At 62.6% G+C, this 55071-nt stretch carries 58 protein-coding genes and 4 pseudogenes (1 of these 62 only partly in view); 15 read left to right on the top strand and 47 right to left on the bottom strand.

Going from position 1 to position 55071, the window contains the following annotated elements; genetic code table 11:
* The 6 genes and pseudogenes from folC to XBLMG947_RS01695 all read right to left on the bottom strand — a co-directional run.
* A protein-coding gene (gene folC / locus XBLMG947_RS01715) for a bifunctional tetrahydrofolate synthase/dihydrofolate synthase (RefSeq protein ID WP_065466105.1) crosses the window boundary here: on the bottom strand, nucleotides 1-783 show its 5' portion. Its footprint begins 534 nt before the window's first position; only the first 783 of its 1317 coding nucleotides appear in the window; the start codon lies at nucleotides 781-783; its stop codon lies beyond the left edge, outside the window.
* 194 nt (nucleotides 784-977) lie between these two features.
* Nucleotides 978-1475 (bottom strand): hypothetical protein, encoded by a 498-nt coding sequence (locus XBLMG947_RS01710; RefSeq protein ID WP_139074341.1) that lies wholly within the window; start codon nucleotides 1473-1475, stop codon nucleotides 978-980.
* A gap of 155 nt (nucleotides 1476-1630) precedes the next feature.
* Nucleotides 1631-2275, bottom strand: coding sequence for a histidine phosphatase family protein (locus XBLMG947_RS01705; RefSeq protein WP_065466103.1), 645 nt, complete (start codon nucleotides 2273-2275; stop codon nucleotides 1631-1633).
* A gap of 91 nt (nucleotides 2276-2366) precedes the next feature.
* Nucleotides 2367-2693, bottom strand: a pseudogene (locus tag XBLMG947_RS24090) (S46 family peptidase); the annotation flags it as partial.
* 75 nt (nucleotides 2694-2768) lie between these two features.
* Nucleotides 2769-3161, bottom strand: coding sequence for a hypothetical protein (locus tag XBLMG947_RS24085; protein ID WP_425479218.1), 393 nt, complete (start codon nucleotides 3159-3161; stop codon nucleotides 2769-2771).
* Nucleotides 3162-3613: 452 nt separating this feature from the next.
* Nucleotides 3614-5728, bottom strand: coding sequence for a phosphocholine-specific phospholipase C (locus XBLMG947_RS01695; RefSeq protein ID WP_065466101.1), 2115 nt, complete (start codon nucleotides 5726-5728; stop codon nucleotides 3614-3616).
* A gap of 193 nt (nucleotides 5729-5921) precedes the next feature.
* Between XBLMG947_RS01695 and XBLMG947_RS01690 the strand changes: the two genes are divergently transcribed.
* Together XBLMG947_RS01690 and tdh are read left to right on the top strand one after the other, a co-directional pair.
* On the top strand, nucleotides 5922-8267 hold the full coding sequence (locus XBLMG947_RS01690; protein ID WP_065466100.1) for a TonB-dependent receptor: 2346 nt from the start codon (nucleotides 5922-5924) through the stop codon (nucleotides 8265-8267).
* A 393-nt stretch (nucleotides 8268-8660) separates the two neighbouring features.
* On the top strand, nucleotides 8661-9695 hold the full coding sequence (gene tdh, locus XBLMG947_RS01685) for an L-threonine 3-dehydrogenase (protein ID WP_181093134.1): 1035 nt from the start codon (nucleotides 8661-8663) through the stop codon (nucleotides 9693-9695).
* A gap of 381 nt (nucleotides 9696-10076) precedes the next feature.
* Here the strand turns inward: tdh and XBLMG947_RS01680 are convergent, their stop codons facing one another.
* The 5 genes from XBLMG947_RS01680 to XBLMG947_RS01660 all read right to left on the bottom strand — a co-directional run bounded on the left by XBLMG947_RS01680 (nucleotide 10077) and on the right by XBLMG947_RS01660 (nucleotide 15023).
* Nucleotides 10077-10793, bottom strand: a complete 717-nt coding sequence (locus XBLMG947_RS01680; protein ID WP_065466099.1) for a TorF family putative porin — start codon at nucleotides 10791-10793, stop codon at nucleotides 10077-10079.
* 279 nt (nucleotides 10794-11072) lie between these two features.
* Nucleotides 11073-12104 carry a sulfate/molybdate ABC transporter ATP-binding protein gene (locus XBLMG947_RS01675; protein WP_065466188.1) on the bottom strand — a complete coding sequence of 344 codons (1032 nt, stop codon included), beginning with the start codon at nucleotides 12102-12104 and terminating at the stop codon, nucleotides 11073-11075.
* A 7-nt stretch (nucleotides 12105-12111) separates the two neighbouring features.
* Nucleotides 12112-13065 (bottom strand): sulfate ABC transporter permease subunit CysW, encoded by a 954-nt coding sequence (cysW, locus tag XBLMG947_RS01670; protein WP_065466098.1) that lies wholly within the window; start codon nucleotides 13063-13065, stop codon nucleotides 12112-12114.
* Complete coding sequence (gene cysT, locus XBLMG947_RS01665; protein WP_065466097.1) at nucleotides 13062-13922, bottom strand: sulfate ABC transporter permease subunit CysT; 861 nt, start codon at nucleotides 13920-13922, stop codon at nucleotides 13062-13064. Before cysT ends, cysW begins: the two co-directional genes overlap by 4 nt.
* 3 nt (nucleotides 13923-13925) lie before the next feature.
* Nucleotides 13926-15023, bottom strand: coding sequence for a sulfate ABC transporter substrate-binding protein (locus XBLMG947_RS01660; RefSeq protein ID WP_065466096.1), 1098 nt, complete (start codon nucleotides 15021-15023; stop codon nucleotides 13926-13928).
* Nucleotides 15024-15113: 90 nt separating this feature from the next.
* Between XBLMG947_RS01660 and kbl the strand changes: the two genes are divergently transcribed.
* Together kbl and XBLMG947_RS01650 are read left to right on the top strand one after the other, a co-directional pair.
* On the top strand, nucleotides 15114-16322 hold the full coding sequence (gene kbl, locus XBLMG947_RS01655) for a glycine C-acetyltransferase (RefSeq protein WP_065466095.1): 1209 nt from the start codon (nucleotides 15114-15116) through the stop codon (nucleotides 16320-16322).
* A 2-nt stretch (nucleotides 16323-16324) separates the two neighbouring features.
* Nucleotides 16325-16714, top strand: coding sequence for an HNH endonuclease (locus tag XBLMG947_RS01650; protein WP_065466094.1), 390 nt, complete (start codon nucleotides 16325-16327; stop codon nucleotides 16712-16714).
* Here XBLMG947_RS01650 and XBLMG947_RS01645 read toward each other — a convergent pair.
* The 3 genes from XBLMG947_RS01645 to XBLMG947_RS01635 form a co-directional block, all read right to left on the bottom strand.
* Nucleotides 16668-17519 (bottom strand): pseudouridine synthase, encoded by an 852-nt coding sequence (locus XBLMG947_RS01645; protein WP_065466093.1) that lies wholly within the window; start codon nucleotides 17517-17519, stop codon nucleotides 16668-16670. The genes XBLMG947_RS01650 and XBLMG947_RS01645 overlap by 47 nt on opposite strands.
* Nucleotides 17520-17538: 19 nt before the next feature.
* Nucleotides 17539-18051 (bottom strand): hypothetical protein, encoded by a 513-nt coding sequence (locus XBLMG947_RS01640; RefSeq protein WP_065466092.1) that lies wholly within the window; start codon nucleotides 18049-18051, stop codon nucleotides 17539-17541.
* Nucleotides 18052-18257: 206 nt separating this feature from the next.
* Nucleotides 18258-19385 (bottom strand): OmpA family protein, encoded by a 1128-nt coding sequence (locus XBLMG947_RS01635; RefSeq protein ID WP_065466091.1) that lies wholly within the window; start codon nucleotides 19383-19385, stop codon nucleotides 18258-18260.
* A gap of 413 nt (nucleotides 19386-19798) precedes the next feature.
* Between XBLMG947_RS01635 and XBLMG947_RS01630 the strand changes: the two genes are divergently transcribed.
* The 7 genes and pseudogenes from XBLMG947_RS01630 to XBLMG947_RS01595 all read left to right on the top strand — a co-directional run bounded on the left by XBLMG947_RS01630 (nucleotide 19799) and on the right by XBLMG947_RS01595 (nucleotide 27416).
* Complete coding sequence (locus XBLMG947_RS01630; protein WP_065466090.1) at nucleotides 19799-20821, top strand: zinc-binding alcohol dehydrogenase family protein; 1023 nt, start codon at nucleotides 19799-19801, stop codon at nucleotides 20819-20821.
* Between the two features lie 207 nt (nucleotides 20822-21028).
* Nucleotides 21029-23068 (top strand): NADPH-dependent 2,4-dienoyl-CoA reductase, encoded by a 2040-nt coding sequence (locus XBLMG947_RS01625; RefSeq protein WP_065466089.1) that lies wholly within the window; start codon nucleotides 21029-21031, stop codon nucleotides 23066-23068.
* Nucleotides 23069-23599: 531 nt separating this feature from the next.
* A pseudogene (locus tag XBLMG947_RS20970) lies at nucleotides 23600-24404 on the top strand (IS5 family transposase).
* 133 nt (nucleotides 24405-24537) lie between these two features.
* Nucleotides 24538-25347 carry a type III secretion system effector XopAV gene (xopAV, locus tag XBLMG947_RS01615; protein ID WP_065466087.1) on the top strand — a complete coding sequence of 270 codons (810 nt, stop codon included), beginning with the start codon at nucleotides 24538-24540 and terminating at the stop codon, nucleotides 25345-25347.
* Nucleotides 25334-25582: pseudogene (locus XBLMG947_RS23460) on the top strand (transposase); the annotation flags it as partial. The gene xopAV and the pseudogene XBLMG947_RS23460, both read left to right, overlap by 14 nt.
* A gap of 366 nt (nucleotides 25583-25948) precedes the next feature.
* Nucleotides 25949-26410 carry a cell wall hydrolase gene (locus XBLMG947_RS01605; protein ID WP_065466085.1) on the top strand — a complete coding sequence of 154 codons (462 nt, stop codon included), beginning with the start codon at nucleotides 25949-25951 and terminating at the stop codon, nucleotides 26408-26410.
* Between the two features lie 391 nt (nucleotides 26411-26801).
* Entirely contained in the window at nucleotides 26802-27416 is a 615-nt protein-coding gene (locus tag XBLMG947_RS01595; RefSeq protein ID WP_065466083.1) for a glutathione binding-like protein, read from the top strand.
* Between the two features lie 81 nt (nucleotides 27417-27497).
* Here the strand turns inward: XBLMG947_RS01595 and XBLMG947_RS01590 are convergent, their stop codons facing one another.
* Complete coding sequence (locus tag XBLMG947_RS01590; RefSeq protein ID WP_065466082.1) at nucleotides 27498-28484, bottom strand: malate dehydrogenase; 987 nt, start codon at nucleotides 28482-28484, stop codon at nucleotides 27498-27500.
* A gap of 121 nt (nucleotides 28485-28605) precedes the next feature.
* Nucleotides 28606-29100 (bottom strand): peptidylprolyl isomerase, encoded by a 495-nt coding sequence (locus XBLMG947_RS01585; RefSeq protein WP_065466081.1) that lies wholly within the window; start codon nucleotides 29098-29100, stop codon nucleotides 28606-28608.
* A 244-nt stretch (nucleotides 29101-29344) separates the two neighbouring features.
* Here XBLMG947_RS01585 and typA point away from each other — a divergent pair, with 244 nt between their 5' ends.
* The 3 genes and pseudogenes from typA (at nucleotide 29345) to XBLMG947_RS01570 (ending at nucleotide 33370) form a co-directional block, all read left to right on the top strand.
* Nucleotides 29345-31174 (top strand): translational GTPase TypA, encoded by a 1830-nt coding sequence (typA, locus tag XBLMG947_RS01580; protein ID WP_065466080.1) that lies wholly within the window; start codon nucleotides 29345-29347, stop codon nucleotides 31172-31174.
* Between the two features lie 18 nt (nucleotides 31175-31192).
* Nucleotides 31193-31663 (top strand): DUF2127 domain-containing protein, encoded by a 471-nt coding sequence (locus tag XBLMG947_RS01575; RefSeq protein WP_065466079.1) that lies wholly within the window; start codon nucleotides 31193-31195, stop codon nucleotides 31661-31663.
* Nucleotides 31664-31766: 103 nt separating this feature from the next.
* Nucleotides 31767-33370 (top strand): annotated as a pseudogene (locus XBLMG947_RS01570) (amidase).
* A 196-nt stretch (nucleotides 33371-33566) separates the two neighbouring features.
* On the opposite strand, the gene XBLMG947_RS01565 reads toward XBLMG947_RS01570, so the two are convergent.
* Nucleotides 33567-34694: a mechanosensitive ion channel family protein gene (locus tag XBLMG947_RS01565; RefSeq protein WP_065466078.1), complete on the bottom strand. Its 1128-nt coding sequence runs from the start codon at nucleotides 34692-34694 to the stop codon at nucleotides 33567-33569.
* A gap of 85 nt (nucleotides 34695-34779) precedes the next feature.
* Nucleotides 34780-36177: a class II 3-deoxy-7-phosphoheptulonate synthase gene (locus XBLMG947_RS01560; protein WP_065466077.1), complete on the bottom strand. Its 1398-nt coding sequence runs from the start codon at nucleotides 36175-36177 to the stop codon at nucleotides 34780-34782.
* A 235-nt stretch (nucleotides 36178-36412) separates the two neighbouring features.
* Here XBLMG947_RS01560 and XBLMG947_RS01555 point away from each other — a divergent pair, with 235 nt between their 5' ends.
* Nucleotides 36413-38536: a TonB-dependent receptor gene (locus tag XBLMG947_RS01555; RefSeq protein ID WP_065466187.1), complete on the top strand. Its 2124-nt coding sequence runs from the start codon at nucleotides 36413-36415 to the stop codon at nucleotides 38534-38536.
* Between the two features lie 506 nt (nucleotides 38537-39042).
* Here the strand turns inward: XBLMG947_RS01555 and XBLMG947_RS01550 are convergent.
* The 29 genes from XBLMG947_RS01550 to XBLMG947_RS01410 form a co-directional block, all read right to left on the bottom strand.
* Nucleotides 39043-39561, bottom strand: a complete 519-nt coding sequence (locus tag XBLMG947_RS01550) for a disulfide bond formation protein B (RefSeq protein WP_065466076.1) — start codon at nucleotides 39559-39561, stop codon at nucleotides 39043-39045.
* 395 nt (nucleotides 39562-39956) lie between these two features.
* A complete protein-coding gene (gene rplQ, locus XBLMG947_RS01545) occupies nucleotides 39957-40340 on the bottom strand; it encodes a 50S ribosomal protein L17 (RefSeq protein WP_065466075.1) in 384 nt (127 codons plus the stop codon).
* 180 nt (nucleotides 40341-40520) lie between these two features.
* Entirely contained in the window at nucleotides 40521-41519 is a 999-nt protein-coding gene (locus XBLMG947_RS01540) for a DNA-directed RNA polymerase subunit alpha (protein ID WP_065466074.1), read from the bottom strand.
* Between the two features lie 53 nt (nucleotides 41520-41572).
* Nucleotides 41573-42199 carry a 30S ribosomal protein S4 gene (gene rpsD / locus XBLMG947_RS01535; RefSeq protein ID WP_065466073.1) on the bottom strand — a complete coding sequence of 209 codons (627 nt, stop codon included), beginning with the start codon at nucleotides 42197-42199 and terminating at the stop codon, nucleotides 41573-41575.
* A 15-nt stretch (nucleotides 42200-42214) separates the two neighbouring features.
* A complete protein-coding gene (gene rpsK, locus XBLMG947_RS01530) occupies nucleotides 42215-42607 on the bottom strand; it encodes a 30S ribosomal protein S11 (protein ID WP_003486671.1) in 393 nt (130 codons plus the stop codon).
* Between the two features lie 10 nt (nucleotides 42608-42617).
* Nucleotides 42618-42974 (bottom strand): 30S ribosomal protein S13, encoded by a 357-nt coding sequence (rpsM, locus tag XBLMG947_RS01525; RefSeq protein ID WP_003486672.1) that lies wholly within the window; start codon nucleotides 42972-42974, stop codon nucleotides 42618-42620.
* 332 nt (nucleotides 42975-43306) lie between these two features.
* Nucleotides 43307-44671 carry a preprotein translocase subunit SecY gene (gene secY, locus XBLMG947_RS01520; RefSeq protein ID WP_008571664.1) on the bottom strand — a complete coding sequence of 455 codons (1365 nt, stop codon included), beginning with the start codon at nucleotides 44669-44671 and terminating at the stop codon, nucleotides 43307-43309.
* A 7-nt stretch (nucleotides 44672-44678) separates the two neighbouring features.
* Nucleotides 44679-45122, bottom strand: coding sequence for a 50S ribosomal protein L15 (rplO, locus tag XBLMG947_RS01515; protein WP_011346542.1), 444 nt, complete (start codon nucleotides 45120-45122; stop codon nucleotides 44679-44681).
* 4 nt (nucleotides 45123-45126) lie between these two features.
* The gene (gene rpmD, locus XBLMG947_RS01510; RefSeq protein ID WP_003486678.1) at nucleotides 45127-45318 is read right to left on the bottom strand and encodes a 50S ribosomal protein L30; all 192 of its coding nucleotides are present in this window, start codon (nucleotides 45316-45318) and stop codon (nucleotides 45127-45129) included.
* Nucleotides 45311-45853, bottom strand: a complete 543-nt coding sequence (gene rpsE / locus XBLMG947_RS01505) for a 30S ribosomal protein S5 (protein WP_003486682.1) — start codon at nucleotides 45851-45853, stop codon at nucleotides 45311-45313. The genes rpmD and rpsE overlap by 8 nt, the downstream gene beginning before the upstream one ends.
* 158 nt (nucleotides 45854-46011) lie before the next feature.
* Nucleotides 46012-46371 carry a 50S ribosomal protein L18 gene (gene rplR / locus XBLMG947_RS01500; protein WP_010371104.1) on the bottom strand — a complete coding sequence of 120 codons (360 nt, stop codon included), beginning with the start codon at nucleotides 46369-46371 and terminating at the stop codon, nucleotides 46012-46014.
* Nucleotides 46372-46462: 91 nt separating this feature from the next.
* Entirely contained in the window at nucleotides 46463-46990 is a 528-nt protein-coding gene (gene rplF / locus XBLMG947_RS01495; protein ID WP_065466072.1) for a 50S ribosomal protein L6, read from the bottom strand.
* Nucleotides 46991-47005: 15 nt separating this feature from the next.
* Entirely contained in the window at nucleotides 47006-47404 is a 399-nt protein-coding gene (gene rpsH / locus XBLMG947_RS01490) for a 30S ribosomal protein S8 (protein WP_010371096.1), read from the bottom strand.
* A gap of 205 nt (nucleotides 47405-47609) precedes the next feature.
* Nucleotides 47610-47915 (bottom strand): 30S ribosomal protein S14, encoded by a 306-nt coding sequence (rpsN, locus tag XBLMG947_RS01485; RefSeq protein ID WP_065466071.1) that lies wholly within the window; start codon nucleotides 47913-47915, stop codon nucleotides 47610-47612.
* A gap of 18 nt (nucleotides 47916-47933) precedes the next feature.
* Nucleotides 47934-48476: a 50S ribosomal protein L5 gene (rplE, locus tag XBLMG947_RS01480; protein ID WP_010371090.1), complete on the bottom strand. Its 543-nt coding sequence runs from the start codon at nucleotides 48474-48476 to the stop codon at nucleotides 47934-47936.
* An 11-nt stretch (nucleotides 48477-48487) separates the two neighbouring features.
* A complete protein-coding gene (gene rplX / locus XBLMG947_RS01475) occupies nucleotides 48488-48805 on the bottom strand; it encodes a 50S ribosomal protein L24 (protein WP_003486696.1) in 318 nt (105 codons plus the stop codon).
* Between the two features lie 15 nt (nucleotides 48806-48820).
* A complete protein-coding gene (gene rplN / locus XBLMG947_RS01470; RefSeq protein WP_003486699.1) occupies nucleotides 48821-49189 on the bottom strand; it encodes a 50S ribosomal protein L14 in 369 nt (122 codons plus the stop codon).
* A 14-nt stretch (nucleotides 49190-49203) separates the two neighbouring features.
* Nucleotides 49204-49473: a 30S ribosomal protein S17 gene (gene rpsQ / locus XBLMG947_RS01465; RefSeq protein WP_065466070.1), complete on the bottom strand. Its 270-nt coding sequence runs from the start codon at nucleotides 49471-49473 to the stop codon at nucleotides 49204-49206.
* 11 nt (nucleotides 49474-49484) lie between these two features.
* Nucleotides 49485-49670, bottom strand: a complete 186-nt coding sequence (gene rpmC / locus XBLMG947_RS01460) for a 50S ribosomal protein L29 (protein ID WP_065466069.1) — start codon at nucleotides 49668-49670, stop codon at nucleotides 49485-49487.
* Nucleotides 49670-50083: a 50S ribosomal protein L16 gene (gene rplP, locus XBLMG947_RS01455; protein WP_003486706.1), complete on the bottom strand. Its 414-nt coding sequence runs from the start codon at nucleotides 50081-50083 to the stop codon at nucleotides 49670-49672. Before rplP ends, rpmC begins: the two co-directional genes overlap by 1 nt.
* Nucleotides 50084-50088: 5 nt before the next feature.
* Nucleotides 50089-50823, bottom strand: a complete 735-nt coding sequence (rpsC, locus tag XBLMG947_RS01450) for a 30S ribosomal protein S3 (RefSeq protein WP_005993372.1) — start codon at nucleotides 50821-50823, stop codon at nucleotides 50089-50091.
* A gap of 17 nt (nucleotides 50824-50840) precedes the next feature.
* Entirely contained in the window at nucleotides 50841-51176 is a 336-nt protein-coding gene (gene rplV / locus XBLMG947_RS01445; protein ID WP_002811686.1) for a 50S ribosomal protein L22, read from the bottom strand.
* A gap of 12 nt (nucleotides 51177-51188) precedes the next feature.
* The gene (rpsS, locus tag XBLMG947_RS01440) at nucleotides 51189-51458 is read right to left on the bottom strand and encodes a 30S ribosomal protein S19 (protein ID WP_005993369.1); all 270 of its coding nucleotides are present in this window, start codon (nucleotides 51456-51458) and stop codon (nucleotides 51189-51191) included.
* A 6-nt stretch (nucleotides 51459-51464) separates the two neighbouring features.
* Nucleotides 51465-52292, bottom strand: a complete 828-nt coding sequence (gene rplB / locus XBLMG947_RS01435) for a 50S ribosomal protein L2 (RefSeq protein ID WP_003486715.1) — start codon at nucleotides 52290-52292, stop codon at nucleotides 51465-51467.
* A 10-nt stretch (nucleotides 52293-52302) separates the two neighbouring features.
* A complete protein-coding gene (gene rplW / locus XBLMG947_RS01430; RefSeq protein ID WP_002811694.1) occupies nucleotides 52303-52602 on the bottom strand; it encodes a 50S ribosomal protein L23 in 300 nt (99 codons plus the stop codon).
* Nucleotides 52599-53204, bottom strand: coding sequence for a 50S ribosomal protein L4 (gene rplD / locus XBLMG947_RS01425; RefSeq protein ID WP_065466186.1), 606 nt, complete (start codon nucleotides 53202-53204; stop codon nucleotides 52599-52601). Before rplD ends, rplW begins: the two co-directional genes overlap by 4 nt.
* Before the next feature lie 12 nt (nucleotides 53205-53216).
* Nucleotides 53217-53867, bottom strand: a complete 651-nt coding sequence (rplC, locus tag XBLMG947_RS01420; protein WP_005993363.1) for a 50S ribosomal protein L3 — start codon at nucleotides 53865-53867, stop codon at nucleotides 53217-53219.
* An 11-nt stretch (nucleotides 53868-53878) separates the two neighbouring features.
* Entirely contained in the window at nucleotides 53879-54190 is a 312-nt protein-coding gene (gene rpsJ / locus XBLMG947_RS01415; RefSeq protein ID WP_003486723.1) for a 30S ribosomal protein S10, read from the bottom strand.
* Between the two features lie 459 nt (nucleotides 54191-54649).
* The coding region (locus tag XBLMG947_RS01410; RefSeq protein WP_083992786.1) for an EF-Tu C-terminal domain-related protein at nucleotides 54650-55071 on the bottom strand (422 nt) is incomplete at its 5' end.

Genomic DNA, 55071 nt, shown 5'->3' with positions numbered 1-55071 from the left:
CGGCATCGGCAATTCCAGCGTCACGGCCACATCGCGCCAGCGCCACCGCGGCGCGTCGGATTGCGGGGTCTCCGCATGCGACGCACCGATCGGCTCGAAGAAATAATCGCTGCCCGCGCGGATCGCATTGGCACCCAGTTGATAGGCCCGACGCAGCACGCTGGACGGCGGATCGATCTCGCCCAACACCACCGGCTTCCATGCGCGGATGATGCCGGCCTTCTCGGCGCCGATCGCCTCGCGCTCTTCGCCCAGCCAATCGGTGTGGTCGATATCGACGGTGGTGATCACCGCCACATCCGAATCGACGATGTTCACCGCATCCAGGCGCCCGCCCAGACCGATTTCCAGCACCGCCAACTCCAGCGCGGACTGTTGAAACAGCCACAGCGCCGCCAGCGTGCCGAACTCGAAATAGGTCAACGCGGTATCGCCACGCGCCGTCTCGACCGCAGCAAACGCCTCGACCAGCTGCGCGTCGCTGGCCTCCTCGCCATCGATGCGTACGCGCTCGTTGTAACGCAGCACATGCGGCGACGTGTAGGCACCGACCTTCCAGCCGGCTGCACGCCCGATCGCCTCGATAAAGGCCACGGTCGAGCCCTTGCCATTGGTCCCGCCCACGACGATGACGTGCTTTGCCGGCGCTGCGATCTGCAAGCGCGCAGCCACTTCGCGCACGCGCTCCAACCCCATCGCGATGCTACTGGGATGCTGCTGCTCGATGTAGGCCAGCCAGTCGGAGAGTATGGTGGGAGTGGGCACGGGGTTACCTGATGTCATGTGTCCTGGGGAGCATTATCGCCAATGCGGCGCACAATTGATCAGCAAAGCGATGGCTGAGGCCCGATGAAAAACCGCGCAGGCACTTCACGTGACTGCCGGCCACTCGAACCGCTCGGATGTTTGCGGAGCCGCTTCTGGAAGTTGCAGATCCATCCCTTACCTGACCAATTTCTCCATGACATCGCACGCCATCAGGTGAGCAACCACATCACGCCATCCGTCAGGACGCGCATCACTACCCAATCACTGATGGGTGGCATTGAGATGAAGGTTGCGCACTGTAGAGCCAGCAGCTGAGCGTTTCCCTCGATCACTGCCTGTACATATCCGTCACCCAAATCAGGAACTTCACCAGCCAGCAGACAAAGCCGTTGCGGGGCTCGACGCGGCATGGGGTCCACGGTTACCGCATGCGGGCAGAGCAAACTCCCAGACGCCGAGCGGATCAGGACATCTTCTGAGTACATATCGCCAAAGACTTCGGTCCATACCCAGGGACCGAGTCTGACAATCAATGACCATCCCAGCATCGCAATGACGATGCCCAGCAACGACCACCGGAACATGACGCTGCCGGCACCCTGTGCTTCGATCTGACGTTGAAGCTGGCCAGTTGCATTGGCCCACAGCAACAAGGAAAAAAACATCGCAGCTGCAACACATGCGACCACAAAGGTCAGATCGATCAATGCGTTCGTCGGCGGAAGAAACCTGAAATAGTGGACCTGCAGAAAAAACAAGAATGTCAGAAAGAGGCATGGCGGCCACAGTCTTTCTTTGAACCGCGACATGTCCATGATGACGCGTCTCCGTCCTGGTAGACCTGCGCTGACGTTGCCAGACGCTACAGCGCCCGATGCTTGGCTTCGCCAAAGAACGGTGTGTGGTGCGCGCAGTCGTTGAGGCGCACCACTTCGAGATGCTCGACGTCGTCGCCTTCGAGCAGGTTCAGCGTGGTCGGGGCCTGGCGGAAGGTCCACAGCTTGGACAACGGCAGGCCCAGGATCTTGCACAGGATCACGCGATTGACCGCATCGTGCGCGACCACCAGCAAGGTGGCGTCGGCACCCAGTCCATCGGCGGCGCGCACCAGGCCGCGCCAGCTGCGGTCCAGCACCTGACGCAACGATTCGCCGCCCGGCATCAGCACGGTGTCGGGTTCTTCGCGCCAGGCGCGCAGGCGTGCGGGATCCTTGTCGTTGATCTCGCTGGCCAGCAGGCCCTCCCATTCGCCGTGCGCGATTTCCTGCAGGTCGGCATCGGTCTGCAGCAACGCCACGCGCGATGCGCCCAGGGCGGCCTTGGCAGTGGCCTGCGCGCGCGACAGCGGCGACGCCACTGCGCGGTCGATCTGCAGCGTGTGCAGCCGTTGGCCCAACGCGCGTGCCTGGCCTTCGCCGACCGGTGACAGCGGAATATCGATCTGGCCCTGGTAACGGCCTTCGGCGTTCCACGGCGTCTCGCCGTGACGAGCAAGCAGGATGCGCATGCGCTGGGAGTTCCTTGGGGGAGGGGCCGGCTCGCCGCAGCGAAACGGGACCGCATGATAACCCCTACCGCCGCCCCGCCGGCTGCCCGCGTCAGCGCACGCCGAGTTCCTTCAACAGCTGTGGCGTCGGAGCGACTCCGGTCATGATCCACCGCAGATAGCGGCTGTCCACGGCGATCATGCGCGTCATCGCCGGGTCGAAGATCCAGTTGCTGCTCACCGACTCCCAATTTCCGTCGAATGCCAGGCCGACCAGCTTGCCCTGCGCGTCCATCACCGGCGAGCCGGCGTTGCCGCCGGTGATGTCCAGATCCGACAGGAAATTGACCGGCACCGAGCCCAGGCGCTTGGCCCTCGCCACATCCAGCAAGGCCTTGGGCGAATAGAACGCGTCGGCGCTGGTCTCCTTGGCAGCTACGCGGCCGACCAAGCTCCAATTGCAACACACTGGCACTGCATCCCGTGCGTACCTATTCTCGCGGTCAACTCTAAATCATCTATTTATCCGACGGCTCTCTTCTAAATGTACCGCGGCTTGCCCCATCATAGAACGCAGATCAGCAAGCGCTTGGTCCAAGGCCTGCGCATTATGGGCGATCGTCGTCGGATTGCTCTCTTCCCGGGCTTCTTGTAACTCTTGCCTTAGATTTTGAATGAAAATCTTCTTATCATCTATCGCTTCCTGCAGCGCAGGTGCAATTCCCGCAGTAACAACCTGGACGTCCCGCGATGAAGTACCAACTACTTGAACTCGCTTGCCTCCACCACCGGGAAGCGAATTAGGCGTGAGCGGAATTTTTACGCCCCCAGGTGCTGGCTCGAAGTTGCGTTCCTGAAGCTTATCGAGTGCAGTAAGGTGAGGATTCTTAGACGGACCAGGCTGCATGGCAATAGCCTGGCGTTGTGCGTTGAAAGCTTCCGTACGCCGTGAATGCTCGAAAGACGAGGTCTTGTTTGCGTCTCGCCGTGTTGCTTACAAACCCTGCCGAATCGATGGCAGACCGCCTAGTGCAGGAGGGATACATGTTGGATCAGCGCTTGCATCCGGTTGCGGCGACTGACGTTGCGGCTCCTCGGAGGAAGAGGAGGAGATATGATGGCTATTAATCGCCTTGACAGACGTGTTGATCATGAAGATCTCCATTGATTGAACCAGCATCCAGATGATGGACCCGATCCAATAAACTCAGTGGGCGGCTGAGGAAAAATTATCCACCATTCCGAACGACTTTGGAGCCGAACCAGCGCTTGCGATCGGGCACGATTGTCGATTCGACGCTGATCAATGCGCTAAGTTAGACCAAGCATGCATCTCATGCGGGCGCCCCCTGGGCTGCATCAGACCACGAAAGGAAACCCGATGTCTTTCGCTCCACATCGGCCGAACGCGGGGTCGCTGCGGCTGGGGTTGCCGGTTTCCAGGTGCCCGGCCAGACGACGCCGGAACGCCGTGCCCGGCTGCTCGACCACCATGTCGTACCAGTGGTCACTGGCGGCCAGCGGCAGGTGCAGTGTCTCGCGCTGACCTGCGGACAAATGCAGCGCGCGCGGGGTTGGGTCTGCGTAGTCCAGCGCACGCAGTTGCAGTGTGCAAGAGTGTCGCCCGGCATTGCCAATCTCCAGGACAAGCGTGCCGCCGTCCTGTCGCGCTTCTACCCAGGGCGCGGTCGATGGTTCCGCCTTGGCCGCCGGATCGCCGGCAAATTCGCGCAGGAAGCCATTGGGTCCATGCACGCGCAAGTCATAGCGGCCTCCGGAAGCGGCATCCACCGGCACGTCGTCCAGCCGGGTACCTGCTTGCACGGTGTAGTACCACGGGCCGCCGCGTGCGGCGCTGGTGTAGACATTGAACGCAGCAGCAGCGGCGCCGGCGTTGACGAACTGCAACTGCACCATGCCATCGCCTTGCACGCGCGCGTGTACCTGCAAGGCATACGGCAACGCGCGCGCCGGACGTTGGCCGGGCTCCTGCCGCGGCATGATGGCGCTGGCGGGCGGCGTCGGTAGCGGCTTGTTGCGCACCGCGGCCGTGCGGGCGCGGTAGTCGTCGATGGAGGGCAACGCGCTCAACGCAGAATCGTCCGGCTTGCGGAAATCGAACACGCTGCTGAGATCGCCACTGACCGCGCGACGCCAAGGGCTGATGTTCGGCTCGGCGACGCCGAAGCGCCGTTCCAGCAGGCGCAACACCGAGGTGTGATCGAACACCTGCGAATTGACCCAGCCACCGCGCGTCCACGGCGAGATCACCAGCATCGGCACGCGGATGCCCAGACCCACCGGCACGCCGTTGTAGGCCTCGCCGCGCACATCGACATTGCTGCGGCCCATGCGCGCATCCAGCGCAGGCAACGGCGCCGGCACATGATCGAAGAACCCATCGTTCTCGTCGTAGTTGATGATCAGCGCCGTCTTCGCCCAGACCTCCGGATTGGAGGTCAGCGCATCGATCAACCGCGCTACCAGCGATTCGCCGTAAGCCGGCGGCGCTTCGGGATGTTCGCAATATGCAGTCGGCGGAACGATCCACGACACCTGCGGCAAGCGATTGCCCTGCACGTCGGCTTCAATCGCGGCAATCAGGTGATCGGCCTGGGTGTGGGGCGCGTTTTCTGCGGTGGATCCCGCCACATACGCGCGTGCGCGGCGATAACGTTCGTCAGCCGGATCCAGCCCACGGTAGTGCGCAAAATACGCCAGTGAATTGCAGCCGAAGTTGTCGTATTCCTGGTACACGCGCCAATCGATGCCGGCAGCCTGCAGTCGCTGCGCGTAGGTGGTCCAGCCCATCGCTGCATAACCAGGTTTGTCGCGCGCCATGTCGGCGGTCCAGTTGCCGTCATCGGCGTTGTCGGCCACCTGTGCGCGCGTGTCGCCCACGCTCAGGCCGCTGGTGCCGGTGAACAGGTACATGCGATTGGGATTGGTCGGCCCGTGCATCGAGCAGAAGTAGCCATCGCAGATGGTGAACGCGTCGGCAAGCGCGTGGTAGTACGGGATGTCGCGACGCTGGAAATATCCCATCGTCAATTCGCCCTTGTACGGCACCCACGCATCGTATTCGGCCCAGCGAGCCGGGTCCTGCCCGTGACCGGCCTTCCAGGAGTGGTCCAGGCTCTTGATCAAAGGCGCGCAGGTGTTTTGCGAATCGAACGCGAACGGCAGCAGACGTCGTCCGTCGGCGGCAGGCTGACTCCACACCGGATGACCATCGCGCAGTTGCAACGCACGCGGGTCGCCGAAGCCGCGCACGCCGCGCAGCGCGCCGAAGTAATGATCGAACGAGCGGTTTTCCTGCATCAGGATCACCACGTGTTCGATGTCGCGCAGGGTCCCGGTACGCGAGTTGGCTGGCAGCGCGAGCGCGCGACCGATCGAAGACGGCAAGGCACCGGCAGCGGTGAGCGCGGCAACGCGCTTGAGAAAATCGCGGCGCGAGGGGGAAGACGTCATGGGTAGGGACCTGCGAGAAATGCGTGTACATCGCCGCGCAGTGCGGCCGGCTACGACACGTATAGCGGGCAAGCACGACAGTTTTGCGACAACCACCGTCATCAATGTTTCATGAGTCGTTGACACCCTGCGTCGCGAAACGCCGGTCTTGCACCGTGCGTTGCCCTCAGCCGTGCTCGAACAGGATTCCCCCATGACTTCCGCTCGCCGTTTTCATGTCACTCCGCTGGCGCTTGCGCTGGCCACGCTGCTTCCAGTCATGGCCTCTGCTGCCACACCGGTTGCCGATCCGGTGGCCGTTGCAGATGCGCCGGTAGCCGATGCCCCGGCCCCCATGGCCGATGCCGCTACCAATGCTACCCAGCTGGATGCGGTCAACGTGGTATCACAAGGCAGTACGCGCCAGGTGCAGCGCATCAGCCGGCAGGACATCGAGCAGCTGACACCCGGCAGCAGCGCATTCAAGGCAGTGGAGAAACTGCCGGGCGTGCAGTTCCAGGCGGCAGATCCATTCGGTACCTACGAGTGGTCCACGCAGGTGACCCTGCATGGCTTCGATCAAAGCCGCCTGGGGTACACGCTCGACGGCATTCCGCTCGGCAACATGAGCTACGGCGTGACCAACGGCTTGCACATCACGCGTGCCATCATTTCGGAAAACCTCGGTTCGGTGGAGATCGCGCAAGGCGCCGGCGCGCTCGGCACCGCGTCCAACACCAATCTCGGCGGCACGATGCAGTTCTACTCGGCCGATCCGCAGACCACGCCCGGCGCGCGGCTGGTGCAGACAGTGGGCAGCGATGCAACGCGTCGCACCTTCGTGCGTGCAGACACCGGCGATCGCGATGGGTTGTCGGCGTATCTGTCTTACGCCAATGCCAGCACCGACAAGTGGAAGGGCTACGGCGATCAGACATCCGAGCAGGCCAATCTCAAGACGGTCTACCAATGGGGCGACGGCAACCGCCTGAGCCTGTTCGTGGATACCTCGCGGCGCAAGGAATACGACTACATGGATCTGTCGTTGACCAGCCAGCGCGCGATCGGCTGGGACTTCGACTACCTGCAGCCGGATTGGGCCACCGCCGTGCAGATGGCACGCGCGTATCAGAACACCGGCGCCACCAGTGGCGTGGCCAACGGCTACCCGCAATCGCTGGCGGGTCTGCCCGACGACTACAGCTGGCTCGATGCCAGCTATTACGCCGGCGGCGGCCTGCGTCGCGACAACCTGGCGGGCTTGTCGGGCACATTCGTGTTCGGCGGCGCAACGCTCGATGCAACCGGGTACTACCACGGCAATCGCGGCGAAGGCCAATGGGTGACGCCGTACGTGCGTACTTCTGCACAGATTCCACTGTCGATGCGCACCACCGACTACGGCATGGATCGCTTCGGCGGCACCAGCGCCCTGAAGTGGTCGTGGGGCAATCACGATCTGGAAGTGGGCGCATGGGCAGAAAACGCGCGCACCTCGCAGGGCCGCAACTACTTCGCGCTCGGCAACGAGGGATATACCTCGCTGTACAACGTGTACGAAGCGCAGACCCCGTTCCGCCGCGACTTCCTGCAGCGCTACAGCACGCAGACCCGCATGTTGTACTTGCAGGACACCGTGCGCCTGCTCGACGACCGACTGACCCTGAATTACGGCGCCAAGGCGCTCAGCACCACCACGCGCGCGCAATCGCTGGTACCGACCACCGCACTGGCACAAGGCCGCATTCGCGCCGAAGAGAATTTCCTGCCGCAGCTGGGCATCAACTACAAGCTCGACGACCGTCAGGACCTCTACGCGTCCTACAGCAAGAACATCGCGGCCTTCGGCTTCACTCCGTTCGGCACCTCGCAGGCAGCGTTCGACCGCAGCCGCTCCACGCTGGAGCCGGAAGAATCGCAGACCGTGCAGGTGGGCTATCGCGTGCAGGATGCGCAGTTCCAGCTCTCGGCCGATGCCTACTTCACCAAGTTCTCCAACCGACTGCTGACCACCTCGCCGTGCACCGCGGTGCAGACCTGCGCGGCGATCCTGAGCAACGTTGGCGCGGTGCATAGCGCCGGCGCGGATCTGGCATTGCTGTGGCGCCCGGCCGAAGGCCTGAGCTGGTTGAACTCGCTCTCGTGGAACCGCTCGCGTTACCAGGACAATTACCTCAACAACGGCGTCGTGGCCACATCGGGCAAGGACGTGGTCGGCATCCCGGCGTTGATGTTCTCTTCCAGCGCTAGCTACCAGATCGGCAACTTGCGCCTGGATCTGGATGGCAAGTACGTGGACAAGCGCTACATCACCTTCCTCAACGACTCGCAGGTGCCGTCGTACTGGCTGTTCAATGCCGGCGCGCGTTACGACTTCGGCCGTGTCGGCGGGGTAGCGGACGTGGCACTGGCGCTCAACGTCACCAACCTCACCGACAAACGCTACTTCGCCAGCACCGGCACCAACGGCTATGTCGCCTCCGATCCGGATGGCTACAACCAGACCATGGTGGTCGGCGCACCGCGGCAGTACTTCATGAGCCTGGATGTGAAGTTCTAAGCAGCCGATGACGACTCCGCAACCGCCTCACCTCGCTTGGGGGCAGACGGTACGCCAGGTGCGCCATAGGCGCGCTTGCCGTGAAGTATCTGGCCTCAAGCGCGGACCGGGCCGGACAGGGGAGCGGAGCTTAGGCAGGTTTGAGGTTGGGCAAGACCGATGATTCGCCTTGGCAGTGCGTAGCGACGCGCCTGCCATCACAGGCGACGCCAGATCCCTGCGGCGCCATCGTCCTGCGCCGAAGTGCCACCTTCATCCCACAAGGCGAGGACTGCATCGGCCCTGCCCTGCTCATCGCCGTCGGCCACCACGTCCCTTCCTGCACCGCCGCATGGAATACAGGCCGCGATGCCTATAATCGCCGACTTACTTTCACTCAGCAGGCCCCGCCAGATGGCGCAGACGATGAAGGCGCTGGTCAAGCGCGAAGCGAACAAAGGCATCTGGCTGGAACGGGTGCCCGTGCCGGCGCCCGGCCCCAACGACGTGCTGATCAAGCTGGAAAAGACCGCTATTTGCGGCACCGATCTGCACATCTACCTGTGGGACGAGTGGAGCCAGCGCACCATCACCCCTGGCCTGACCATCGGCCATGAGTTCGTCGGCCGCGTGGCCGAGCTCGGTTCGGCGGTGACCGGTTACCAGGTCGGCCAGCGCGTGTCGGCCGAAGGCCACATCGTGTGCGGACACTGCCGCAACTGCCGCGGCGGCCGCCCGCATCTGTGTCCCAACACCGTGGGCATCGGCGTCAACGTCAACGGCGCGTTCGCCGAATACATGGTGATGCCGGCCAGCAACCTATGGCCGATTCCCGACCAGATTCCCTCCGAGCTGGCCGCGTTCTTCGATCCCTACGGCAACGCCGCGCACTGCGCGCTGGAATTCGACGTCATCGGCGAAGACGTGTTGATCACCGGTGCCGGCCCGATCGGGATCATTGCCGCCGGCATCTGCAAACACATCGGTGCGCGCAATGTGGTGGTCACCGACGTCAACGATTTCCGCCTCAAGCTGGCCGCCGACATGGGCGCCACGCGCGTGGTCAACGTTTCCAAGACCTCGCTCAAGGACGTCATGGCCGACCTGCACATGGAGGGCTTCGACGTCGGTCTGGAAATGAGCGGCAACCCACGCGCGTTCAACGACATGCTCGATTGCATGTACCACGGCGGCAAGATCGCCATGCTCGGCATCATGCCGCGCGGCGCCGGTTGCGACTGGGACAAGATCATCTTCAAGGGCCTCACCGTGCAGGGTATCTACGGCCGCAAGATGTATGAGACCTGGTACAAGATGACGCAGCTGGTGCTGTCTGGTTTTCCGCTGCACAAGGTGCTGACCCATCAGCTGCCGATCGACGATTTCCAGAAGGGCTTCGACCTGATGGAAGAAGGCAAGGCCGGCAAGGTCGTGTTGAGCTGGAATTGATCGGCTGACACTGCAGAGACGCAAAAGGCGCCGCGGGGCGCCTTTTGTATTTCCGTCTCCAGAAGTGCCGACGAACGCAGCGAGCAATTCTCGAGTGCGAACGGAGCACGTTAAGAAACGCGGGGTTGGCGAGCATCCAGAGAACGCTCAGCAGATCGAATGCCTTGCTTGCGAGGATGGGCAGACGAGGATCCCGCAGTCGACACACGAATCAGCCGCTCTGCAAGTGATCGATCCGCACACTGCAATCACTGGAATACAAACGAATCAAACTCTCGAAGTGCTGACGTCGTTGGGGAATAGAGGCAGAAGCCCCAAGGCGCCATGCTCCCGCATCACCACGACTCCGCTCATCGTCGGAGTCGCTTCGGTCAATCGCCCTTACGGCCAGGTCACCGTCGCTGTAGCCACCAGATGATTCTGCGAATTCTGGCGACCGAAGCCGAATTCTGCCGCCTTGCTGGTGTCGTAATAGCCCACACTCAGACCGAGCGGACCGAAGGTCTTGCCCACGTTCACGCCGAAGTCGTTGTAGTCGTGGTCCACCTGGCTGAGCGCCGAGGTATAGACGGTGTGCCCTGCATGCGCGCCGATGGTGAAATCGTGCGGCAACGGCCAGTTGGCATCCAGCGCGTAGTAATAGCCGTCCGTATCGGTGCCATACAAATCGTTGGTGTAGGCGACGGTCAAGCTATAGGTCTTCAAGAACGTGGTCTTGGTGATCAGCTCGGCGTAACTTGTGGCGCCCGCACCCGGATACTGATAGCGATTCACCATCACATCGAAGTCCCACCGGGTACCGAGCTCGGCGTTGTAGCCGACGAAGCCGTCCACTTCCCAATCCGGGTCGCCCTCGCCGACGTCGATGTTGGAGCCCCAGGTCCCGACATAGAAGCCGTGCGGAAGCTTGTAGGTCAATCCCGCCTGAAACGCAGGTTCTTCGTTGGTCTGCGAGATACCACGGAACAGGTAATCGCTGGTCACGGCGAAAGTGCCGCTCAACGGCGATGCGGGCGCATCTGCGTCCTGTGCCTGCGCAAGCGGCGCAACGCCTAACAGCAGCAACGACAGATAACAAGCGAGCGAGGACGACTTCATGGGCATCTCCTGGAGCGATGAGCGATGGAATGGCGCGGAGCGAGACTGCAATGACTTATTTAGTCCAGCCGTCATTGCAGTGCAACATAAAACTCGCGTTCGCTTGATCCAGCGCACACACTCACACGCCGATGCGCGAATCAGACACTCATTGCATCGACCGATTGCGCCGAATCTTGAGGTGCGAGATCTGAAATTCGGAATTTGGGATTCGTCACAGCGAAAGCGAAAACACGTCTGCACGTTTCTTCCCGGTAGGCCCATCTCCGTCAACGCTCCTTACGCGGGAAATACCCCGTACTGCCGAGCTGCCAGCCGTAGCTGTTGCCCTGGCTGAAAACTTCCCGCCGAGGCCGGCAGTTCCACTTCCACTTCGTTGCCTGCCGGTTCCAGTGTTGCGCGCAGACGCAAGCGCGCGCCGCTGCGCTGCGACCACGCCACCGTCGCCGGCCAGCCGGCGTCGTCGGGCACCAGATCTTCCGGCCGCACATACACCTCGACCGGCCCTGCTGCCAACGCGCTATTCGCCAAGGGCAATGCGTGTCCAGCCACCTGGATCTGCCCTTGCGCCAGCACACCGGGAATGCGGTTCACCGCACCCACGAACGAATACACGAACGGCGAGGCTGGCTTGTCGTAGATCATCGCCGGGGTGTCGAGCTGCTCGATGCGGCCACGGTTGAGGATGGCGACACGGTCGGCCAGTTCCAGCGCTTCTTCCTGGTCGTGGGTCACGAACACCGTGGTCAAACCGGTCTGCTCGTGCAACGCGCGCAGCCAGCGACGCAGGTCGCGGCGCACCTGCGCATCCAGCGCGCCGAATGGTTCGTCCAGCAGCAACACGCGCGGCTCGATCGCCAACGCACGCGCCAGCGCCACACGCTGCCGCTGCCCGCCGGACAACTGGGTCGGGTAGCGCTGCTCCAGGCCTTGCAGCTGCACCAGCGCCAGCAGTTCTTCCACCCGCGCACGGATGCGCGCTTCGGCCCAGCGCTCGTTGCCGCGGCGCACCCGCAGCCCGAAGGCGATGTTCTCGAACACGTCCATATGCTTGAACAGGGCGTAATGCTGGAACACGAAGCCGACCCGACGCGATTGCACGCTCATGCGGGTGGCATCTTCGTCACCGAACAGCACCTGCCCGCCATCGGCATGCTCCAGCCCGGCCATGATCCGCAGCAACGTGGTCTTGCCCGAGCCCGAAGGCCCAAGCAGGGCCAGCAACTCGCCCTGGCGCACATCCAGGGTGATGTCGTCCAGGGCGGTGAAGGTCTCGAACTGCTTGCGCAGGCGGTGGATGCGGATGCCCATGGTCACCTCAATGGCGGTGGTTGGCGGCCAGCGCATCGCCGTGCCGCCATTCCAGATATGTCTTCAGCGCCAGCGTCAGCAGCGCGGTCAATGCCAGCAGCGACGCGCACGCAAATGCGGCGCTGTAGGCGTATTCGTTGTAGAGAATTTCCACATGCAGCGGCAGCGTATTGGTGCGCCCGCGGATATGCCCGGACACCACCGACACCGCACCGAACTCGCCCATCGCACGCGCCGCGCACAACAACACGCCATACAACAGGCCCCAGCGGATATTGGGCAAGGTCACCCGCCAGAACATCTGCCAGCCGTTCGCACCCAGACTCAGTGCCGCCAGTTCTTCGTCGCTGCCCTGCTGCTCCATCAGCGGCATCAACTCGCGCGCGATGAAGGGAAATGTCACGAACGTGGTCGCCAGCACGATGCCCGGCAGCGCGAACACGATCCGCGGCAGCTGAATCACGAACTCGCCCAGCGCCGGCAGTTGCAGATGCCAGCCTTCGTCGATCAATGGCCAGGCCCAGCCGCTGCGCCCGAAGATCAGCACGAAGATCAATCCCGCCACCACCGGCGACACCGAAAACGGCAGGTCGATCAGGCTGACCAGCAAGCGTTTGCCCCAGAACTGATGCTTGCTGATGGCCCATGCGGCGGCCACCCCGAACACCAGATTCAACGGCAGCACGATCGCCGTCACCAGCAAGGTGAGCTTGATCGCCGACAGCGCGTCCGGGTCGACCACTGCACGCAGGAAGGTCTCCCAACCGCCACGCAATGCCTCGGCGAACACCAGTACCAGCGGCAGCAGCAGAAACGCCAGCAGAAAGAGCAACGCACCCAGAATCATCAGCCATTGCGCCCAACGCGGCTCATTGGTGGCCGAATCGGTGATGCGACGCGCCTGCTCGGTCATTGCACGTGTCTGCAACATGGAGGGCAACGAGGAAACAGCATCAGTCATGCCGGCCTCCGTTGATAGCGCAACAGGCGTGCCTGCAGCGTATTGACCACCAGCAAAATCACGAACGACAGCAACAACATCGCCGCGGCAATGGCGGTGGCGCCGGCGTAATCGAACTCTTCCAGCCGGATGGTGATCAGTAGTGGCGCGATCTCGGTGGAATTGGGCAGGTTGCCGGCAATGAAGATCACCGAGCCGTACTCGCCCACACCGCGCGCAAAGGCCAGCGCGAATCCGGTCAGAACCGCCGGCCACACCCCCGGCAGCACCACCCGCCACACCGTCTGCCAGCGCGAGGCGCCCAATGTGGCAGCGGCAGCCTCCATTTCACGATCGCTCTCGGCCAGCACCGGCTGCACCACCCGCACCACGAACGGCAGGCCGACGAACACCAACGCCAGCACGATCCCCAACTGCGTGTAAGCCACCTTGATGCCGATCGCCTCCAGCCAGCGGCCGACCCAACCGTTGCCGCCGTACAGCGCGGTCAGCGCAATGCCGGCCACTGCCGTCGGCAACGCGAATGGCAGATCGATCACCGCATCGAAGAAGCGCTTGCCCGGAAACTGGTAGCGCACGAATACCCACGCCACCCAGGTACCCATCACCGCATTGAAGGCGCCCGCAGCAAGTGCAGTACCGAAGCTCAGCCGCAACGCCGACAGCACGCGCGGCTCGCTCCATACCCGCCACAGACCGTCCCAGCCCAGGCCGCTGGTCTTGATGAAGATGCCCAGCAGCGGGATCAGCACAATCAGACCAAGCCAGGTCAAGGTAATCCCCAGACTCAGGCCCAGCCCCGGCATCACGCGTCGGCGCGATGCCGGGGCTGGGTGGGGGGCAACCGACATCGACATCGTCTACTTGTTGGCCTGGATCTGGTCGAACACGCCACCGTCGGCGAAGTGCTCCTGCTGCGCCTTCTCCCACGAGCCGAACGCCTCCTGGATGGTCACCAGCTTGATGTCCGGAAAGCGCGCCATGTCGGCGAGGTCGGCAAATTCCGGATGCCGTGGGCGATAGAAATGCTTGGCTGCCAGCTTCTGCCCTTCCGGTGCGTACAGATAGCGCAGGTAGGCTTCGGCCACATCGCGCGTGCCATGCTTGTCGACGTTCTTGTCGACCAACGCCACCGATGGCTCGGCCAGGATCGACAACTTCGGCACCACGATCTCGAATTTGTCCTTGCCCAGTTCTTCGCGCGCCAGCAGCGCCTCGTTTTCCCAGGCCAGCAGCACATCGCCGATGCCACGCTGCACGAACGTGGTGGTCGCGCCGCGCGCGCCGGTATCCAGCACCGGCACATTGCGGAACAACGCCTGCATGTAGCGCAGGATGCGCTCGCGGTCGCCCTTGAAGATGTGGTCGGCGTAGGCCCAGGCGGCCAGATAGTTCCAGCGCGCGCCACCGGAGGTCTTCGGGTTCGGCGTCACCACCGCCGCGCCCGAGCGCAGCAGGTCCGGCCAGTCGTGGATGTTCTTCGGGTTGCCCTTGCGCACCAGAAACACAATGGTCGAGGTGTACGGCGCACTGTTGTCGGGCAGGCGTTTTTCCCAAGCGGTATCGATCAGCTTGGCCTTCTGCGCGATGGCATCCACGTCGTAGGCCAGCGCCAGGGTCACTACGTCGGCTTCGATGCCGTCGATCACCGCGCGCGCCTGCTTGCCCGAGCCGCCGTGCGAGGTCTCCACGGTCACCGTGTCCTGCGGATGCTGCTGTTTCCAATGTGCCGCAAAGGCGCTGTTGTAGTCGCGGTAGAACTCGCGGGTAGGGTCGTAGCTCACGTTGAGCAGCCCGATCTCGCGTGCGCCTGCCGGGCCGGCCAGGACCAGCAGCATGCAAAGAAGGGAAGCAAAACGGAAACGGGGGTATGTCACGACGATCTCCTGGCCGGTTGAGCGTGGCTGAACCGCAAGCATGCCATGCTGCGCAGCGTCACGCAGGCGGTGAAATGACATCAGCGCCGCTGCTTATGCCGATTTTGCATGACATAGTGGTATGCCGCCGTGATCGTTAAAATTGCGCTTCTCTCTGCCACTGCGACCGCCATGACCACCGCCCCCGCCGCGCTGACCGCCCATTACGCCGCCGAACTGGATGCCATCCGGGCGCAGGGCCTGTTCAAGACCGAGCGCATCATCACCGGCCCGCAGTCGGCCGAGATCACCCTGGCCGATGGCTGCCGCGTACTGAATTTCTGCGCCAACAACTACCTGGGCCTGGCCGACCATCCGGACATCATCCAGGCCGCCAAGGATGCGCTGGACACGCATGGTTTCGGCATGGCGTCGGTGCGTTTCATCTGCGGCACCCAGGATTTGCACAAGCAGCTCGAACGCACCATCGCCGCGTTCTTCGGCACCGAAGACACCATTTTGTACGCGGCCTGCTTCGATGCCAACGGTGGCCTGTTCGAACCATTGCTGGGCGAGCACGACGCGATCATTTCCGACGCGCTCAACCACGCTTCCATCATCGACGGCGTGCGCCTGTGCAAGGCCAAGCGCTTCCGCTACGCCAACTGCGACATGGCCGACCTGGAAGCGCAGCTGCAGGCCGCCGACGCGGCCGGCTGCAAGACCAAGCTGATCACCAGCGACGGCGTGTTCTCGATGGACGGCTTCATCGCCCCGCTGGACGAGATCACTGCCCTGGCCCGCAAGTACAACGCGCTGGTGCATATCGACGAATGCCATGCCACCGGCTTCCTCGGTGCGACCGGCCGCGGTTCGGCCGAGGTCAAGGGCGTGCTCGACCGCATCGACATCTTCACCGGCACGCTGGGCAAGGCGATGGGTGGAGCGCTGGGCGGCTTCACCACCGCAAAGCGCGAAGTGATCGCGCTGCTGCGCCAGCGTTCGCGCCCCTACCTGTTCTCCAACGCGTTGCCGCCGCACGTGGTGGCCGCCGGCATCAAGGCCTTCGAGATGCTGGACGCGGCCGGCGAGCTGCGCATGCAGCTGGTCGAAAACACGCGCTACTTCCGCGAGCGCATGACCGCCGCCGGCTTCGATATCAAACCGGGCGTGCATCCGATCAGCCCGGTGATGCTGTACGACGCCCCACTGGCGCAGAAGTTCGCCGAGCGCTTGCTGGAAGAAGGCATCTACGCGATCGGATTCTTCTTCCCGGTGGTGCCCAAGGGCCAGGCGCGCATCCGCACCCAGATCAGCGCCGCGCATACGCGTGGGCACCTGGATCAAGCGATCGAGGCGTTCATCAAGATCGGGCGCGAACTCAAGGTCATCGACGCCTGAGCATGCGCACCGTGCTGCGCCAACGGCTGCTGCTGGCGGCGCAGACCGATGCGCAGGCGCAATTGCTCGACGGTCGTTGGGAGACGCGCTGCCTGCACTGCCGTCGGCGTCTGCAGGTGCGCGCCGATGGCGAACCACTTGGCCACACCACGCTCGAACACGTGGTGCCGCAGGCCTGGTTCGGTCGTCGCGCAGCGGCGTCGCTGTGCGCGTTGGTGGGCAAGGACGCCAACGATGCGCGCAATCTGGCGCTGGCCTGCGCCGGCTGCAATCACGCCAAGGGCCGCCGTCACGATGCCAACGGTGCCGGCGATGCACGCGCTTACGAAGTGGTGAGCGCCCTGCTCAGCACGCGCCTGGCGCGCTGGCGGGCGCCGGCAGCAACGCTCTGACTTCCTCGGCGCTCAGCATCCGCCATGCGCCTTTGCCGAGTTCACCCATTGCCAGCGGACCGATCGCCACACGCATCAGCCGCAGCACCCCGATGTCCGCTGCGGCCAACAGCCGCCGGATCTGCCGGTTGCGGCCTTCGTCCAATACGATTTCCAGCCAGGCGTTGCGCTCGCCTTCGCGCAGCACGCTGATCCGCCTGGCACGCAACGGCACACCTTCGCCCGCAGGATCGGGATCGATCACCCCCGCCTGCAACTGCGCCAGCTGCTCGGCACTGGGGCGGCAATCGATCTGCACGTGATAGGTCTTGTCCGGCCCGGTCGCCGGATCGGTGACCGTCGCCGCCCACTGTGGGTCGTTGCTGAAAAGCAGCAGGCCTTCGCTGGCCTTGTCCAAGCGCCCGACCGGTGCGATCCACGGCAACCCGGCGCCATCGAAACAGCGATAGACCGTGTCCCTGCCCTGCTCATCGCGCACGCTGGTGACCACGCCGCGCGGCTTGTTGAGCATCACGTAGAAACGCGCCGGCCCCGCCAGCGGCTGCCCGTCGACAGTGATGGACGACTGCTGATCGGCGCGTATCGGGAACTCGGGGTCGTGCACCAAGCGTGCCGACACGCTAACGCGACCATCGGCAATCCAGCGCGCCGCTTCTGTGCGCGAACACACGCCCAGCTTGGACAACACGCGCGCCAGCCCATGGCGTGGCGCGGCATCGGCGACCGCGGACGCGCGCAGCCCACCTGCCGCACCCGGACCACGCTGAGGTTGCCGGGACGTTCCCGGCGCAGGCCGCCGGGGCATGCCGTCCCGACCGCGCGGCTTACTTGTTTTCGACCGACTTGGCGTCGGTCGCAGGTGGGACGGGTGCGGCCGCTGCTGGTGCCGCGCCAGCGGCTGGACGTGCCTTGACCACGCGCACACCGCGCGCCTTCATCCAGGCATCGAATTCTTCTGCCGTCATGCGCTTGCCGTTCTGGCTCATGTCGAAGCGCCACGGAGTGTTGTCGAACGCCGTCGTGGCCTTGTAGGCAGCCGGGTCGTTCGGGTTGACGGTGCCGCCGGGCGGAATGACCTTGGCAAGATCCTGGCAGCCCTCCACGCGCAGGCGCAGCAGCACGCGGTCCACCGACTGGTCGCTGCTATAGGGCTGGGCCAGCACGCCGGTGGGCATGCCCAGCTGCACGCTGCGGGTATAGAACTCGGCAGCCGCCGGTGCGACAACGGTAGCGGGCAACGGCAGCGGCTGGGACATCTTGCTAGCGCAGTTCGGAGCGGCGTAGGCAGCGGGAATCAGAGCGAGACAGAGCAGTCCTGCCGTAGCGGTACGCAGCATCGGGTTCTTCCAAGTATGAGTGTGGTGTTGACGCGGCGAGTGTAGGCAGCGATGAACGCTGTTTCAACAGGAACCGTGCCTGGATGACAACGCAGACAGGATCAGCACCGCTTGAGCGCGCTTTTCCGGGGGCTATTTTCCGGGGGCTATATAGACAAAACCCGGCACAAGGCCGGGTTTTGTGTGTAGCAAAGCTAGCGGTCCAATTAGTTCTGGACGTTCAGCTCGGTACGACGGTTCTTCGCACGACCTTCCGGATTGTCGGAACCATCCGGGTTGGTGTTCGGAGCAATCGGACGGCTCTCGCCGTAGCCGATCGGGCCGACCAGACGCGACGCATCGACGCCATTCTTGGTCAGGTAGTCGTACACGGTGGTCGCACGACGCTCGGACAGCTTCTGGTTGTACGCGTCGGTACCCTTCGAGTCGGTGTGACCTGCAACCTCGACCTTCAGGTCGGGGTAACGCTTCAGGATCTCGGTCGCTTCGCTCAGGATCGAGACGGCATCCGGACGCAGGGTCGACTTGTTGAAGTCGAAGTTCACGCCCTTCAGGTCGATCGAGACAGGAACCGGGCAACCGTCCGGACCGATGGTCTGACCAGGCTGCGAAGCCGGGCACTTGTCGTCGCAGTTGTTGACGCCGTCACCGTCGTCATCCAGGTCTGCGCAGCTCGGAGCAACCGGAGCCGGAGCCGGCGGCGGAGCGGTCGACGGAGCCGGTCCCAACGGGATCACGACGCCGACCGACGCCAGCACGTCGCCGAAGAAGTTCTGGTTATCACCATTGCGGCTGAACAAGGTGCGGTCAGGTGCAATGACCGAGTTGTCGTTGAAGTCAGCACGGTAGGCCACTTCGGCACGCACGGCGACGCGCTTCTCGAAGGTTGTCTGCAGACCGACACCGACCTTGGCGGCAAAGTTGCCGTCCTTCTGCTGGCCCGGCGACACCGGGTTCGGAGATGCGTCGAACTCTTCTTCCGAACGCTGATAGCCCAGACCGAACAGCAGGTAGGGGTTCCAGCCGCGGCCTTCCTGGATGAAGTGGCGACGCAGGTCGAACGAAATACCGTACTGGCTCCAGTTCAGATCCTGGTTGGCATCGAAGTTCGGGTTCTGATAGTTCAGTTCACCGTCGATCGACCAGTTCGGGCTGACGAACTTGCCCAAACCCAGGGTCACGAACGGAGCATCATTGGTCTGACGATCGCTGTCCTGGAAGTTGAAGCCAGCGCTACCGGTCAGGTACCAACGGTCATCGAACTCCTGCGCGGATGCAGCCTGGGCAACTGCCAGACCGCCGAGCAACGCGGCAGTGAGAATTTTCTTGTTCATTTATACAGCTCCTTCTTTGGGAGATAAACCGATAGAGGCGTTGTTCTTGGTAAAGATGCTCGTCACATCCAGAGCCATCGGGGCGCAGATTAAGCCGGCGTCAGTGAAGATCGCGTTAACGGTCATATAACATGTGAAAGTGATCAATAGGTCCGGCAATCTCAGGCAATACTACGTATACAGTTTCATGAAGGAAAGGACCTGGCACCCAGTTCGGGGATCTCGCATGCATGAACCGCAGCCCACTTAAGCCATTTGAATACGGTTTCAAGCTAACAGATTTTTAGCGTTCCGCGCCTTACTGAAAACACATTGGTGAACGCAAAGCCCCGTCCGAGCTGAATTGTGGGATTGAGAGTTGCACACAATTCGCGCCACAACGCACCCTGAACTTCCCGCTCAGGAGCGCTCCGATGAAAGCCGTCGCCCTCACCCGCCATCTTCCGATCGACGACCCCGAGTCGTTACTTGACATGGAGCTTCCGACGCCGGCAGCGCCCTCTGGTCATGACGTATTGGTGCGGGTGGAGGCGATCTCGGTGAATCCAGTCGACACAAAGGTGCGCGCGCCCAAGCCGCAACCGCTGCAGTCGCCGAAGATCCTGGGCTACGACGCAGCTGGGGTGATCGAGGCGGTCGGCCCGGAGGTCACTGCCTTTGCAGTCGGCGACGAGGTCTATTACGCCGGCGATATCGGGCGGCCAGGCAGCAATGCGCAGTACCAGCTGGTGGACGCGCGCATCGCCGGATGCAAACCGACCTCGCTCAGCTTCGCGCAGGCGGCCGCGCTGCCACTGACCACCCTGACGGCGTGGGAGCTGTTGTTCCAGCGCATGCCCTTCTCATTCGACGGCGCACGCAATCGCGGCAAGCATTTGCTGATCATCGGCGGCGCGGGCGGCGTGGGTTCCATCGCGATCCAGCTGGCGCGGCATGCCGGCTTTACGGTGATTGCCACCGCCTCGCGCCCGGAGAGCATCGAGTGGGTACGCCAAATGGGCGCGCACCATGTGATCGATCATCACCAACCGCTGCAGCCGCAACTGCAGGCACTTGGCATGGACACAGTGGATGCAGCGCTCAATCTGGCCGACACCGACCGCTACTGGCAGCCACTGGGCGAGGTGCTGGCGCCGCAGGGGCATGTGGGCCTGATCGTGGAGCCGCGCGGGCCGCTGTCGATCGGCGACCCGTACAAATCCAAGTGCATCGGCATCCATTGGGAACTGATGTTCACACGCGCGCGCTACGCGACCGACGATATGGTCGAGCAGCACCGCATTCTCAACCGGGCGGCCAGCCTGATCGATGCCGGCGAGCTACGGACGACACATACCGAAACGCTGTCGCCAATCAATGCGCAGCACCTGCGCGAGGCGCATCGTCGACTGGAGAGCGGCAGCACGATCGGCAAGCTGGTGCTGGCGGGCTGGTAATACGCCAGCTGGGTTGGGCGCGTTGGCGCACAGCGTCTGCGTGCGCAAAGCGCCTGCGCATCGGGACGCGGCCGGTGCGAGCGGTAGCGGAGCGAGTTGCCGACCGGGCATCTGCCGGACCCGGCGGCAGCGCTGGATGCGGGAGGACTTGCCGCCAGATCCGTTTGCCGGCATCGTGCGCACTCCGTACGCCAGCGTATCCATATCATGTCGCCCGCCACCGGCCCGTCCGTCGCACCTTTTCCCCATCTGTTCGCCCCGCTCGATCTGGGCTTCACGCAAGTGCGCAACCGCGTCCTGATGGGATCGATGCACACAGGCCTGGAAGACCGTGCACGCGACTTCCCAAAGCTGGCGGCATATTTCGCCGAGCGCGCTGCCGGCGGGGTGGGCCTGATCGTGACCGGCGGGTTTTCGCCGAATGTGGTGGGCTGGCTCAAGCCGTTCGGTGGCAAGTTGTCGTGGCCCTGGGAAGTCCGCCCGCATCGCCAGGTCACCCGCGCCGTGCACGAACACGGGGCCAAGATCTGCCTGCAGTTGCTGCATGCCGGGCGCTATGCCTACCACCCGCTGTCGGTGGCGCCGTCCAGGCTCAAGGCACCGATCAATCCGTTCACTCCACGCGCCTTGTCGGCCCGTGCCGTGGACCGGCAGATCGCCGCGTATGCGCGCGCGGCGCGGCTGGCGCGCGAGGCGGGCTACGACGGTGTCGAGGTGATGGGCTCGGAAGGCTATTTGATCAACGAATTCACCGCCGCACGCACCAATCAACGCAGCGATGCCTGGGGCGGCGATGCCACCAAGCGCATGCGGTTTGCGGTGGAAATCGTGCGGCGCATCCGTGAAGCCTGCGGGCCGGACTTCATCATCATCTACCGGCTGTCGCTGGTGGATCTGGTCGAAGACGGCAACCAGTGGCAGGACATCCTGGCGCAGGCGCAAGCGATCGAAGCGGCCGGCACGACCATCATCAATTCCGGCATCGGCTGGCACGAAGCCCGCATTCCCACCATCGCGACCTCGGTGCCGCGCGCCGCGTTTGCCGGCGTCACTGCCAAGCTCAAGCCGCATCTGCGCGTTCCGGTGGTGGCGACCAACCGTATCAACATGCCGGAAGTGGCCGAACGCATCCTGGCCGACGGTGCCGCAGACATGGTGTCACTGGCACGGCCGCTGCTGGCCGACCCGCAATGGACCAACAAGGCGCGCGCCGGGCAGTCGCACACCATCAACACGTGTATCGCCTGCAATCAGGCCTGCCTGGATCACGTGTTCGACAACAAGCTGGCCACCTGCCTGGTCAATCCGCGCGCCGCGCACGAAACCGAACTCAACTACACACCGACTACCGCGCCCAAACGCATTGCCGTGGTTGGCGCAGGCCCGGCCGGCCTGGCCTGCGCGACGGTGGCAGCGGAACGTGGGCACCAGGTGACTTTGTTCGATGCAAGCGATGCGATCGGCGGGCAGTTCAATGTCGCCAAACGCATCCCGGGCAAGGAAGAATTCAACGAGACCTTGCGCTACTTCGGCCACCGCATCGAAGCCACTGGCGTGCAGCTGCGCTTGAACACCCGCGTGCAGGCCGCCGATCTGAAAGACTTCGACGAGATCGTGCTGGCGACCGGCATCGAACCACGCAAGGTGGATTTCCCCGGTGCCGATCATCCGATGGTGGTCAGCTATCTCGATGTCGTGCTGGGCCGCCACGTGGCCGCCGACAAGGTGGCGATCATCGGTGCGGGCGGTATTGGCTTTGATGTCGGCGAGTTTCTGGTGCACACCGGTGAATCGCCTTCGCTGGATCCGCAGCGCTGGATGGCCGAATGGGGCGTGGATCCGAGCTTCGAAGCACGTGGGGCGTTGACCAGGCCGCAGCCCGAGCGGCCTGCCCGTCAGGTCTGGCTGTTGCAGCGCAGCCCCGGCAAACCCGGCGCGCGGCTGGGCAAGACCACCGGCTGGATCCACCGCGCGACGCTCAAGGCCAAGGGCGTCAAGATGCTCGGCGGCGTGGAATATCTCGGGGTGGACGATGCCGGCCTGCACATTCGCGTGGACGGCAGCGAACAGTTGCTCGACGTCGGCACGGTGGTTGTGTGCGCCGGGCAGGAGCCCCGCCGCGAATTGCTGGCCGCGCTGCAAGCCAATGGCCAGCAGCCGCATTTGATCGGCGGCGCGGACGTGGCGGCCGAACTGGATGCCAAGCGCGCGATCAACCAGGCGAGTCGGTTGGCCGCGACGCTGTAAAAGGGTTCACCAAAGCGGCGTGACGACGACGCCGCTGCGTTTCAGGGTTCAACGGCATTGCCAACCTGTCTGCGGCATTACAACCCCGACATGCCACGGATGCGGCGTCTTCCGCGCCGATCGTGTTTTTCTCCTATCGTGCGGCTCGGCTATAACCGCTCGCATGTCATCGTCACCGCACGCATTACCCAGTGCGTTACCGCCTGCCGCATTGCTTGCCTGAGCGCTGTGCATTCGGCAAACGCCTGCTCTGGCACACCAGCGAATTGCTGCCAATTTTTGCGTTGATCGCACCTGTCGAGCTAAACGCGGTGGTAGCTTGAAACTCGGTGGCGGGCGACCTGGTCATCAGCGAGGTGTCGTAGCTGACTAATGCGTTGCCAACTCAGGGTTCCCGTAGTGTTATTGATTACGCTGCAGATCTCACACGCGCATCGTTTGCTTGGATAGGCACTTGCGAAACCGACGGTGTTTTAAGAGCGGCTAACAAAAGCTCCTGGAACACGTCTGTTGAGCCACCACTTTGCGGTGATGGCTCACCGCAAAGAAATCAGCACAGCGCTGTGGAAGCGCATCCGACCCTTGATCCCTGTAGTGCCGCCTTCGCCCAAGGGCGGTAGGCCGCGCGTAGACGACCAAAGCGCACTCAACGGCATCGTATACGTGCTGCGCACTGGCATCGCGTGGGAGGATCTGCCCCAGGAACTTGGCTACGGCAGCGGCATGACCTGCTGGCGCCGATTGCGTGACTGGCAGGCCGCGGGTGTGTGGCACCGTCTGCATCAGGTGTTGCTGGCCGAACTTCGCCGCGCCGACCGGCTCGATTTCAGCCGGGCCTGCCTGGACGCGGCCAGCGTGGCCTACCCCCGGGGGGCGCCTATACGGGGCCGAACCCGACCGACCGCGGCAAACGTGGCAGCAAGCGGCACGTGATCACGGATCGGAACGGCGTTCCCCTGGCGTTCTGCGTGACCGGGGCCAACCGGCACGATTCGGTCGTGTTCGAGGAACTGGTCGATGCATTGCCCTCCATTGCCGGCAAACCTGGACGGCCACGACGCTGGCCGGACAAGCTGCATGCCGACAAGGCCTACGACATGGATCGGTGCTGGAACCATCTGAAGCGACGAGGGGTGACCCCACGCATCGCCCGCAAGGGCGTGGAACGCAACGATCGCCTGGGCCGATACCGCTGGGTAGTTGAACGCGCGCATGCCTGGTTTGCCGGATGGGAAAACTGCGGACACGCTGCGAACGCCGGATCGATATCCACCTGGCTCTGCTGTCCATGGCCTGTTGCGTCAGCTGCCCACGGCGACTTCCGGCGTTTTGTTAGTCGCTCTAAACCGCCCGATGCCTCGGGCGCGGCGGTGTCCGTTTCGCCCCACGCCACAGCGATTCGGCCCGTTGCGCGCTGCCGTGATGGAGCTACGAAAGAATGGCGCTCCATTCAACGTGTGAGGTGATGTATGCGTCCTGGGACACTAACGTCTGTAACGCGCCGAGTGGCGAGGCACACGCAGGACAATGTGGCCACCGAACCCGAGGCCAGCTCCTCTGCACACACGCAGGACCCGCATGCCAACACGCAACTCCAAAGCCTGCCACGGCGACCGGTACGCGCGGCGCGGCTCGGCGCTGCCCAGCCTCAGGAACCGGGTGCTGGCGTGCGTGTAGCCAATGTTGTACGTAGCACGGCAAATAAACTCGCTAGGGGCTCCGGCGTGGTGTTTGGCGTTACCACAGCGAACAGTTTCTCCAACCACATACGAGGCAATTTCATGGATGACCCGGATTACCAGGAGTTTGCTCGTGGCAATGGCATGGTGTCGATGGGTTCGCAGCATTTTCATAACATTGCTCGGAGCAGTGGCACTATAGCGGTGGGCGCGGCGGTGGCATTCGGTGGCTTTAGGGCAATCGAGTCTGTCGCCTCCCGGTACATACAACAGGCGCAAACCCCGGTGAAAATCCGTGTGCAAAAAGCCGAGCGAGCAAGGGAATTGGGGACAACCGAAGCTTGCCTGGATGAGGCGGTCGAGATGGTGACCATGCCCGAGGACGATGGTCCTGGCTCTCACCTGAGCCTGGGCGAGCAGACGGCCCTGGCCAAGGATCTGATGAATCTCATCACTGCAGAGCGTTCGCGCTTGCCTGCGGAACTCTGGAACGCGGCCAGTGGCGTTGGCGACGATGCGCCCAAGCTGGTCAACCGGCTGCTGCTGGCAGCAAGAGCCCGCGCGCCGAACGAGACGTCTACGTCGTCGGAAGAAGACTGAACGCGCGTACCATGCAACTTCTAGGGAGCGCGTTGTCCCCGATGGGCGCCAGGTGCTGCTGCAGGACTACATCCGCGCAAAAGTGGAGCATCGGTTTCGCGTGATCAAGCGCCAGTTTGGCTACACCAAGGTGCGCTATCGCGGCCTGGCGAAGAACACCGCACAGGTGCTGACCTTGTTTGCGCTGTCGAAGCTGTGGATGGTGCGCCGGCAATTGCTGCCTGCCCGGGGATAATGCTGCCTGGCGGCAGCCAAAACCGCCAGAACCTTGCAAAAATCGCACGCGACTCAGCATTTTTCCACTGATTGACATGCAAGAAACTGTAATTTTAGAGGTTTGATGGGTTGTGCAGAAATTGCCTAGGCATTGCAGGTGATCGCAATCGTCAACCCCTTTCATTCAGCCACGATTGTGTGATCGACGCCTACCTTGCGCCAACTTTTTGACCCGCCGCATTTGGTGGGCACCTTCGGCAGATGTTCTTTCGCCGGAGTCGTTGGTGACCGGTGGCAGGTTGCCTCCCCATGACGCCAAGCCTTCTGTACTGGTGCATCCACATTGGATGTTCTGCGGACCGGCCCACACGGAGCAAGGAGTTCTATGAAACTTGTTTGGATACTCTGGCTGTCGCATGTGTTGCCGCAGCCAGCCGCAGATTCGTTGTGTTTGAGTACGACGGTTTATCTGGAAGCGCGCGACCAGACCTTGCGCGGCCAACAGGCTGTTGCAGAAGTTGCGCTGCGTCGTCTGGATAGCGGCTTGTGGGGCGATTCCATGTGTCAGGTGGTCACCGCGCGCAAGCAGTTTGCGCCGACGATCGTGGCGCCGGGCACACAGCTGAAGAACGACGATGCCTGGAACAAGGCGTTGGACGTGGCACTGGCTGCGCAGCGCAACTGGGCACTTCCGGTTGGCAAGCGCAAAGAGATCGTGCCGGGTGCCAGCCACTTTGCCGCAAGCGCAATTGCAAACCCGAGCTGGCGCAACGCCTATCAGGTGGCCACCATCGGTGACCACACGTTCTATCGCGTGCAATCGCTGCGGCCGCGCAACGCGTCCTGAGCGCGCAGAGTCGCGGTGCTTTTGCAGATAGACACCGCTGACATGCGCTGCTGCCGACCTGCACCGATTACGCGTGTGATGCGCTCTGACACGTCGACGCTGCAGGAGCGCGGCGCCAGCGTAGCGATCGATCAACACGCACAGAGCCGCATCGTGGATTGCATGCACGATCCGTCTCTGGATGGGCTGCAAGATCAAACACTTGACCAAGGCAACCTTGCTGCCGCCATGTGCCGCCCTTGTGTGGCGCTGGCAAGGTTCCTTACACAACCGCGGCAGTAGCGACCGCCACGTCCAACGATCTCCTGCAGCAGGCGCGCGCCCCGCCACCACGCTCCACACCGCATCGTCCGCCCGCTAAGCTCACGGTCCCATTCCATGCGGATCGTCCATGAAGCTATATACCAAGCCCGGCGCGTGTTCGCTGGCAGATCACATCGTGTTGCGTTGGTCGGGGCTGCCGTTCGACTTGAGTGTGGTCGATGCGGCGACGATGAAATCTCCCGAGTATCTGCGTCTGAATCCAGCAGGCGCCGTACCATTGCTGGTGGTCGACGAGTGGGCACTGACCCAGAATGCCGCCATCCTGAATTACATCGCCGATATCGCGCCACTGACCGGCTTATCCGGCGATGGCACCGCGCGCAGCCGTGCCGAAATCAATCGTTGGATCGCCTTCGTCAATGCCGACGTGCATCCCACGTTCGAGCCAATCTTCGGCAGCACCGCGTATCTGCAAGACCCCGCGCTGATCGCGCGCAGCCAGGACGATGCACGCAACAAATTGCGCACGCTCTACGAGCGCGTCGATGCCCACTTGCAAGACCGCACCTGGCTCGCCAGCGATAGCCACACCGGGGCCGATGCGTATCTGTTCGTCACCTTGCTGTGGGCGCAGAAGGTCTCCGTCAATCTCGATGGCTTGAACGCGCTGCAGGCGTTCGTGCAACGCATGCTGGCCGATGCCGATGTGCAGGCCGCGCTACAGGCAGAAGGCCTAGCCTGACAGCCCAGGCATCGGCCACACGACGCAATAAAAAACGCCGGGCAATGCCCGGCGTTTTCATGACCGCCGTGACCGAATGACTCAGCCCAGCAGATGCGACACGCCGCTACGCTCTTCTTCCAGCTCGGCCAGGGTCTTGTCGATGTACTTCTGGCTGAAGTCGTCGATCGGCAGATCCTTGACCAGGGTGTACTGGCCGTTCTCGGTGGTGACCGGGAAGCCGAAGATCATGCCTTCAGGAATGCCGTAGGAGCCATCCGACGGCACGCCCATGGTGACCCACTTGCCATCGCTGCCCAGCACCCAGTCACGCACGTGATCGATGGCGGCATTGGCGGCCGATGCGGCCGAGGACAGCCCGCGCGCTTCGATGATCGCCGCGCCGCGCTTGCCCACGGTCGGGATGAAAGTGTTGGCGTTCCATTCCTGATCGTTGATCGCATCGCCGATGGACGCGCCATCGGAGGTGGCGAAACGGTAGTCCGGATACATGGTCGGGCTGTGGTTGCCCCACACCACCAGCTTCTCGATGCCGCCGACCGGCTTGCCGAGCTTGAGCGACAGCTGGCTCAGGGCGCGGTTGTGGTCCAGGCGCAGCATGGCGGTGAAGTTCTTCGGATTCAGATCCGGCGCCGACTTCATGGCGATATAGGCATTGGTGTTGGCCGGGTTACCGACCACCAGCACCTTGACGTCGCGCTTGGCCACCTTGTTCAACGCCGCGCCCTGCGCGGTGAAGATCTTGGCGTTTTCCAGCAGCAGGTCCTTGCGCTCCATGCCCGGGCCGCGCGGACGCGCGCCGACCAGCAGGGCCACGTCGATGTCCTTGAACGCCACTTCGGCGTCGTCGGTGCCGACCATACCGGCCAGCAGCGGGAACGCGCAGTCTTCCAGCTCCATCATCACGCCCTTGAGCGCGGCCTGGGCCTTCTCGTTGGACAGTTCCAGCAATTGCAGGATCACCGGCTGATCCTTGCCCAGCATTTCGCCCGAGGCGATGCGGAACAGCAGGGCGTAGCCGATCTGGCCGGCAGCGCCGGTCACAGCAACACGAACAGGTGCTTTCATGGGGTGTTTCCTCTGCTAAAAAGCGTTGGTGGGGGTGGCGCGCTGGCGGGGCCGCAAGGCCTGGCCGCGCGCGTTGACAAGCAAACGGCCGCACAAGGCGGCCGTTCGACGGTGGCGGCAATCAGGCGGCGAGGATCTTGTTCCACTCCGCAACGCGGTCGGCCTTGGCGGCCAACACGGCGTCGGTGTCGCCTTCGATGGTGAGCGTGTTGATGGTGTCGCCCTGGGCGACGCTGTCCACCACGTCCAGGCCCTGGGTGACCTTGCCGAACACGGTGTGCTTGCCGTCCAGCCACGGGGTGGCGGTGTGGGTGATGAAGAACTGGCTGCCATTGGTGTTCGGGCCGGCATTGGCCATGGACAGCACACCGCGCTCGTGGCCGAGGCCATTATTGGCCTCGTCTTCGAAGCGATAGCCCGGGCCGCCGCGGCCGGAACCTTCCGGGCAACCGCCCTGGATCATGAAGTCGGCGATGACGCGGTGGAAGCTCAGGCCGTCGTAGAAGCCGCGCTTGGCCAGGTTGACGAAGTTGGCAACCGTCAGCGGAGCCTTTTCCGGGTACAGCTCGACAACGATCGGGCCGCGGGAGGTGTCGAAGGTGGCGATCAGGGACATGGAAATCCTTGCAGGTTCTGGGGTGATCAACAGCCCATTAGGATACACCCGGGCGCGCGGCCGGCCGTGTGGTTACGACCATGGTCCAAGGACCCGCGCCGGTCCCGGCGGCGGGCCTCGTCACGCAGCCTGAATGGGCGATCTGCATCGATTTCAGGCAATCCGCAACGGTAGCGCAACGAAACCGCTATAATACCGGGCTTACCTCATCTCAAGACTGGCGCCAGACAGGGGCCCTTTCCGCATGTCTATCGAAAAACTCCGCAATATCGCCATCGTCGCGCACGTCGATCATGGCAAGACCACCCTCGTCGACTGCCTGCTGAAGCAGTCCGGCACCCTGTCCGAACGCACCGTGTTGGCTGAGCGCGTGATGGACAGCAACGATCAGGAAAAGGAACGTGGCATCACGATCCTGGCCAAGAACACGGCCATTACCTGGAACGGCAACCGCATCAACATCGTCGACACCCCGGGACACGCCGACTTCGGCGGCGAAGTCGAGCGCGTGCTGTCGATGGTGGACTCGGTGCTGATCCTGGTCGACGCGATGGACGGCCCGATGCCGCAGACCCGCTTCGTGACCCAGAAGGCCTTTGCGATGGGCTTCAAGCCGATCGTGGTGGTCAACAAGATCGACCGTCCCGGCGCACGCCCGGACTGGGTGATCGACCAGGTGTTCGATCTGTTCGACAAGCTCGGCGCCACCGACGAGCAGTTGGACTTCCCGATCGTCTACACCTCCGCGTTGAACGGCTACGCCAGCCTGGATTCGGACGTGCGCGACGGCGACATGACCCCGCTGTACGAAGCGATCATGCAGCACGTCTCGGCCCCGGACGTCGATCCGGACGGCCCGTTCCAGATGCGCATCAGCCAGCTGGACTACAACAACTTCGTCGGCGTGATCGGCATCGGCCGCATCCAGCGCGGCGTGCTGAAGAAGAACATGCCGGTCAGCGTGATCGACCGTGAAGGCAAGAAGCGTCAGGGCAAGGTGCTGCAGGTGCTGGGCTTCCTGGGCCTGGAGCGCATCGAGCAGGACACCGCCGAGGCAGGCGACATCGTCGCCATCTCCGGCGTATCCGAGCTGACCATTTCCGACACCGTGTGTGCGCTCGACGCGCCGGAAGCGCTGCCGGCGCTGACCGTGGACGAGCCCACCATCTCGATGACCTTCCAGGTCAACAACTCGCCGTTCGCCGGCAACAAGGACCTGTCCGGCGGCAAGTTCCTGACCAGCCGCCAGCTGCGTGACCGTCTGGACCGCGAGAAGGTGCACAACGTTGCGCTGAAGGTCGAGGAAGGTTCCGACGCCGACAAGTTCCTGGTTTCCGGCCGTGGCGAGCTGCACCTGTCGGTGCTGATAGAAAACATGCGCCGCGAAGGCTACGAGCTGGCCGTGTCGCGTCCGGAAGTCATCATCAAGGAAATCGACGGCAAGTTGATGGAGCCGATCGAACAGTTGGTGGTGGACATCGAAGAACAACACCAGGGCGGCGTGATGGAAAAGCTGGGCACCCGCAAGGGCCAGCTGAAGAACATGGAGCCGGACGGCAAGGGCCGCGTGCGTCTGGATTACATGATCCCGGCGCGTGGCCTGATTGGCTTCCAGAACGAATTCCGCACCCTGACCCAGGGTTCGGGCCTGCTGTTCCACGTGTTCGACCATTACGGCCCGAAGGAACAGGGCGCCATCGCCAAGCGCCAGAACGGCGTGATGATTGCCAATGCGCCGGGCGCAACGCCGGCCTATGCGCTGGGGCCGTTGGAAGAGCGTGGCCGTCTGTTCGCCGCCGAAGGCGACAACGTGTACGAAGGCCAGCTGATCGGTATCCACTCCAAGGACAACGATCTGACCGTCAACGCGATCAAGACCAAGCCGCTGACCAATATGCGCGCTTCGGGCAAGGACGATGCGATCAAGCTAACCCCGGCGATCAAGTACACGCTGGAACAGGCCCTGGACTTCATCGAGGACGACGAGCTGGTGGAAGTCACCCCGAAGGAAATCCGCCTGCGCAAGAAGTTCCTGACCGAAAGCGACCGTAAGCGCGCTGGCCGTTCCGGCTGAGTTGTCAGGCCGACACGCGTGAGCGATAAGCCCTACAGCCCGGATCCGCGCGCGCATCCGGGACTGCATGTCATCGCCTTGCTAGAGGCGATCAAGGGCGCGCTTGCGCTGTTGGCGGCGACGGGCCTGGAACTTCTGGGCCCGCTGCCGCTGCAACATGCGGTCAGCACGCTGATCCGCCGTTTCAGTCTGGACCCCGAGCACGGCGCACTGCCGTCGCTGCTGAAAATGATCGATCCCAATGCCGTGCATCTGGCCGCAGCGGCGATGCTGGCCTACGGACTGCTGCATGTCGTCGAGTCATGGGGCCTGTGGCGCGCCAAGGCTTGGGCCTCGTTGCTGGGCTGCCTGTCGGCGGCCATCTATCTGCCATTCGATATCTACGCCATCGTGCATCACCCCGGCTGGACCGCCTGGGGCGTGCTGGCGATCAATCTGATCGTGGTCGGCGTGCTGGCACGCGATCTTGTGCGACGCCGCCATCGCTAAGCCACCTTGCCGGTCTGCGGGCCGGTCTTCCGTTGTCACCCCGACGTCGCGCCGTTAGCCTGCGACTTCTCCCCGGGGAAGGCCATCCATGCGATCCACCCTCTTGTCCTTCGCGCTGCTTGCTGCGCTGTGCGGCTGCCGATGACCCGTCGCGTTCTGCTACCGGCACCCGCAAACATTCCACCGCTCACCCCATCGATCTGACCGAGGCCGACGTGGCCGGCCTGCAAGCCCGCATGGCCAGCGGCCAGAGCAGCAGCCTGCAGCTCACACGCGCGTATCTGCAGCGCATTGCCAGCATCGATCGTGCCGGCCCAACGCTCAACGCGGTGATCGAACTCAATCCACAGGCCGAAGCCGACGCGCGCGCCCTGGATGCCGAACGCAGCGACGGCCGTGTGCGCGGACCGCTGCACGGCGTCCCGGTGCTGCTCAAGGACAACATCGACGCGCTGCCGATGGTCAACAGTGCCGGCTCGCAGGCACTGGCCGCGTTCCGTCCCGGCCGCGATGCCTTCCTGGTACAACCGGCTGCGCGCCGCCGGTGCGGTGATTCTGGGCAAGACCAACCTCAGCGAATTGGCCAATTTCCGCTCCACCCAGTCCAGTTCCGGCTGGAGCGGACGCGGCGGGCTGACCCGCAATCCGTATGCACTGGATCGCAATCCCTGCGGCTCCAGCGCCGGCACCGGTGCGGCCATCGCGGCCAGCCTGGCCACCGTCGGCATCGGGACCGAAACCGATGGCAGCATCACCTGCCCTGCTTCGGTCAACGGCCTGGTCGGACTCAAGCCGACCGTCGGCCTGGTCAGTCGCGACGGCATCATCCCGATTTCCGCCAGTCAAGACACCGCCGGGCCGATGACACGCAGCGTCGCCGACGCGGCCGTGCTGCTGCAGGCCATCGCCGCGCCCGACCCGCAGGATCCGGCCACGAGCCAGGCGCCGGCGACCAGCGTCGACTATCTCGCGCACCTGAAACCCGACGGTCTGCGCGGTGCACGCCTGGGCCTGTTGCGCAACCCGCTACGCGAGGACCCGGCGATCGCCGCGGCGCTCGACCGCGCGGCGAAGACGCTACGTACTGCCGGCGCCACGATGATCGAAACCAGTCTGGCCACCGAGGGCAAATGGGATGCGGCCGAGCAATTGGTCCTGTTGGTCGAATTCAAGGCCGGCCTGACTGCGTCTCTGCAAAGCCACCGCGCGCCCTTAGCGAACCTGGAGCAGTTGATTGCGTTCAACCGCAAACATGCGCAGCGCGAGATGCCGTATTTCGGGCAGGAACTGTTCGAACAGGCGCAGGCAGCGCCTGGTCTCGACGACGCGGGTTATCTGGCTGCACGGGCGAGCGCCAAACGGCTGGCCGGGCCGGAAGGCATCGATGCGGCATTAAAGGCCGATCGCCTGGATGCCTTGATCGTACCCACCACCGGCGCGGCCTGGGTCACCACGCTCGGCAAGGGCGACACGTTTCCTGGCGCGGGCTATGGCGCCGCGGCCGTGGCCGGCTATCCAAGCCTGAGCGTGCCGATGGGACAGACCCAAGGCTTGCCACTGGGCCTGTTGTTCATGGGCACGGCCTGGAGCGAGCCGCGCCTGATCGAGCTGGCGTATGCGTACGAACAACGCAGCCATGTGCGCTTTACGCCTAGTTATGCACCAAGTGCGTCGGCCGCGCCACGTGCGGCCACGTCAGGAGCTTAGCCCGTGATGCCGGCGCCCATCAAATGATTGACCGGACCACGTGCGGCCGCGAATGGGGCTGGCATCCGCCGCCACATGCGGCACGCGTCGGAGCCGCCAAGCGTGCACAAACGGTAGGCGCGTGCGCGGCGGCGGCTGGCCCCTGCACAAGCTCCTGCCGCAGACCTGACCTACCGGGTTCTAGCCAGACAACGCACTAGATCGTCGTTGGAGGCTCGCCGTCTTCGGCGCCCGGCGAGCGCACGCTCTCCTGCGCAATCGGTTCGGCCGTCCGCGGTGGTGCTTTTTCCTGCGCGGCGATTTCGGCGCGGATTCTTGGCAATGCATACGCATGCTCGCGGGTCAGGAAATCGATCATCCGTTCGCGTACCAGACAGCGTAGATCGAAGGCATCGCCAGAATTGCGTGCGCTCACCAGCAGTCGCACCTGGATGGTGTTGTCGCTGGTGTCGGTAATCTGGGTCACGCACACGCGGCCATCCCACAGCGGCTCGCTCTGGCAGATGCGCTCCAGTTCCGCACGTACCGCGGCAATCGGCGTGCGGTAATCCAGCCACAGGAAGGCAGTGCCGAGCAGGTCGGCACTGCTGCGCGTCCAGTTCTGAAACGGGTTTTCGATCCACCAGGTCAGTGGCACCACCATGCGCCGCTCATCCCAGATCCGCACCACCACATACGAGCTGCCGATCTCTTCGATGCGGCCCCACTCCCCTTCCACGATCACCACATCGTCCAGACGAATCGGCTGGGTCAACGCAATCTGCAAACCCGCGATCAAGTTGCCGAACACCGGCTTGGCCGCAATACCGGCCACCAGCCCGATGATGCCCGCCGACGCCAGCAAGGTCTTGCCGATCTGGCGTACCTGCGGAAACGTCAGCAGCAGGACCGAGATGCCTAGCAGGATCACCGTGCCCATCAGCACGCGGCTCAGTACCCGCGTCTGCGTCTGGATGCGCCGTGCGGTGAGATTGTCCGACACTTCGATCGGGTTGCTGCGCAGGATCGCCGCCTCGCCAGCGGCCACCGCACGTACCAGCAACCAGGTAACGCAGCCGACGATGCCCAAGTGCAGCAGATGCTGCACCGCTGCCAGCGCCTTGCCGGCCAGCGGGGTCGCTTCGGTGGCGACACCCAGAAACAGCAGCGGCAGGATGAAGGCCGCAGGCAGGGTGATCACGCGAATGATGCGCGCACGACGATAATCGCGGCCCTGCATGCGGCGAAACAACCACAGCATCAGTGACCAGGTGACGACGCCGGCCAGCAGCGCGGCGCCCAGTGGAATTGCGTATTCGCGGATGACGTTCCAATCGGCAGTCAAACCGTTCCTCCTGTGGGGGGAAAGAGCGATGGCTGCCAGAGCATGCCGCACGCGGCATGAGCATCACGTCATGCGCACACGCCGCTCATGCGCCCAGCGGCTGCGAGGCCACCTGTTGTTGCTTGCGCACGATGGCCATCGCAATTTCCAGCGACTGTTCGTAGTTCAGGCGCGGATCCACGCTGGAGCGATACGCCCGCTCCAGATCGCGCTCGGTCAGTTCGCGCGCACCGCCAGTGCACTCGGTGACATCTTCGCCGGTGAGCTCAAGATGCACGCCACCCAGGCGTGTCCCGGCCGCGGCATGCAGGTCGAACGAGACTTCCACTTCGTTGCGGATGTTGTCGAAACGCCGCGTTTTATAGCCATTGCCGGTGCTTTCGGTATTGCCGTGCATCGCATCGCAGACCCACAGCACCCGCCGCCCGTCGCGCTTTACGGCATCCAGCAGCGGCGGCAGTTTGTCGGCGATCTGCGCCGCGCCCATGCGATGGATGAAGCTCAAACGCCCGGGCTTGTCTTCGGGGTTGAGCACATCGATCAGGCGCAGCAACTGATCCGGCTGCACCGACGGCCCCACCTTGATCGCGATCGGGTTGCGCACGCCGCGCAGGTACTCCACATGTGCGCCGTCCAGTGCAGCGGTGCGCATCCCGATCCACGGATAGTGCGTGCTGAGATTGAACCAGCCCCACTGTCGCGGCACCTGCCGGGTCAGGCCTTCTTCGTACGGCAGCAGCAAGGCTTCGTGCGAAGTGTAGAAGTCGATGCGATTGAGGTTGTACACCTCCGCCCCGGAGAGCGTTTCCATGAAGCGCACGGCGTCGCCGATCGAAACGACCATTTTCTGGTAGTCCGCCGCCAACGGCGAATAGCCCACCCAATCCAGATTCCAGTATTCGGGGTGATGCAGGTCCGCGAAGCCGCCGTCGATCAACGCGCGCACGAAGTTCATCGTCATCGCCGAGCGCGAATGCGCGGTGATCATGCGCAGCGGATCGGGCACGCGCGCCGCTTCGGTGAAGGCCGGCGCATTGATCACATCGCCGCGATAGCTCGGCAAGGTCACTCCATCGCGGGTCTCGGTATCGGCCGAACGCGGTTTGGCGTACTGCCCGGCAAAACGGCCCACCCGCACCACCGGCAAGTGCAACCCGTGCACCAGCACCAGGCTCATTTGCAGCAGTACCTTCAACCGATTGGAAATCGTCCCAGATTCGCAGTCGCTGAAATTTTCCGCACAATCGCCGCCCTGCAGCAGGAAGCGCTTGCCTTCCTGCGCTTCCGCCAGCTGGCGCTTGAGCGCAAAGATTTCCCACGAGGTCACCAGCGGCGGCAGCTGCCCCAACTCGCGCATGGCGGCCTGCAGCACGTTCTCGTCCGGATACACCGGCAGTTGCAGTGCAGGTTTGCCGCGCCAGCTGTCCGGCGCCCACGCTGCGGTGGCGGGATCGGGAACGGAAGTGGGGGCGGAAAGATTCATAGAAGGACTCCTAGGCAGTCTGCGATGTTGGCAGACCCCGAACGCTACGCAAAGCGCCTGTATGCCGGTCGCAGCGCAACACCCGAATTGGCAATAGCGCGCACGCGCCTTCGACCTGAACACCAAGCAACACCTCGCCTGATGAACATGACTTTCGGCCTACGCCAGCGCTCACCAGGGGGTCCAATGTTACAAAATAACAACACCTTCCTCTCACATGCCTCGCGAAACCGCCATGACTCCTCGTCTTTTGTCTGCTGCCATCACCATCGCCCTGCTGGCCGCACCTGTCGGTGCGGCATTTGCCGCCGATGCCGACTCCGAGCGCACCACCGATCTGAATACGGTCAATGTGATCGCCAAGCTAGAGGCCGCGCGCAATGCGCTGTCGCCCGATATCGGCAGCAGCCAATTCGCCATCACCGCCGAAGATATCGATCGCCTGCCGCTTGGCGCCGCGACCCCGCTCAACCAGGTGCTGCTGCAGGCGCCCGGTGTCGTGCAGGATTCCTATGGCAGCATCCACGTCCGCGGCGACCATGCCAATCTGCAGTACCGCATCAACGGGGTGATGATTCCCGAATCCATCTCCGGCTTCGGCCAGAGCCTGGAGCCGCGCATCATCAAGAACCTCAAGCTGCTCGATGGCGCATTGCCTGCGCAGTTCGGCGACCGTACCGCTGCCGTGGTCGACATCACCACCAAGAACGGTGCAGAGCTCGGCAATGGCGGCAGCGTCGGCATCACCGCCGGCTCGTTCGGCACCATCAACCCCAATGCCTCGCTTTGGGGCGGCAACGGGCGTTGGAGCTGGTTCGTCAGCGGCGATTACGACCAGAACAAGAACGGCCTGGAGAACCCGGTCGACAGCCTCAATCCTGTGCATGACAAAACCCGCCAGGGCAAGGGCTTCGCCGATCTGACCTATCTGGTCAACGAGAACACCCGTCTCAGCCTGCTGGTCGGCTACGCCAACAACCGCTTCCAGATCCCCAACAATCCCGGACAGACGCCGGCCTTCGACTACCTGGGCACCACCGATTTCGATTCGTCGCGCCTGGACGAGAACCAGCGCGAAAACACCCGTTTCGGCACCTTGGCCCTGCAAGGCACGCTTGGCGACACCAACTATCAGCTCTCAGCCGGCCAGCGTTACAGCAGCGTCGCCTTCTCGCCCGATGTCGCCGGCGACCTGATCTTCAACGGCATCGCCTCGCAAGTAGAGCGCAGCAACCGCGCCAATACCGTACAGGCGGACTTCGCAACGCCGTGGGGCGGCTCGCATACGCTGCGCTACGGTGTCTATGGCAATTTCGAACACGCCATCGCCAGCAACGATTCGTATGTCTTCCTTGCAAACGACGACGGCAGCCAGAGCAGCAACGTGCCGCTGTTCATCCCCGACGGCAGCCGTTTCCATGCCAGCACCTACGCGCTCTATTTGCAGGACGAGTGGAAGATCGGCGACGACTGGACGGTCAACTACGGCGTGCGCGGCGACAAGTACAAGGCCTTCGGCAATACCGAAGGTCAGCTCAGCCCGCGCCTGGGCGTCATCTGGCGCGCCAGCGGCAGCACCACCGTGCATGCCGGTTACGCGCGCTACTTCACTCCCCCGGCCAGCGAGTTGATCTCCACCAGCGACATCGCGCTATACGACGGCACCACCAATCAGCAGTCCGCCGGCGATGGCCCCACCACACCGCTGAGCGAGCGCAGCGACTACTACGACCTGGGCATCTCGCAAGTGGTCACCGATCATCTGACGCTGGGCCTTGACACCTATTACCGCAAGGCCGATCGGCTGCAGGACGAAGGCCAGTTCGGTGCCGCCTATGTCTATTCCACCTTTAATTACCGCTATGGCCGCATCCGCGGCGCCGAATTCAGCGCCGACTACACCAACGGACCGGTCACGGCCTATTTCAACGTCGCCTACAGCAAGGCCATGGGCAAGCGGGTCATGACCAGTCTGTACAACTTCGACCCAGATGCGCTGGCGTATACCTACGACAACTGGATTCATCTGGACCACGATCAGAAGCTGACCTCTTCCGGCGGTATCAACTACGCCTTCAGCGAAGGCAGCAAGGTCGGCCTCAACTACCTGTTCGGCAGCGGTTTGCGTACCGATACCGACACCGTGCCCAACGGCGCTTCGCTGCCGTCATACTTCCAGCTCAATGCCAGCGTCGGCCACGACTTCGACGTCAATACGCATCCGCTACATGTGCAACTGGCGGCAGTCAATGTCCTCAACCGCAGCTACCAGTTGCGCGATGGCGGCGGCATTGGCGTATTCGCGCCGCAGTGGGCGCCGCGCCGTGGCGTCTATGTGAGCCTGCAGCAAGACTTCTGATTGCGGTGTAACGCAGCGGACGGACCGGACGCAGACCGGCCGTCCGCTCGCGGGGCTGCGATGACTGCGGATCCAGATGCGACGGGATTCCAATGCGGACTATCTTTACGGCTGGTACGTATCGCATTACATGCCCGTGCGTATCGATCTTCGATCTGCTCGATGCCTTGAACCAGTTTGCGATCTATCACAGGTGGCCATTTTGCAGTGCCAGGCGCTATGTCACGCCTTCGATGCCGTTACCTTGGGCGGGTAACCAATGCCTGACGCCGCAATAAGGGCGCTTAGTGCTATTTGCATAGAATCAGCTGCGTCCAATGCCTGCAGTGGGTAAAGACACCTTGCGCAACGATGGTCGATCGTTAACGACCGGCGACAGATCAACGCGACCTTTCCCATCACACCACCCACCATCGCCGCACAGGCGATGCACGGCGCCCGATTGCCTACCCGCGATGACACCTGCGCGCCGAAGGGATCAGCAGGCCTGGCAACGCGCGGCACCGCTAATGATGGACCGAACTACGCCGCGCTTTGAAGCCCGCGTACAGCGCCCACAACGCCAGCCCCACGAACCACACCATGCTCCACATCGGCATACTCAGCCCCAGGAAGCGCCAATCGATATTGCCGCAGTCGCTGGTGCCGGTCAGCACGGTGCGGAACACTTCGAACGGCCCCATCGTCTCGCTCAGAAAGCTCAACGGCGGACCGCACGAAGACATCATGTCCTTGGGCCGGATCTGCACCCATACGTGCCGCGCAGCGATGCCCATGCCCACCCCCGCGGCGATGAAGCTCAGCACGCCATACACCTTCCGCGCACCCGCCGCCCGCGGCCCATGTAGCCCGCCTAGCAGGAAAAACATCGCCAGCGCCGCGAAAGCGATCCGCTGGAAGATGCACAGCGGGCAAGGCTCAAGACCCAGATGCAGCTGCACGTAGATCGCGTAAGCCAGCAATCCTGCGCATGCAAGAAAGCCCAGCAGAAACTGCGCCCGGAAACTCCAACGAAATGGATTCATCGTCACTGCTTGCCTAGGGTCGAGTTGCCGATTATCAGCCATCGCCACGGCCGTGACCACGCATGCCCGAGCGGAGGGTCGTATTGCGCGAAGCGTCTGATCTTGATCTGCTGCGAAGCCCCAGCAACGTGACCGGCACGCATTACCGGAGTGATCACGCCACATCGCCACACGCACGCGAGCGGCGATCCGCGGTGCGCGATCAGCAAACTGCCGATCGACCAAGCCACAGGCCGTTTCAGTGGGCGTCTGCTTAGCCGCATCGCTTTACCTTACGCGCCGCATGCGTCGACACAGGCGTACAGCCGGCAGCGCTCAGCGCCTTCGACCGGACCAATAAAAAAGCCCGGCGCATGCACCGGGCTTTCTCAAGAATCTTTACAAAGGCGATCCGATTACTCGGTCACTTCTTCGGCCACGACCGGACGGTCGACCAGCTCCACATACGCCATCGGCGCATTGTCACCGGCACGATAGCCGGCCTTCAGGATACGCAGGTAGCCGCCGGGACGGGTCGCGTAACGCGGGCCCAGTTCGACGAACAGCTTGCCCACCGCTTCCTTGTCGCGCAGACGGGCAAACGCCAGACGACGATTGGCAACGCCATCGACCTTGCCGATGGTGATCAGCGGCTCGGCGACGCGACGCAGTTCCTTGGCCTTCGGCAAGGTGGTCTTGATCAGCTCGTGCTTGAACAGCGAAGCGGCCATATTGCGGAACATGGCTTCGCGGTGCGCGCTGGTGCGGTTGAACTTACGACCGGATTTCTGGTGACGCATGAGTGTGATTTCCTAAAGAATATTGAGACTGCTGAGTGACGTTGTCGCCATCCTGGCGCTGTTGAATGGACTGCGGTTGGTCCGAACCGGCCGTCCTTCGACCGGATGTCATCGCAGGCTTTGGCCCGTCGATGTAAAAAAACAAACATGGGCGCCCGAAGACGCCCATGCGGTGATGCATTAACCAAGCATGCCATGCTGGGCGACACCGGCCGGCGGCCAGTTCTCCAGCTTCATGCCCAGTGCAAGGCCGCGCTGTGCCAGCACTTCCTTGATTTCGGTGAGCGACTTCTTGCCCAGATTCGGGGTCTTGAGCAGCTCCACTTCGGTCTTCTGGATCAGATCGCCGATGTAGTAAATGCTCTCGGCCTTGAGGCAATTAGCCGAACGCACGGTCAGCTCGAGGTCGTCGATCGGGCGCAGCAGCACCGGATCCACGCCGCTCGCAGCCGGCTTGGCCGCACCGCGATCGCGGTGGGTGAAATCGCCGAACACCGACAGCTGATCGCTGAGGATGTCGGCGGCGGTGCGCACGGCTTCCTCGGCATCGATCGTGCCGTTGGTTTCGATATCGATGACCAGCTTGTCGAGGTCGGTACGCTGCTCGACGCGCGCAGCTTCCACGGCGTAGGCGACGCGACGCACCGGCGAGAACGACGCATCCAGCATCAGACGACCGATGGTACGGGTCTCTTCGTCCGGACGACGACGCGCAGCAGCCGGCTGATAGCCGAACCCACGCTCGATCTTCAGGCGCATGTTCAATGCGGTGTCTTTGGTCAGGTGGCAGATCACGTGGTCGCCGTTGATGATCTCAACGTTGTGATCGGTCCTGATGTCGGCCGCAGTGACCGTGCCCGGACCCTGCTTGGACAACGACAGCATGGCGCTGTCGCCACTGTGCATGCGAATGGCCACGTCTTTCAGGTTGAGCAGGACGTCCAGCACGTCTTCCTGCAAACCTTCGACCGTGGTGTACTCGTGCAGCACGCCGTCGATCTCGACCTCGGTGATCGCAAAACCGGGGATCGACGACAACAGCACACGACGCAGGGCATTGCCCAGCGTGTGCCCGTAACCGCGCTCCAAGGGCTCGATCACGACCTTGGCACGGTTGTCGGTAAGACGTTCGATCTGCGGACCACGGGGGCGCAGAACCTGGTTGGCGGTAACCGTCATGTTGCGGGGTCTCCTGCGAACCTCCGGCAGTACCGGAGGTTCTCCAATGTGAATTACTTCGAATACAACTCGACGATCAGCGCTTCGTTGATATCCGAAGGCAGGTCAGCACGATCCGGCACGGCCTTGAACACGCCGCTGAACTTCTTCGAATCGACTTCAACCCACGACGGCGTCATGTCGTGCTGCTCAGCCACGGTCAGGGCTTCCTGCACGCGGAGCTGCTTCTGTGCCTTTTCCGACAGCGTGATCGCATCGCCAGCCTTGATCTGGTACGAAGCCAGATTCACCGACTTGCCATTGACCAGCACGCCACGGTGCGACACCAGCTGGCGCGCGGCCGGACGGGTGACGGCAAAGCCCATGCGGTAGCAGACGTTGTCCAGACGGGTTTCCAACAACTGCAGCAGGTTCTCGCCGGTGTTGCCCTTCTTGGTCGAGGCCTTCTTGTAGTAGTTGCGGAATTGACGTTCCAGCAAACCGTAGGTGCGCTTGACCTTCTGCTTTTCGCGCAGCTGGGTAGCGTAGTCGGAGAGCTTGCCTTTGCGAGCCGCGCCGTGTTGGCCGGGCTTCTGCTCAAGCTTGCACTTGGAGTCCAGCGCACGCGCCGGGCTCTTGAGGGAAAGGTCGGCGCCTTCGCGGCGCGCGAGCTTACAGGTAGGACCGATATAACGAGCCATTTCTTATCGCTCCCTTTAGACGCGACGCTTCTTCGGCGGACGGCACCCGTTGTGCGGGATTGGCGTCACGTCGATGATGTTGGTGATCTTGTAGCCCACGTTGTTCAACGAACGCACGGCCGACTCACGGCCCGGACCCGGGCCCTTGATACGTACTTCCAGCGACTTCACGCCGTAATCGAGCGCAGCGCGGCCAGCCTTTTCGGCGGCAACCTGAGCAGCGAACGGGGTCGACTTACGCGAACCACGGAAACCGGCGCCGCCGGACGTAGCCCACGACAGCGCATTGCCCTGGCGATCGGTGATGGTGACGATGGTGTTGTTGAACGAAGCGTGGACGTGAGCGACGCCGTCAGTGATGACGCGCTTGATCTTCTTCTTCGTTTTCTTTTCTGCTGGCTTTGCCATGATCTATCCCTTACTTCCTGATCGCCTTGCGCGGACCCTTACGGGTGCGGGCGTTGGTACGGGTGCGCTGACCACGCAGCGGGAGACCACGGCGATGACGCAGACCGCGATAGCAGCCCAGGTCCATCAGTCGCTTGATCGCGATACCGATTTCGCGGCGCAGGTCGCCTTCGACGACATACTTGCCGACTTCGGCGCGCAGGCGCTCGATTTCGGGTTCGGACAGATCACGAATCTTCGTGGTCGAGGTAACGCCTGCGGATTCGCAGAGCTTCTTCGAACGGGTACGGCCGATGCCGTAGATGCTTTGCAACCCGACCCAGACGTGCTTCTGGGCTGGCAGGTTGACGCCTGCAATACGCGCCATGACGCGATTCTCCAACTGAGTGATGGCCCGACAGCGCCCAGGCGCCATCCGGCAGGATGGATCAAAAGTGAACTTGGAATGATAACAAGGCCTCGGATTGCTTTGAAGCCCGTGGAACCAATAGTTCCATGGACCCGGCGTGGGGAGTGTGCCCTCGCTCCGGCGCCGGACGGTGTTGATCCAGAAAACTGCTCCGAATCGCCTGTGCTACTCCCGCACAGGACCACCCCGTCACACCCGCGCGCGAGACGTCGCGCGAGCCGCCCTTCTGATCGGAAGATCGTGGCCCGGGAACCAGGCCGTCTTCACGTAATGAAGATCTAGTGTACCACTTAACCGCGCGCCAAGCCGCCGCGCGAGCCGCCCTTGAGGTTGGCCTTCTTCAGCAGGCTCTCATACTGATGCGACATCAGATGCGCCTGGATCTGCGCAATGAAGTCCATCACCACCACCACCGCGATCAGCAGCGAAGTGCCACCGAAGTGGAACGAGGTGCCGAGCTGCGTGCGCATGATTTCCGGCAGCAGACAGACGATGACCAGGTACAGCGAACCGGCTGCGGTCAGACGCGTCAGCACGCCGTCCACATAGTCGGCGGTCGCCTTGCCCGGACGGATGCCCGGAATCAGCGCGCCAGACTTCTTCAAGTTGTCGGCGGTTTCCTGCGAGTTGAACACCAGCGCCGTGTAGAAGAACGCGAAACCGATGATCAGCGCAGCGAAGACCAGCATGTGCACCGGCTCACCGGGCCCAAGCGCATTGGCGATCTTCTGCAGCCACGACCCCACCCCGCCCGAAGCCGCCTGACCCGACCACATCGACAGCGTCGCCGGGAATGCCAGGATGCTGGAGGCAAAGATCGGCGGAATCACGCCAGCCATGTTGAGCTTGAGCGGCAGGAACGAAGTCTGGTTCATGTACGCATTGCGACCGCCCTGGCGGCGCGCGTAGTTGACCGTAATACGCCGCTGCCCACGCTCGACGAACACCACAAACAGCGTAAACGCCAGGATGGTGATGACGATCAGCAACAGCGAAATGAAGCTCAGATTGCCTTCGCGGAACGCCTCGACGGTCTGGATCGCCGCCGACGGCAGACCGGCCACGATGCCGGCAAAGATGATCAGCGATACACCGTTGCCGATACCGCGCTCTGTGACCTGCTCGCCAACCCACATCAGGAAAATGGTACCAGCGGTCAGCGCGATGACTGCGGTGAGGACAAAGCCCATACCCGGCGCGTACACCACCGGAGCGCCGCCCGGTGCCGTCTGGTTCTGCAGCGCGAGCGCGATACTGCCGCCCTGCACCACCGCCAAAAGCACAGCGCCAATGCGCGAATACTGGGTGATCTTGCGTCGGCCCGACTCGCCTTCCTTCTGCATCGCCTTGAGGGCGGGAAAGATGTGCGTGGCCAGCTGGATCACGATCGACGCCGAGATGTACGGCATCACGTTCAACGCAAAAATACTGAAACGGTGCAGGGCGCCGCCCGAGAACATGTTGAACATGTCCACGATGCCGCCGCCCTGCGCCTGCATCAACGAAAGCATGGCATCGGGATTGACGCCCGGCACCGGCACATAGCAGCCGATGCGATAGACGATCAATGCCCCGAGGACGAACAGTAGCCGCTGGCGAAGTTCCGTGAACTTGCCGAGCCCGCCACCGAGGTTACCAATGCCAGCCTGCGCCATCTGCCGATTACTCCTCTACGCTGCCGCCGGCAGCTTCGATTGCTGCCTTGGCGCCTGCGGTAGCCGCAACGCCCTTCAGCACGAACTTCTTGCTCAGCTCGCCCTTCAGCACGACCTTCGCCTTCTTGGCACGGCTCGGGACCAGGTTGGCCGCACGCAACGCTGCAAAGTCGACATCACCGGCATCCAGCTTGTCCAGCTGGTAGGACAACACTTCAGCGGTATCACGCGCCATCTTGGAGCGGAAACCGATCTTCGGCAGACGGCGCTGCATCGGGGTCTGGCCGCCTTCGAAGCCAGCCTTGATCTTGCCGCCGCCCTTACGAGCGAACGAACCCTTGTGACCGCGACCAGCGGTCTTGCCGAGGCCCGAACCGATACCACGACCGACGCGGGTGCGTTCGGTACGGGCGCCGTCGGCCGGCTTGAGGTCATTAAGACGCAGAGTCATGGGATTACTCCTCAACCTTGACGAGGTAGTGAACCGTATTGATCAGGCCACGCACCTGCGGGCTGTCCTTCAGTTCACGCACATCGTTGAGCTTATTCAGGCCCAACGCACGTACCGACAGGCGGTGACGCGACTGGGTTCCACGCAGGCCACGCACCAGGCGCACCTTCACGGTCTTGTTGGTGTCCTTAGCCATGGTTGAGCTCCTCCACCTTCTTGCCGCGCTTAGCCGCCACACGTGCCGGCGACTGCACTTCCGACAGACCCTTCAGGGTTGCACGGACCAGGTTGATCGGGTTACGCGAACCAACGGCCTTGGCCAGCACGTTCTTCACGCCAACCGCTTCCAGCACGGCGCGCATGGCACCGCCGGCGATGACGCCCGTACCTTCCGAAGCCGGCTGCATATACACGCGCGCTGCGCCGTGCCCGGACTTGACCGCATGCCACAAGGTACCGTTATTCAGATCGACAGTGGCCAGATTCTTGCGCGCCTGCTCCATCGACTTCTGGATGGCGACCGGCACTTCGCGCGCCTTGCCATAACCGAAACCGACCTTGCCCAGACCATCGCCGACCACGGTCAGCGCGGTGAAGGTGAACTGGCGACCGCCCTTGACCGTCTTGCTGACGCGATTGACCGCGACCAGCTTTTCGATCATGCCATCGTCGACTTTCTCTTCGCGGTTACGGTCGCGATCACGACCCCGCGGTGCACGTTCTTCTGCCATCTTGATTCCTTGATTGATTGAGTATGTACGGCTCGAAGCCGCTTATGGTTGTGGAGTCACGCTGTGTTCCCGGCACCGTTGCAAAAGAACGGGACGGTCCGGCATCTCACTGCCGGCGGTATTGCAGATGTGGTCGATGACCACATCCGCAGCAATGCTTAGAACTGCAGGCCGCCTTCGCGAGCTGCATCGGCCAGCGCCTTGATGCGGCCGTGGTAGCGATAGCCCGAGCGGTCGAATGCGACCTTCTCGATGCCAGCAGCCTTGGCGCGCTCGGCGATCAGCTTGCCGACCTTGACGGCCGCATCGCTGTTCTTGCCGTTCTTCAGGCCGTCCTTGACGTCGGCCTGCAGGGTGTTCGCCGCAGCGATCACCTTGGAGCCGTCGGCAGTGAAGACTTGCGCGTACAGATGCTGACCGGTGCGCAGCACCGACAGACGGGCGACGCCCAGCTCACGGATGTGCGAGCGGGTGGACTTGGCGCGACGCAGACGGGCGATGTTCTTGTTGATGCTCATGATATGTGTCCTACGGAAGCTGAAGGAAAACAGGCTTTTGCATTTAGAAGTCCGGCCATGGATGGCCGGGCTCCTAGCAGAGGGACCTGCCTTACGCCTTCTTGGCTTCTTTGCGAATGATGACTTCACCGGCGTACTTCACACCCTTGCCCTTGTAGGGCTCCGGCGGACGGAAACCGCGGATCTTGGCGGCGACTTCGCCGACGCGCTGCTTGTCAGCGCCCTGAACCAGAATTTCGGTCTGGGTCGGAGTCGACAGCGTGATGCCTTCCGGCGCCACGAACACCAGCGGATGCGAGAAACCGAGCGCCAGGCTCAGATCCTTGCCCTGCATGGCAGCGCGGTAACCGACGCCGACCAGCTCGAGCTTGCGCTCAAAGCCTTCGGAAACACCCTTGACCATATTGGCCAGGATGGCGCGCACGGTGCCGGTAATCGCGATCTGCGATGGATCATTGGCCGACAGCGTTGCAACGTCGCCATCGACGGCGATTTCGACGCCAACCGGCTTCGGCAGGGTCAACGTGCCCTTCGGGCCCTTGACGCTGACCAGCTCAGGCTGGACCTTGAGTTCAACACCCTTCGGAAGGGAGACGGGCTTCTTGGCTACACGGGACATGTTCGATTCCTTCCCTTAGGCCACGAAGCACAGAACTTCACCACCAACGCCGGCTTCGCGAGCCTGCGCATCGGTCATGATGCCCTTCGACGTGGAGATGATGGCGATACCCAGGCCACCGAGGACCTTGGGCAGCTCGGTCTTGCCGCGGTACTGACGCAGACCCGAGCGCGAAAAACGCTTCAAGGTCTCGATGACCGGACGGCCTTCGAAATACTTCAGCACAATTTCGAGCTCCGACTTGTTGTTTTCGGTGGCCGTAACGCGCAGGTCGGTGATGTACCCTTCATCCTTCAGGACTTGGGCGATCGCAACCTTAATCTTGGACGACGGCAATTTCACCGTCTGCTTACCAACCGCGGCCGCATTCTTGATGCGAACCAGCAGGTCGGCGATGGGATCAGTCATGCTCATATGAGTACCTTTGAGTGCACCGATATCCGCTTTCGCGAAAATCTTGTGTTTTCCTGGGGACGGGCCAGGACCCTTGACGCCATGCCGAACCTGTACGGGCAAGACAGAAGCGGAAGTATACGACAAAAGAGCCCGACTTGCGTCGGACTCCCTTGTTGAACAGAACAATCCTGCTCAAACCAGCCGCGAACGGCCGGCAATGCTGTTACCAGCTTGCCTTACGCAGGCCAGGAACGTCGCCGTTCATCGTGGCTTTGCGCAGCATGTTGCGACCCAGACCGAACTTGCGGTAGACACCGCGCGGACGACCGGACAATTCGCAACGGTTGCGGTGGCGACTCGGCGACGAATCGCGCGGCAGCTTCTGCAACTTGGTCGACGCATCGATCTTCTCTTCGTAGGACGCGTCATGACTGGAGAGGATCTTCTTCAGCGCATCACGCTTGCCGGCGAATTTCTTTGCCAGCTTTGCACGCTTGATATCGCGGTGAATCATGGAGGTCTTTGCCATTTCGGATGTCCTCGACGGTCAGTTACGGAACGGGAACTTGAACGCTGCGAGCAGCGCCTTCGCTTCCGCATCCGTCTTGGCGGTGGTGGTGATGGCGATATCCATACCGCGAATCGCGTCGACGGCGTCGAAGTCGATTTCCGGGAAGATGATCTGTTCCTTCACACCCATGTTGAAGTTGCCACGACCGTCGAAGGAGCGACCGGACACACCACGGAAGTCGCGCACGCGCGGCAACGAGATGTTGATCAGGCGATCCAGGAACTCGTACATCTTGGCGCGACGCAAGGTGGTCTTGCAGCCGATCGGCCAACCGTCACGAATCTTGAACGATGCGACCGAGACGCGCGACTTGGTGACCACCGGCTTCTGACCGGAGATCTTGGACATGTCGGCGACCGCATTTTCCAGAATCTTCTTGTTGGTAGCCGCTTCGCCCACGCCCATGTTGAGCGTGACCTTGACCAGCTTCGGCACTTCCATCGGATTGGTGTAGCCGAATTCCTTCATCAGGGCCGGCACCACGTTTTCCTTGTAAAACTTTTCGAGACGCGTATTCATGATCTCATTCCTCAGGCGTCAAGCGCCTCACCGCTGGAGCGGAACACACGCAATTTGCGTCCATCCTCCAGCACCTTGAAGCCAACGCGCTCGCCCTTGCCCGTTGCCGGGTTGACGATATTGACGTTGGAGATATGGATCGACGCTTCACGCTCGACCACGCCGCCGGCAACGCCTGCCTGCGGGTTCGGTTTGGTGTGGCGCTTGATGACGTTGGCGTTGGAGACGATCACGCGATCGCCGTCCACACGCACGACTTCACCCTGCTTACCCTTGTCCTTGCCGGTGTTGATGACGACCTGGTCGCCCTTCTTGATACGGTTAGCCATGTGTATGTCCTCCGCTCACAGCACTTCGGGAGCGAGCGAGACGATCTTCATGAACTTCTCGGAACGCAGCTCGCGCGTCACCGGCCCGAAGATGCGGGTCCCGATCGGCTCCTGCTTGTTGTTCAACAGCACAGCGGCGTTGCCATCGAAGCGGATCAGCGAACCGTCGGGACGGCGCACACCCTTGCGGGTACGCACCACGACGGCGTCGTAGACTTCGCCCTTCTTGACTTTGCCACGCGGAATGGCGTCCTTGACGGTCACCTTGATGATGTCGCCAATGTGTGCGTAACGGCGCTTGGAGCCGCCCAGCACCTTGATGCACATCACTTCCTTGGCACCCGAATTGTCGGCCACATCGAGGTAGCTCTGCATCTGGATCATGATTCAGATCTCCCTTAGCCGGCCGAACGGGTGACGATTTCGACCACCCGCCAGTTCTTGGTCTTGGACATTGGAGCAATCTCGGTCACACGCACGACGTCGCCTTCATTGCAGGCATTGTCGGCATCGTGTGCGTGCAGCTTGGTCGAGCGCTTGATGTACTTGCCGTACAGAGCATGCTTGACCTGGCGCTCCACCAACACGGTGACCGTCTTGTCCATCTTGTTGCTCACGACACGGCCTTCGACCGTGCGCAGCGTTTGCTTTTCGTTGTTGTCGCTCATCGCGGCCGTCCTTACTTGGTGCTGCCGAGCAGATGCTTGACGCGAGCAATCTCGCGGCGCACCCGGCGGGTTTCGTGGGTCTTCGGCAGCTGGCCGGTGACCTGCTGCATGCGGAGCGAGAACTGCTCCTTACGCAGATCGGTCAGGTGGACCTTCAGTTCGTCAGCCGACTTCTCGCGGAGTTGTTTGATATCCATCAGCGCACCGTCCGGGTCACGAAAGTGGTCGTCACCGAGAGCTTGGCAGCTGCAAGGCGGAACGCCTCGCGTGCGGTCTCTTCGGGAATACCCTCGATTTCATAGATCATGCGGCCCGGCTGAATCTGCGCGACCCAGTACTCCACGTTGCCCTTACCGGAGCCCATGCGGACTTCGATCGGCTTCTTGGTGATCGGCTTGTCGGGGAACACACGGATCCACATCTTGCCGCCCTTTTTGACGTGGCGGCTGATCGTGCGACGTGCTGCTTCAATCTGGCGTGCGGTCAACTGACCGTGCGCCGTGGCCTTGAGGCCGTATTCGCCGAAGCTGACGGCGTTTCCGCTCCATGCCAGGCCGTCATTGCGGCCCTTGTGCATCTTGCGATATTTGGTTCGCTTGGGTTGCAACATTGCCGTTACCTCGCTTCACGAGCCGGGCGCGACGGGCGGTCGCCACGGTCACCGCGATCGTTACGATCGTTGCGCGGGCTGTCGTCCTGCTTTTCCTGGCCAACCTGAGAGAAGTCGAAGACTTCGCCCTTATAGATCCAGACCTTGATGCCGATGATGCCGTACGTCGTGGACGCTTCGGCAAAACCGTAATCAATGTCGGCACGTAGCGTGTGCAGCGGCACGCGGCCTTCGCGGTACCACTCCGAACGGGCGATTTCTGCACCGTTGAGGCGGCCAGCCACATTGACCTTGATGCCCAGGGCACCCAGGCGCATCGCGTTACCGACCGAGCGCTTCATTGCGCGGCGGAACATGATGCGACGCTCAAGCTGCTGCGCGATCGATTCGGCGACCAGCTGCGCATCCAGCTCCGGCTTGCGCACTTCGGTGACGTTGATGTGCGCCGGAACGCCCATCAGCTCGCTCACTTCCTTACGCAGCTTTTCGATGTCCTCGCCACGCTTGCCGATCACCACGCCCGGCCGGGCAGTGTGGATCGTGACGCGGGCGGTTTTGGCAGGGCGCTCGATCAAGATCTTGCTGACACCTGCCTGCGCCAGCTTCTTGCGCAGCATTTCACGCACTTTCAGGTCGGCTGCCAGATAGGCAGCAAAATCGCCCTTGTTTGCGTACCACTTGGAGTTCCAGTCTTTGGAGATACCAAGACGGATTCCAGTCGGATGAACTTTATGACCCATGGTCTTTTCCTTTCCGCTTACTTGGCGGCGCCGACAATCACAGTGATGTGACTGGTGCGCTTGAGGATGCGGGTACCGCGGCCTTTCGCCCGCGCCATGAAACGCTTCAGGGACGGACCTTCATCAACCATGATGGTCTTGACCTTCAGCTCGTCGACATCCGCGCCCTGATTGTTCTCGGCATTGGCAATAGCCGACTCCACAACCTTTTTGATCAGGTGTGCAGCCTTCTTATCCGAGAACTTCAGCAGATTGACCGCACGTTCGGCGGACAAACCACGCACCTGGTCAGCGACCAGGCGGGCCTTCTGCGGGGAGATGCGCGCGGTGCGCAGGATTGCTTTCGCTTCCATCGTCATCTCTCCTTACCTGCTCGACTTCTTGTCGCCACCGTGACCCTTGAAGGTCCGGGTGACGGCAAATTCGCCGAGCTTGTGGCCGACCATATTCTCGTTGACGAGCACCGGAATGTGGTTCTTGCCGTTATGCACGGCGATGGTGATGCCTACCATTTCGGGCAGGATCATCGAACGGCGCGACCAGGTCTTGATCGGCTTCTTGCTACCCGCAGCGGACTCCACCTTCTTTGCAAGGTGGTGATCGACGAACGGGCCCTTCTTGAGTGAACGTGCCATGGTCGATTAGCCCCTACGATCGCGGACGATGAATTGCTGGGTGCGCTTGTTCTTGCGCGTCTTGTAACCCTTGGTCGGAACACCCCACGGGGTGACCGGATGCGGATTACCCTGACCAGCCTTCGCTTCACCACCACCGTGCGGGTGATCGACCGGGTTCATGGCCGCACCGCGGACGGTCGGGCGAACACCGCGCCAACGCTTAGCGCCGGCCTTGCCCAACTTCTCGAGGTTGTGCTCGTCGTTTCCGACTTCGCCGATGGTGGCGCGGCACTCGACCGGCACCTTGCGCATTTCGCCCGAGCGCAGACGCAGCGTGGCATAGATGCCTTCGCGAGCGACCAGCTGGACGGCTGCACCGGCAGCACGTGCGATCTGAGCGCCCTTACCCGGCTTCAGTTCGATACCGTGAACCGTCGTACCGACCGGGATGTTGCGCAGCGGCAGCGTGTTGCCGGTCTTGATCGGTGCATTGGCACCGGCAATGACCTGGTCGCCAGCCTTCAGGCCCTTGGGGGCGATGATGTAGCGACGCTCGCCGTCGACATAGCACAGCAGAGCGATATGGGCGGTACGGTTCGGATCGTATTCGATCCGCTCCACACGCGCCGGAATGCCTTCCTTGTTGCGCTTGAAGTCGATGATCCGGTAGTGCTGCTTGTGGCCACCACCGACGTGACGCACGGTGATGCGGCCATGGTGGTTACGACCACCGGACTTGCTCTGCGAATCGAGCAGCGCCGCGTGCGGTGCGCCCTTGTGCAGATCGGGAGTAACCACGCGCACGGCGGAACGACGGCCGGGAGAGGTGGGTTTGAACTTCATCAATGGCATGGGATGGACCTCAGGCCTTGGCCGTTACGTCGATGGACTGACCATCAACCAAGCGGACGTACGCCTTGCGCCAATTGCCACGGCTGCCAGCACGGTTACGGAAGGACTTGCTCTTGCCCTTGACGTTGACCACGTTGACTGCCTTGACCTTGACGTCGAACAGCTGCTCAACCGCGGCCTTTACATCGGCCTTGGTGGCTTCGTTCGAAACTTCGAAGACATACTGGTTGGAAATTTCCTGCAGGCGCGCGGTCTTTTCGGAGACTCGCGGAGCACGCAGCACGCTGAAGATTTTTTCGTTGCTGCTCATGCCAGCCACTCCTCGACCTTCTTGACCGCATCGGCGGTGATCACGACCGTATCGGCCCCGACCAGAGCGACCGGATCCAGACCCTGCACATCACGCACCTGCACATACGGCAGATTGCGGGCGGACAGATACAGGTACTCGGAAGCTTCTTCGGTGACGATCAGCGGGCGCTTGCCCACATCCAGTCCCTTGAGCTTTTCGATCAGGTCCTTGGTCTTGGTCGCTTCGAGGTCGAACGCGTCGACGATCATCAGACGACCCTGACGGTTCAACTCGGAGAAGATCGCGCAGATGGCCGCACGGTACATCTTGCGGTTGACCTTCTGCTCGAAGCTGCGCGGCTTGGCCGCGAAGGTCACGCCGCCGCCGACGAAGATCGGAGCCGTCAGCGCGCCATGACGCGCACCGCCGCCCTTCTGTTTCTTCGACTTCTTGGTCGTGCCCGCAACTTCCGAACGCGTCTTCTGTGCCTTGGTACCGGCGCGACCGGCGTTGCGATAAGCGACGACGACCTGGTGAACCAGATCTTCGCTGAATTCGCGACCGAACACGGCATCGGAGACCGAGACCTTGTTATTGCTACCCGTGATAACGAGTTCCATCGTCATCTCTCCTTATGCCTTGCTCGCCGGACGGACGATCACGTCGCCACCAGCTGCGCCAGGCACGGCGCCGCGGATAGCAATCAGACCACGCTCGACGTCGACCTTGACCACTTCCAGGTTCTGCGTGCTTTGCTGCACGGCGCCCATGTGGCCCGACATCTTCTTGCCCGGGAAAACGCGACCCGGGGTCTGGCGCTGACCCAACGAACCCGGCGCGCGATGCGACAGCGAGTTACCGTGAGTTGCATCGCCCATACGGAAGTTGTAGCGCTTGATGGTGCCCTGGAAACCCTTACCCTTGGTGACGCCCTGGACGTCGACCTTCTGGCCGACCTCGAAGATGTCCGCCTTGATTTCGCCGCCGACGGCGAAATCGCCGAGCTGCGCATCTTCAACGCGGAATTCCCACAAGCCACGACCCGCTTCGACCTTCGCCTTGGCGAAGTGACCGGCGGCCGGCTTGTTGACCAGTGCGGCGCGACGCGCGCCAACGGTAATCTGCACTGCGCTGTAGCCGTCGGTTTCAACGGTCTTGATCTGCGCGATGCGGTTCGGAGTTGCTTCGATCAGCGTAACCGGCACCGAGCGGCCGTCTTCAGTGAAGACGCGACTCATGCCAGCCTTGCGGCCCACGAAGCCCAACGAATATTTCTTCGTCATGGTCGTAGTCCTCAGGTCAACTTGATCTGTACGTCGACGCCAGCCGCGAGCTCGAGCTTCATCAGCGCGTCCACGGTCTTGTCGTTCGGGTCGACGATATCGAGCACACGCTTGTGCGTGCGGGTTTCGTATTGGTCACGCGCATCCTTGTCGGCATGCGGGGATACGAGGATGGTGTAACGTTCGATCTTGGTCGGCAACGGGATCGGGCCACGCACTTGCGCGCCGGTCCGCTTAGCCGTTTCGACGATCTCGCTGGCCGAACGGTCGATCAAACGATGATCGAACGCCTTCAACCGAATCCGGATCTTTTGTTCCGACATGACGGAAGCTTCCTTCGTTAAAAGAGCGACGGGCAAGGCCTCTGGGATACCTGCCCCGATATTCCTGACGTTGATGAAATCGCTGCAATCCTGTCAGCGAGGGCATTTCCTCCGCCCAAAAACTGAGGCAGCCCGGTAAACCGGCCTGCCCAGACGGAAAAGTATAATGCGCGACAAGAACACGGTCAACAACGTGTGAGTTGTTGAGTGCCCCATGCAGCGCGACCTTCCCGGTCTGGCGAACACGAGCGGCGTCCTGCCGTTCTTTTCGCTGTAACTCAGCGCCCTACCCAGGGACACCGAGCCGCGCATTATAGCGAGCGTGATTTCGACGTGCAAGCGCTCTAGCTAGAGAATGTTGTGGTCGCTCTCATACCCGTTTCCATTGGAAAACGAAAAAGGCCGGCTTGCGCCGGCCTTTCCGCTACGTCGACGACCGAGGCGTCGAACGCAGATGTCTTACTTGATAATCTTGGCGACCACGCCGGCGCCGACGGTACGACCGCCTTCACGGATGGCGAAGCGCAGACCTTCGTCCATCGCGACCGGATTGATCAGGGTCACGACCATTTTCACGTTGTCGCCCGGCATCACCATTTCCACGCCCGCAGGCAAGCTCACCGCACCCGTAATATCCGTCGTGCGGAAGTAGAACTGCGGACGGTAGCCTGGGAAGAACGGACTATGACGACCACCTTCCTCTTTCGACAGCACGTACACCTCGGCCTCGAATTCGGTGTGCGGCTTGATCGAACCCGGCTTGCACAGCACCTGGCCGCGCTCCACGTCGTCACGCTTGGTGCCGCGCAGCAGTAGACCGGCGTTGTCGCCTGCCTGACCCTGGTCCAGCAGCTTGCGGAACATTTCCACGCCAGTGACCG

Origin of the sequence: Xanthomonas bromi (genome assembly GCF_900092025.1) — a bacterium.
GTDB lineage: Bacteria > Pseudomonadota > Gammaproteobacteria > Xanthomonadales > Xanthomonadaceae > Xanthomonas > Xanthomonas bromi.
This window is presented reverse-complemented; position numbering and strand designations above follow the sequence as displayed.

Excerpts from the sequence above, each read along its gene's own strand:
- XBLMG947_RS01645 (WP_065466093.1), bottom strand. The coding sequence starts at position 17,519 with ATGCCCCGGCGGCCTGCGCCGGGAACGTCCCGGCAACCTCAGCGTGGT.
- XBLMG947_RS01625 (WP_065466089.1), top strand. The coding sequence starts at position 21,029 with ATGTCGCCCGCCACCGGCCCGTCCGTCGCACCTTTTCCCCATCTGTTC.
- rplR (WP_010371104.1), bottom strand. The coding sequence starts at position 46,371 with ATGAGCATCAACAAGAACATCGCCCGTCTGCGTCGCGCCAAGTCCACC.
- rpsK (WP_003486671.1), bottom strand. The coding sequence starts at position 42,607 with ATGGCAAAGCCAGCAGAAAAGAAAACGAAGAAGAAGATCAAGCGCGTC.
- rpsE (WP_003486682.1), bottom strand. The coding sequence starts at position 45,853 with ATGGCAGAAGAACGTGCACCGCGGGGTCGTGATCGCGACCGTAACCGC.
- XBLMG947_RS01630 (WP_065466090.1), top strand. The coding sequence starts at position 19,799 with ATGAAAGCCGTCGCCCTCACCCGCCATCTTCCGATCGACGACCCCGAG.
- XBLMG947_RS01540 (WP_065466074.1), bottom strand. The coding sequence starts at position 41,519 with ATGACGGTTACCGCCAACCAGGTTCTGCGCCCCCGTGGTCCGCAGATC.
- rplW (WP_002811694.1), bottom strand. The coding sequence starts at position 52,602 with ATGAGCAGCAACGAAAAAATCTTCAGCGTGCTGCGTGCTCCGCGAGTC.
- XBLMG947_RS01590 (WP_065466082.1), bottom strand. The coding sequence starts at position 28,484 with ATGAAAGCACCTGTTCGTGTTGCTGTGACCGGCGCTGCCGGCCAGATC.
- XBLMG947_RS01605 (WP_065466085.1), top strand. The coding sequence starts at position 25,949 with ATGAAACTTGTTTGGATACTCTGGCTGTCGCATGTGTTGCCGCAGCCA.
- rplE (WP_010371090.1), bottom strand. The coding sequence starts at position 48,476 with ATGAATACGCGTCTCGAAAAGTTTTACAAGGAAAACGTGGTGCCGGCC.
- xopAV (WP_065466087.1), top strand. The coding sequence starts at position 24,538 with ATGCGTCCTGGGACACTAACGTCTGTAACGCGCCGAGTGGCGAGGCAC.
- rplF (WP_065466072.1), bottom strand. The coding sequence starts at position 46,990 with ATGTCCCGTGTAGCCAAGAAGCCCGTCTCCCTTCCGAAGGGTGTTGAA.
- rpsC (WP_005993372.1), bottom strand. The coding sequence starts at position 50,823 with ATGGGTCATAAAGTTCATCCGACTGGAATCCGTCTTGGTATCTCCAAA.
- rpsD (WP_065466073.1), bottom strand. The coding sequence starts at position 42,199 with ATGGCTCGTTATATCGGTCCTACCTGTAAGCTCGCGCGCCGCGAAGGC.
- rplP (WP_003486706.1), bottom strand. The coding sequence starts at position 50,083 with ATGTTGCAACCCAAGCGAACCAAATATCGCAAGATGCACAAGGGCCGC.
- rplC (WP_005993363.1), bottom strand. The coding sequence starts at position 53,867 with ATGACGAAGAAATATTCGTTGGGCTTCGTGGGCCGCAAGGCTGGCATG.
- XBLMG947_RS01680 (WP_065466099.1), bottom strand. The coding sequence starts at position 10,793 with ATGAAGTCGTCCTCGCTCGCTTGTTATCTGTCGTTGCTGCTGTTAGGC.
- rpsQ (WP_065466070.1), bottom strand. The coding sequence starts at position 49,473 with ATGAGCGACAACAACGAAAAGCAAACGCTGCGCACGGTCGAAGGCCGT.
- XBLMG947_RS01660 (WP_065466096.1), bottom strand. The coding sequence starts at position 15,023 with ATGTCATTTCACCGCCTGCGTGACGCTGCGCAGCATGGCATGCTTGCG.
- rplO (WP_011346542.1), bottom strand. The coding sequence starts at position 45,122 with ATGACTCTGCGTCTTAATGACCTCAAGCCGGCCGACGGCGCCCGTACC.
- rplX (WP_003486696.1), bottom strand. The coding sequence starts at position 48,805 with ATGGCTAACCGTATCAAGAAGGGCGACCAGGTCGTCATCAACACCGGC.
- cysW (WP_065466098.1), bottom strand. The coding sequence starts at position 13,065 with ATGACTGATGCTGTTTCCTCGTTGCCCTCCATGTTGCAGACACGTGCA.
- XBLMG947_RS01585 (WP_065466081.1), bottom strand. The coding sequence starts at position 29,100 with ATGTCCCTGATCGCCACCTTCGACACCTCCCGCGGCCCGATCGTTGTC.
- XBLMG947_RS01650 (WP_065466094.1), top strand. The coding sequence starts at position 16,325 with ATGCGCACCGTGCTGCGCCAACGGCTGCTGCTGGCGGCGCAGACCGAT.
- rplD (WP_065466186.1), bottom strand. The coding sequence starts at position 53,204 with ATGGAACTCGTTATCACGGGTAGCAATAACAAGGTCTCGGTCTCCGAT.
- typA (WP_065466080.1), top strand. The coding sequence starts at position 29,345 with ATGTCTATCGAAAAACTCCGCAATATCGCCATCGTCGCGCACGTCGAT.
- rpsH (WP_010371096.1), bottom strand. The coding sequence starts at position 47,404 with ATGAGCATGACTGATCCCATCGCCGACCTGCTGGTTCGCATCAAGAAT.
- cysT (WP_065466097.1), bottom strand. The coding sequence starts at position 13,922 with ATGTCGATGTCGGTTGCCCCCCACCCAGCCCCGGCATCGCGCCGACGC.
- secY (WP_008571664.1), bottom strand. The coding sequence starts at position 44,671 with ATGGCGCAGGCTGGCATTGGTAACCTCGGTGGCGGGCTCGGCAAGTTC.
- XBLMG947_RS01705 (WP_065466103.1), bottom strand. The coding sequence starts at position 2,275 with ATGCGCATCCTGCTTGCTCGTCACGGCGAGACGCCGTGGAACGCCGAA.
- XBLMG947_RS01695 (WP_065466101.1), bottom strand. The coding sequence starts at position 5,728 with ATGACGTCTTCCCCCTCGCGCCGCGATTTTCTCAAGCGCGTTGCCGCG.
- XBLMG947_RS01550 (WP_065466076.1), bottom strand. The coding sequence starts at position 39,561 with ATGAATCCATTTCGTTGGAGTTTCCGGGCGCAGTTTCTGCTGGGCTTT.
- rpsS (WP_005993369.1), bottom strand. The coding sequence starts at position 51,458 with ATGGCACGTTCACTCAAGAAGGGCCCGTTCGTCGATCACCACCTTGCA.
- XBLMG947_RS01635 (WP_065466091.1), bottom strand. The coding sequence starts at position 19,385 with ATGAACAAGAAAATTCTCACTGCCGCGTTGCTCGGCGGTCTGGCAGTT.
- rpsN (WP_065466071.1), bottom strand. The coding sequence starts at position 47,915 with ATGGCAAAGACCTCCATGATTCACCGCGATATCAAGCGTGCAAAGCTG.
- rpmC (WP_065466069.1), bottom strand. The coding sequence starts at position 49,670 with ATGGATATCAAACAACTCCGCGAGAAGTCGGCTGACGAACTGAAGGTC.
- XBLMG947_RS01690 (WP_065466100.1), top strand. The coding sequence starts at position 5,922 with ATGACTTCCGCTCGCCGTTTTCATGTCACTCCGCTGGCGCTTGCGCTG.
- rplQ (WP_065466075.1), bottom strand. The coding sequence starts at position 40,340 with ATGCGTCACCAGAAATCCGGTCGTAAGTTCAACCGCACCAGCGCGCAC.
- rpmD (WP_003486678.1), bottom strand. The coding sequence starts at position 45,318 with ATGGCTAAGGACACCAACAAGACCGTGAAGGTGCGCCTGGTGCGTGGC.
- rplN (WP_003486699.1), bottom strand. The coding sequence starts at position 49,189 with ATGATCCAGATGCAGAGCTACCTCGATGTGGCCGACAATTCGGGTGCC.
- rplB (WP_003486715.1), bottom strand. The coding sequence starts at position 52,292 with ATGCCATTGATGAAGTTCAAACCCACCTCTCCCGGCCGTCGTTCCGCC.
- XBLMG947_RS24085 (WP_425479218.1), bottom strand. The coding sequence starts at position 3,161 with ATGCAGCCTGGTCCGTCTAAGAATCCTCACCTTACTGCACTCGATAAG.
- rplV (WP_002811686.1), bottom strand. The coding sequence starts at position 51,176 with ATGGAAGCGAAAGCAATCCTGCGCACCGCGCGCATCTCCCCGCAGAAG.
- XBLMG947_RS01595 (WP_065466083.1), top strand. The coding sequence starts at position 26,802 with ATGAAGCTATATACCAAGCCCGGCGCGTGTTCGCTGGCAGATCACATC.
- rpsM (WP_003486672.1), bottom strand. The coding sequence starts at position 42,974 with ATGGCGCGTATTGCAGGCGTCAACCTGCCAGCCCAGAAGCACGTCTGG.
- rpsJ (WP_003486723.1), bottom strand. The coding sequence starts at position 54,190 with ATGTCGGAACAAAAGATCCGGATTCGGTTGAAGGCGTTCGATCATCGT.
- kbl (WP_065466095.1), top strand. The coding sequence starts at position 15,114 with ATGACCACCGCCCCCGCCGCGCTGACCGCCCATTACGCCGCCGAACTG.
- XBLMG947_RS01555 (WP_065466187.1), top strand. The coding sequence starts at position 36,413 with ATGACTCCTCGTCTTTTGTCTGCTGCCATCACCATCGCCCTGCTGGCC.
- tdh (WP_181093134.1), top strand. The coding sequence starts at position 8,661 with ATGGCGCAGACGATGAAGGCGCTGGTCAAGCGCGAAGCGAACAAAGGC.
- XBLMG947_RS01560 (WP_065466077.1), bottom strand. The coding sequence starts at position 36,177 with ATGAATCTTTCCGCCCCCACTTCCGTTCCCGATCCCGCCACCGCAGCG.
- XBLMG947_RS01640 (WP_065466092.1), bottom strand. The coding sequence starts at position 18,051 with ATGCTGCGTACCGCTACGGCAGGACTGCTCTGTCTCGCTCTGATTCCC.
- XBLMG947_RS01675 (WP_065466188.1), bottom strand. The coding sequence starts at position 12,104 with ATGGGCATCCGCATCCACCGCCTGCGCAAGCAGTTCGAGACCTTCACC.